Below are 46244 nucleotides of genomic sequence, written 5' to 3' on the forward strand. Positions count from 1 at the left end.
ACAAGCTAGACGAAGGTGAACTGGATCTGGGCTTGGTTCGGCAGTCCACCTTCGCGGCCGACACCCTGGTGTTTGCTCTCGTGCACCGGCAGAGAATGGTTGCTGCTCTTCCAAGGACGCACGCCCATGCCCAGGATGCCAGCGTGAGGCTGTCCGCGCTCCGATTTGACCGCTTTGTCACGACCGACGCCCGGATCCTGGCCGCTTGCAACGCAGCAGGTTTTCACCCGACTGCAGCGCTGGAGGCCTTTGAGGTGCCAACCATCTTGTCGTTCGTTGGCGCAGGCATGGGTGTCGCACTGCTGCCTGAGAGCTGCCGCCGGTTTGCCGACCCCTCGGTTTGCCTCGTCAAGCTCGAGGATGCGAGCGAGCACCTCGAGCTTCCACTCTATCTGGCATTCCGTGCCCGCGAACGCGACGGCGCTGTCAAACGGGTCGTTCGAGCTGCCAGAGAGTTCGCGGCGTCTCGCCAGGCCTGAGATCCCCGGCGCGGGGACACCCTTCCAGCTTGACCAAGCGCGCATCGCGGCGTGCGGCTCTCGCGCGGCCATGCGATCCGAACCATAAGCAAAGCAAATTCACTCATAGGCCGAACCAATGGCCCCGCTCTCACCATCGGTACCTCAGACACACCTACAGCGACGCACCCACCGCGCCACCAAGCTGGAGCAGTTCCATGTACCAAGAAGTACAACGTCCCTTCGAAGTCCTCGTGATGCATGCCGAGCCGCTGCTGAGTCTTGGCATCTGCGCCGCATTGCGTGAAGAGCCTGGTTTGGTTGTGCGCTGCGGACCGTCCACGAACATGGCGGCGTCATCGCTGAAAGAGAGACCCGAAGTCATCATCGCCGATTACGACTCGGCCATGAACCTTGTTGGACCGGGCAGTGAAGGCGCGGACACACCAGTCGGCAACAAGCCCCGCCGGCGGATTGTGGTCCTGAGCGCAAAGAACAGTCAAAGCGAAATCCGCGTGGCGCTTGAGCGCGGGGTACTCGGCTACCTGACGCCCGACTGCTCGCCGAAGGAACTCGCAGCGGGTGTTCGGGCCGCCGGCCGGGGCTCCAGGTGCATCGCGTCGCCGGTTGCAGAGCGCATTGCGGATCTTCTGTCGCGAGAGCGGCTGACTGTGCGAGAGCAGGACGTCCTGTCACTGATGGCCACTGGGCTGGCCAACAAGGCAATCGCTCGAAGGCTCGGCCTGCAGTTGGCAACCGTCAAAGCTCACGTGGGCTCGATTCTCGTCAAGCTCAAGGCAAAGACACGAACGGAAGCAGTCTCTACCGCGCTGCGTTGCGGATTGGCCTGACGCGGTCATGCCGCGGTCTTACCTTGGCACAAGGAAAAGGAAGCTTCAATGACCACCTCACATTCAATGCTGGCTGCCTTCGTGGACACCGCCGGCGGACCATTCCGAATTGCCGAGATCGACCGTCCCTCCCCAGGCGCAGGACAGGTTCTGGTACGCATCAAGGCGAGCGGTATCAATCCCCTCGATCTAAAGATTCGCGCGGGCGAGGCAGCGCATGCGCGGCACCCTCTGCCGGCCGTTCTGGGATTGGATCTCGCGGGGGTCGTCGAAGCGGTGGGCAGCGCGGTCACCGGATTCAAGCCCGGTGACGAGGTCTACGGAATGACAGGAGGCGTCGGCGGCGTGCAGGGCTCATTGGCAGAGTTCGCCGCTGTGGATGCCAGGCTGCTCGCGCTGAAGCCCAGGAACCTCAGCATGCGCGACGCAGCGGCGGTACCGCTGGTATTCATCACCGCGTGGGAAGGATTGGTGGACCGAGCGGCGGTCAGCGAAGGGCAGTCGGTTCTGGTTCACGGAGGGGCCGGCGGTGTCGGTCACGTCGCGGTTCAGATCGCCTGTGCCCTTGGCGCCAAGGTGCATGCGACCGATGGGGAAACCAAGAGAGCCTATGTTGAGGCGCTCGGCGCCGTCCTGATTGACTATGCGGCTGAAACCGTCGAAGACTATGTCGGTCGACTCACGGGCGGGGCTGGGTTCGACTTTGTGTACGACACCGTGGGCGGCGCCACGCTCGATGCATCCTTCGCGGCCGTGCGGCGGTTCGGGCACGTGGTCAGCTGCTTGGGCTGGGGTACCCATGCGCTGGGCCCGTTGTCGTTTCGCGCCGGAACCTACTCAGGCGTATTCACGCTGCTTCCGTTGCTCACCGGCGTAGGACGCGAGCATCATGGCGAGATTCTCCGGGAGGCCACTCAGCTCATTGAGGCGGGCAAGGTCGTGCCCAGGGTGGACCCGCGCGCCTTCACGCTGGATACGCTCGAGCAAGCCTACCTGGCAATTCGGAATCGCACTGCGGAAGGCAAGGTCGTCGTCGAGATCGGGATGCCGCTCGCCATTGAGGGCCTTCGTGCAGGGCAGGGGCCATCGCAATGAAGGCAATCGTTCTGGAGGCTCACGGCGGCCCGGAGCAGCTTAGGCTCAAAGATGTCGACAGACGCGACCCCGGAGCGGGAGAGGTCCGCGTAGAAGTTGCCGCAGCCGGGGTCAATTTCATGGATACCGGAACGCGCCGAGGTTACCCCGGCGGACCCACCAACCTACCGTTGACCCCCGGCGTTGAAGGAGCCGGTCGAATCGCCGAACTCGGGGAGGGCGTCACGAGATTCAGAGTGGGCGATCGGGTGGCGTGGTACTTCGTGTGGGGCAGCTACGCCGAAGAAGTCATCGCTCCGATCGATCAACTCGTCTCCCTGCCCGATGACATAGATTTCGAAACCGCGGCGGCGCTGATGATGCAGGGCCTGACAGCCAGCAACCTCGTATTCGAGTCCCATATGTTGAGGCCGGGCGACACAGCGCTGGTGCACGCTGCCGCCGGAGGTGTGGGATTGCTGCTGACGCAGATGGTTCGTCTGCTTGGTGGTCGAGTGATCGGGCGCGTGTCGAACAGCCAGAAGGTCGCCCTCGCGAAGGCGGCCGGGGCCAGCCATCTCATCGTCGATCGGAGTGGTCGGTTCGCCGCGGAAGTCCTTCGGCTCACTGGAAACGATGGCGTACAGGTGGTTTACGACGGATCGGGGGCAGAGGGCTTCGAAGACTCGCTTGCCGTGGTGGACTTCCACGGCACATTGGCGCTGTATGGGCCGCTCTTCGACCAACCCATGCCTGCTCTGAGCATATGGGACATCCCAAGGAGCATCAAGGTCACCTATCCGGTCGTGCTGGACCACTGTCGGACTCATGAGCGCTTGGTTGCCAACGCGAATCGGCTCTTTGATTGGGTGCGCGCCGGAGACCTGAAGCTCACTATCGGCAAGCGCTATGCGTTGTCCGATGCCGAGCATGCTCATCGCGACATCGAGTCGCGCCGTAGCACGGGAAAACTCCTTCTCTTGCCCAATACCTGACGGACTGTTCCTCACCGGCCATATGTAGGAGACCATCATGGAAGCAATCGGCGTGGGCGTCATTGGCGCGAGTCCAACCAATCCGGGCTGGGCGATCGCATCCCATATTCCCGCCATCCGAGCCCTTCCCGACTATGAGCTTCGTGCAGTCAGCACGAGCAACCGGCGGTCAGCTGAGGCCGCGGCCGCCGCCTTCGGTGTTCCCGCCTTCGACAACTACAAGGAGCTCGTGGCCTGTCCAGGAGTAGACCTTGTTGTTGTCACCGTGAAGGTTCGCCACCACCACGAGATGGTGGCAGCTGCACTGGACGCGGGAAAGATGGTCTTCAGTGAATGGCCGCTGGGAAGGAACCTGCAAGAAGCGCACGACCTGGCACAACGCGCGGCGGCCGCCGGAGTACGCACGGCCATCGGATTGCAGGGACGCTTCGCGCCGGCAATCCAGCAAGCTCGAAAGTTGATTCAAGACGGCTATGTGGGAAACGTCCTCGGAACGGCACTCGTGGGTTCGGGTCTCGCATGGGGCCCGGAGACCGAGCGTGCGCGGGAGTACCTTTTCGACGTGGCCGAGGGCGCATCGACCCTCACTGTGCCCACGCTCCATGCGCTGGATGCGCTCAACTTCATGGTGGGCGACTTCGTCGATGTGGGAGCTCGGCTCGGCCAAGGGCGTCGGTGGGTACATGTGCGGGAGGACGATCGCACCGTCCCTGTGACCGCACCGGATCAGGTTGCCATCTTCGGTAGCCTCCAGAGCGGGGCGACGGCATCGATCTTCTACCGAGGGGGTCTCTCGCGGGGCAGCAACCTGCATTGGGAGATCAATGGGACGGAAGGCGATCTGGTCATCAGCTCGAACATGGGCAATGTCCAAGTCGCAGACCTGAGGCTCAGCGGCGGTCGCAGCACCGATACGCAAGTCTCGAGCATCGCCCTGCCTGACCTCGCTGACGACTTCGGGATTGCGGAAGTGCCTGGCGGAAACACGCTGCGGCTCTATGCACAACTGGCCGCCGACATCCGCAGCGGCACGCACTTCACGCCAGACTTTGCGCGGGCGCGCTATCAACACGAAGTCATTGCGGCAATCGAGAAGGCATCGGCGACAGGGCAGGTACAGAAGCTTGTGCCTGAGGCGCCAGACCGTCCTGCCTCGCTTTAGATCAAGGAGGAGATCCACATGAAGCTCTCGTTCGACATCGCTGAGATCATTCGGCAGAAGAAGGCAAAGTACTGCCGCTTCGTCGATACAAAGCAATGGAAGCAGTTTGAAGCGCTTGCGCTCCCTGACGCAAGGTTCATCTTCTACGACGTCAACGGGAAGGTGCTTCACGACTTTCCCTCTCCGGAATCCCTCCTCGCGCCAACCGCGCGTCTGCTTGACGGGGCTCGGAGCAGTCACCGGGTCTCCAACTCGGAGCTCTCTCTCATTTCAGAGACGCAAGTCGAAGCGATATGGGCGATGGAAGACTACCTGGTGTTTCCGGCCAAGAACGGCAAGCCCGCCACTGCCATGCGCGGATACGGCCATTACCACGAGATCTGGGAGTGCAAGGAAGACGACTGGTTTCTCAAGAAGCTGGAGCTCACTCGCCAGATCTTTCACTCGTATGCGTTGCCCTCTGAAGGCGGACAAGGCGACATGGAAGGATCCCTGTGACGAGGAACTGCGGGTCGTTGGTGCGGCCTTGGTGGCCGTTGTATTCAGGTCCGAGCCACGGACCTCAATCAGGAGCGCGTAGCAACGCTTCTGTTCCGGAGCCGGCACACCGCCGTGCACCTTGTTTCTCATCCTTTTGAAGGAGTCTCACATGCCATTTGTCAATGTAAAGCTGGTCGAAGGCGTCTTCTCGACCGAGGAAAAGCACGCCATGGCCAAGGCACTCACCGACGTCATGGTCAAGTTCGAAGGTTCCGAAGCCTTCCGCGAAGTGGTCTGGGTCTTGATCGAAGAGCTGCATACCGACGGTTGGCACATCGGTGGCAGGCCCTTCGCCGGACCGAAATCGCTGAAGCAGACCCTCAGCAACTCCAAGGCCATTCTCGAGACCATCAATGGAGAGCCGACCACGCGGGCGGAGTGGGCAGCAGCAGCGCCTGCTCTGCCGTAGAGACACCCATCGCACTGAGGAGCCCTACCATGAAAATTGCAGCACACTTCGCCCCCGCAATGCACGCGCTAGTCGCTCTGACGCTCTGCGTTGGGGTGCTGGCCCCATCGCGGTCGCACGCCGAGGTCACGAGCCCGGTACTCGCCATCAACGATGAAGCGGGCAAGGCCGACATCACGGTCGTGCCGCTGCGTGGCAGCCTGAGCGTTCTGATGGGCTCCGGCGGGAACATCGGCGTCTTGTCCACCCCGGATGGAAAGTTCCTTGTCGATTCCGGGATCGCAGTCTCGAAGCCAAAGCTGAAGGCGGCGCTGGACGGACTCAGTGCTCTGCCACCGAAGTATCTGGTCAATACACACTGGCATTGGGATCACTCCGACGGAAACGAATGGCTTCACGCCGAGGGCGCCACCATCGTTGCTCACGACAACGTCCTCAAACGGCTGATGGATCGAACGCGTGTCATTGAATGGGGGTATACCTTCCCACCGCTGCCGCCAGGCGGGCTGCCGACGGTCACCTACCCCAAGCAAAAAACAATCGATTTTGGTGGCGAGACGGTCGTTCTCACCAATCACGGAGGTGGTCACAGCGACGGGGATACCGCGGTGTACTTCAAGAAGGCGGATGTCCTCCAGTTGGGCGACATCTTCTGGAACGGCCACTATCCGTTCATCGACTATGGCGCCGGCGGAAGCATCGACGGAATGATCCGGTGGGTCGACATCAGCTTGAAGAGGTCGACAGAGAAGACGATCATCATTCCCGGGCACGGTCCGGTCGGCAATCGCGCGCAACTGGCCGAGTACAGAGACATGCTCGTTGCCGTTCGAAAGAAGGTCAGCGCATTGAAGAAGCAGGGCAAGTCGCTTTCGGAGATCGTCGCCGAGAAGCCAACCGCCCAGTTCGACGCGAAGTACGGGGACTTCGTCATCGATCCCGCGTTCTTCACCCTTCTTGTCTATATGGGCGTGTAGCAAAGCCAAGGCATTTCGCTTCTGGAATCCAACTCAACAAGGTATCCGTCATGTCCAGCTCGATATCTCCCGACAAGCTCGGCTTCAAGCGTCGCGACGTACTCGTCAGCGGTGCAGGGGCCGCGCTTGGGCTATCCCTCTCCACCGCGACACAGCTCACCTCAGCCCAGCCGTCAGGCTCCACTTCGTCACGCGAAACACAGAAAGGAACCAGGACCATGAACACCGTCACTACGAAGGATGGAACGCAGATCTACTTCAAGGATTGGGGGCCGAAGACCGGGCAACCGATCGTGTTCTGCCACGGATGGCCGCTGAATTCCGACAGCTGGGAGTCCCAGATGCTGTTTCTCGGCGACAAGGGTTATCGTTGCATCGCGCACGACCGCCGCGGGCACGGACGCTCCAGCCAGCCATGGGAAGGCAACGACATGGATACCTATGCGGACGACATGGAGGCAGTGCTTCGGACCCTCAACGTGATGAACGCGGTACTGGTCGGCTTCTCAACGGGTGGCGGCGAGGTCGCGCGCTACATCGGCCGCCATGGGACCAAGCGGGTGGCGAAGGCTGTTCTTGTGTCGGCCATTCCGCCGCTGATGCTCAAGACTCCCAAGAACCCCGGGGGAGTCCCCATCGAGGTCTTCGACGGACTTCGCTCTCAACAGCTTGCCGACCGTTCGCAGTTCTTCAAGGACATTGCGGGCGGTCCGTTCTACGGCTTCAACCGCCCGGGAGCCAAAGTTTCGCAAGGGCTCATCGATGCCTGGTGGTTGCAAGGGATGATGGGCGGCCACAAGAACACCTTCGACTGCATCAAAGTCTTCTCGGAGACCGACTTCACGGAGGACCTGAAGAAGTTCACGGTACCCACGCTCGTCATCCATGGCGTCGACGACCAAGTTGTGCCCATCGACGTCGGCGGGCGCGCATCCGCGAAGCAGATCAAGAACGCGAAGCTGATTGAATATCCTGGCGCGCCGCATGGCCTGACGGACACGCACAAGGATCGGTTTCACGCAGACCTGCTCGATTTCATCAAGTCCGACCGCAAGGCGTGAGCCTGAAGATGTCCAAGAGAAGCGTCTGGGATGCTGTGGAAGAAGCTGGCCTGGAATCGTTTCCGGCCAGTGATCCGCCAGCCTGGAGTGCGGAGGCCGAAAGCCGGAGCCCACCGCCTATCACCACGCCGTTCGGGTTTTCTTCGACGGCGGATGATGTCGTTTCCGGCGTCAATCTGACTGGCCGCCGTGCCATCGTGACAGGCGCCTCATCGGGGATAGGCGTCGAAACGGCACGTGCCCTCGCGCAGGCGGGGGCGGAAGTCACGTTGGCGGTGCGAAATCCGGAGGCCGGCAGGAAGGTGGCTGAGGCCTTCGCAGAGTCGCTGCAAGCCAGATTGCGTGTCGCGCGACTCGATCTGTCGAGTCAGGGCTCCGTGAGAGAGTTCGTGTCGCAGTGGCACGGGCCACTTCATATCCTGGTCAACAACGCCGGAATCATGGCGCTTCCGCAGCTCGAGCGTTCCGCAGAAGGATGGGAGCTGCAGTTCGCGACCAATTTCATGGGGCATTTCGCCTTGACCATCGGACTGCACCGAGCTTTGGCCGCGGCAGGGGGTGCGCGCATCGTCTCACTGAGTTCAAGCGGAAGCCTCTTCTCGCCCGTGAACTTCGACGACTTGCACTTCGATTTCATTCCCTATGCACCATTCGTGGCCTATGGGCAATCCAAGACCGCTTGCACCTTGCTCGCCGTGGAAGCAAGCCGGCGCTGGCGCGATGAGGGGATTTTCGCGAATGCAGTCAACCCCGGTGCTATTGCAACCAATCTCCAGAAGCACACAGGCGGCTTGAGAACTCCTCGAGAGCGACAGAAGAATCTGGCGCAGGGCGCGGCGACCTCTGTTCTGCTTGCGGCTTCGCCGCTGCTGGAGGGCGTCGGTGGCCGCTACTTCGAGGACTGCCAGCAGGCATCGGTTGTATCAGCACGATCCGCATACTATCGAGGCGTTGCACCGTATGCGCTGGACGCCTCGAATGCAAACCGCTTGTGGGAATGTGCGCTTCGTTTGGCGCAACTTTCGACATGAACAGCATGAGCACAGTCGCGGGCAATGACGCGTCCAAGTCGATCGGTGACTTGCTACATGTTCCGGTCGGCTTGTTTGGCGCGGTCATGGGTCTGACCGGGATGAGCATGGTACGGGCCGGCAGGCGATCAGGCCGGCGGACGAGTACTTGTAAGCGCAGATGGCGCTGCGGCCGGGGTTCAACTCAGCCCGCCGCGCCGCCCCCCAACGCCTTCACGACCCAATCCCGCGAGAGCGTGCCGCGCGCGATCGCGTCGAAGGTCTCGCGCTCCCGCGCCATCAGTTGCAGGCAGGCATCGATCGCGGCCGGGGCCTGGGCCTGCGGCACGCAGACCACGCCATCGAGGTCGCCCACCACCAGGTCGCCCGCGTGCACCACCGCGCCACCCGCCGTGACTTCGCCGTAAAGCTCACCGCCACCGGAGCGCGTCGGACCGCGCGGCGACACGCAGCGCGCATAGACCGGCAGCGGCCCTTGCCGGAGGTGGTCGAGGTCGCGCACCGCGCCGTCCACCACGAAACCGGCGATGCCGCGCGCATGCGCCCAGCGGCTCATGGCTTCGCCCACCAGCGCGCGTTCCATGCCGGCCGCACCGTCGATCACGATCACGTCGCCCGGCCGCGCGAGGTCGATCGCATGCTGCGCCAGCAGGTTGTCGCCGGCGGGCACCCGCACCGTGAGAGCCGGCCCGCACAGCAAGGCCGCCGTGGCATGGCGGGGTCCGAGGCCCAGGAGCACCTTCACGTGCTGCGGAAGGCCGTCGGCCAGGTTGGCAGTCGCGCAAGTGCGCAGGGCATCGACGAGCGCCTGGGGCGGCGCCGGTGGCGCCGGCAGGATGTCGTGTCGCGGCTGCGCGGGCGCCGGTGTGCCTTCTCTCATGCAGGCACGCGCTGCAGTTCGCGCTGCAGGAAGCCCACCGCCTCGGCAAGCTGTCTTTCACCGATGTCGATGTGCTCGCCCGGGTGCAGGGTGAGGCGCTTGTCGGGCGAGCCGAGCGCGGCGAACACCGCGCGCGCGCCCGCGATGGTGATGATCTCGTCCTCGGGCTTGGCCTGGAACAGCACCGGCACGCGCACCGCCGCCGCCTGTCGCAGGATGTCGTCGCCATGCGGGCGGCAGTTGCCCCAGAGGCCGAGCACGGCGCAGCGCACGCGCGGCGTGCGGCCGACCACCGGCAGGCCGTAGGCCGTGCCCATCGAGAGGCCGTACCAGGCGATCGCCTCGGCATCGACGAAGGGCATGGCGCACAGGTCGTTCAGTGCATCGGTCCAGTCGGCCACCATCGTGTCGACGCTGCCCCCGGCTGCCCAGAGGGCGCGGAAGCGGTCACGCACGGCCTCGGCGGTTTCGCCCTTCGGCGCCCGCTCGCCGTGCACGGGGCCATCGATGGCGGCGGCGACCAAGCCGGCTTGCCTCACGAGCGCATGCGCCACGCGCTCCACCGCCGCGGCGGTCTTGTGGCCGCTGCCGCCATGGCCGATCAGGACCAGCGGTCGCGGTGTGTCGAGCCCTGCGCGGCGCCAGATCGCCAGCGGGACGCTGCGACGCTTCGTGTGCAGCAGCTCGCGCGCGATATCGTCCACGGGCCCGCTCACATGAACTCGCAGTTCGGCGCGTCGCCCGGCTGCACTGCGAGCAGCAGGCCCATGGTGCTGCCCGCGCCGGCTTCGAGGTTGACGAAGCGGCGCGGTACGTAAGCCGGCACCGAGCAGACGTCCAGCGGGTCCAGGTCCACCGCGTGTTCCTCGTTCAGCCCCCAGATGACACGCCACCGCCCCTTGATCGCGACGAAGGTCTCGTTGGTGTCGTGGTTGTGCAGCATCGGACCGTTTCCCGGCTCGGCCTCGACATACGACATCTGGAAGCCCTCGTCGATGGGGATGGCCGACATCGGGTCCTTGCCGCCCGCCACCACGAGGCCGCGGCCGATCACGAGGTAGTTGCGGCGCGCATGGCCCGGCAGCTGGCTGTCGGGGTAGCGGTCGGGTGGGTAGCGCAGGCTCTTGAAGCGGGCCACGCGGGAGTGCATCTCCTGGGGGCCCAGTTCCCGGATGGGCATCTCGTAGCTCTGCTGGACGGCGGTCATGGATTGGCTTTCTGCTGAAGGGGTTGGAAAAGAATCCACGGGCCCGGTGCGGCGCTCATTCGCCGATGCGCACGCCGGTCTCGCGCACGAGCTGGTCCCAGCGCGAAATCTCATTGCCGATGAAGGCGGTGAACTCGTCGGCGGTGTAGAGCTTGACTTCCGAGCCCGTCTTGGCCAGCGCTTCGCGCACGTCGGGCGCGGCGTTGGCGTTGCGGATGGCGCGGTTGAGCTTGTCGACGATGGCGCGCGGCGTCCCCGCGGGCGCGAAGATGCCGCCCCACGCGATCAGGTCCATGCCGGCGTAGCCCAGCTCGGCCAGCGTGGGCGTATCGGGCATGAACGCGTTGCGCTGCGCGCCGCTCAGCGCCAGCGCTTTCGCGCGGCCGGCCGTGGTCTGGCTCATGGCCTCGGCCGGGTAGCCCACCATGCCGTCGAGCTGGCCGCCGACCACGTCGGTCATCGCGAAGGCCGTGCCCTTGTACGGCACCACGTTCAGCTTCACGCCCGCGGCCTTCTGGAACGACTCGATGAACACCTGCTGAAACGCGTTGACCGCGGCCCAGTTCATCTCGCCCGGCCGCGCCTTGGCGCGCGCGACCAGCTCGGGCACCGTGCCGAGCTTCGACGCGTTGCTGGCCACCAGCACCGGGTTGCTCGTGAACAGCAGGCCGACCGGGAGGAAGTCACCGGCCGGGTCGTAGGTCATGCGCACCCCGGCCGGTTTGTTGATGGCCATCTCGCTGACCGTCGCAGCCAGCAGCGTGTAGCCGTCGGGCTTCGCCTTGGCCGCCGCCTCGCCGCCGATGTTCCCGTTGGCGCCGGGCCGGTTGTCGACGTAGAAGGACTGGCCCAGTTCGGCGCTGAGCTTGGCGGCGACGCGCCGCGCCGCCACGTCGGTCGCGCTGCCGGCCGGGAAGCCGAACACGATGCGCACGGGCCTGGAGGGATAGCTGTCGGCCTGCTGCGCGGGCGCCGCCTGGCCGGTGGTCAGCAGGCTGCCCGCGAGCAGGACTTGCATGGCGATGGTCTTCATGGTGGGTGTCTCCTTGGTCTTGCGGCCATTGTGGTGAGCGGCACGCGCGCCCGCCATGGCCGGCACGGCATGCGGACATGCCATGGCCCGTATGAGCGCGTGCTTGGACATGCGCGCCGCAGATAATCTGCGGGCGATGCATGCCCGCCACCTCGACGTCTACCTGCTGCGTTGCCTGGTTGCCCTGGTGACGGAGGGCCACGTGACGCGCGCGGCCGAGCGCATGGCCATCACGCAGCCGGCGATGAGCGCGACCCTCGCGCGGCTGCGCACGCTGTTTGCCGACCCGCTGCTGGTGCGCACCGAAAAAGGCATGGTCGCGACGCCGCGCGCACGGCAGTTGGCCGACCGCTTCCAGCAGGCGCTCGACCTCGTGGACGACGCCGTGGCCGAGGGTGCCGATTTCGACCCCGCGACCGCGACCGAACGCTTCCGCATCGCCGCCAGCGAGACCCTCGGCTACCTCCTGATGCCCTCACTGATCGCGCACGTGCGGCGGCTCGCGCCCGCCGTGCAGCTCACGCTGCAGCCGCCCGACCTGGCGCGCGTGCGCCACGACCTGGAGGAGGGCGACCTCGACCTCGTGGTCGCCTTCATCCGCAATGCGCCGCCGGGTCTGCGCTACACGCCGCTGCTGCGCCAGCCGATGCGGGTCATCGCCGCGGCCGGGCACCCCGAGGTGCGGGGCCGGCTGAGCCTGGCGCAGTACGTGCAGTATCCGCACGTCTACTATGCGCTGGGCCGGACCTCGGTGTCGACGCTCGAGGCCGTGGTGGACGAAGCGCTCGAACGTGCGGGCAGGGTGCGCACCATCGGCGCCCGCGTGTCGTCGACGCTGGTCTCGCCGGGCCTGGTCGCGCAGTCCGACATGCTCGCCACGCTGCCCGGGCGCATTGCCGGGCACTTCGCGGCGGTATGGCAGCTCCAGGTGCTCGAGCCGCCGCTGGCACTGGAGGACGTGAGCACCTCGATGTTCTGGCACGAGCGCATGCACCACAAGCCGGCGCACCGGTGGCTGCGGCAGCAGTTCGAGGTGGTGGCGCGGACGATGGGGGCGGGCTGAGTGCCGCGCCGGGGACATCAGACCACCATGGGCGTCGCCGCTCCGTCCATCGACACGATCGCGCCCGAGATGTAGCCCGCCCGCGGCGAGCTCAGGAACAGCACTGCGTTGGCGATGTCCTCCGGCGTCGCGATCCGCCCCAGGGGCATGCGGGCCTCGGCGTGGCGCCGCACTTCTTCTTCGCTGCGCTGCTGCAGCCGCGCCTCGGCCGCCAGGCCCTCGGCCATGCGGTCGGTCAAGGTCATCGCCGGATTCACCGCGTTCACGCGTACGCCGCGCGGTCCGTAGGCCGTGGCCAGTCCCGCGGTGGCCAGCATCAGCGCGGCGTTGGCGGCGCCGCCGGCCAGGTGGGTGGGCGAGGCGACCTTGCCGCCCATGCCGATGATGTTGACGATGACGCCGGCACCCCGTGCGCCCATGCGCTTGATGGCCGGGTCCATCACGTGGATGTAAGTGAAGAACTTGGCCTGCATCGCGTCCTGCCAGGCCTGCGGCCGCAGTTCGTCGAAGGGCGTGCGGCGGGCTGCGCCTGCGGAGTTGACCAGCACATCGACCGGGCCGAAGGCGGCCTCGGCCGCATCCAGCATGCCGAGCGCCGCCCGCGCGTCGCCCAGGTCGGCGGCGTGGCCGCCCACCGCGCCGTGACCCTCGGCGCGCAGTTGCGCGAGTGCGGCGTCCAGGTGGTCCTGGCGGCGCCCCGCCAGGCTGACCCGCGCGCCCTCGCGCAGGAAGCCGCGCGCGCAGGCCAGGCCGATGCCGCGGCTGCCGCCGGTTATCAGTACATGTTTTCCAGCCAATTGAAGATCCATGGCGGCTCCGGGGTCGTCAATAAACCGAGGATCTTACGACGCCGGTCAGAATTTGCGAGTTTTCCTCCCCCTGCGCGCCCGCTATAGTCCAAGGCCTTTTGGAGACGAATGGTGCGCCACGCGCTTCAAAGGCAAACGAAGAATTGCCCAAACAATAGGTCAGGTTAGGAGAGCCAGCATTTATGAACCCTATTCCACTTGTGCTTCGCCTTTCATCATTTTCCAGCGGCGAAAGCCAAACCCCGTTCAATACGGCTTTTGCGGAAACCTTCGAGAACTCCAACGTGGAGAAAGCTGCCGTCATGCTGACGCAGACGGATGCTGCCCAGTGGGTCGATCTCGGCGCTTGGGTGAGCACCCCGCCAGTGGCGCGGAAAGTCCAGTTTGTCCATGAAGCGATCAAAATCATGTCGCACGGGCAGGAAACGGCAGCCGAGGGCTTGTTGAGGATATGGGAGGAACTGTCAGAAAATCGTGCAGACCACGAGCACGTGGCTCCGGCGCTCGAATATATGCTGCACGCTTCCACACACGCGCGCTGGGTCCACATACTTCTGACGAAACCCGACCTGCTTGGTCGGTATTGTGCACTGCTGGGAAATGGGTCGGATGCGGCCTTTGCCTTCAGCTCCCTGGCCGGGCACATGGCACGTTCGGAAGAGACGTCTATTCACCTATTTGGAGGATATGCCCGCGGAAGCGCAGCGCCTGGCAAACGCCTACCTCTCGGGGCGTTCAGATGCAATCATCCCGCCAGAACTCGAGATGATGGCATGCGAGTACATGGCTATATTGAAGAACGCAAAGAAGACAGGAATGCGTGTCATATTCGTGGGCAGCGATGCGGTCAAGGCATATGGGGTGGGGCCGTTGGCTCTGAGTATTCCCACCCGCGCCGCGGCACTGAATGCGTTTGCGGTTGACATTATCAATGACGATTCGAAGTGGCGTGCAAGCGGAAAATTCGTCGCGCTGTTTGGCATCCATCACTTGTACAGAAGTTCGTCGGCGACCTGGAGTGTTCCTGGAATTCAATGTGCGCTGCCTAATTGCAAATCAGTTTATTTGTTTGATATTCATCCGACCGGTTCGCAGGCGGAGCCAGGGGAGACATTTCTTGTCGTGTCTCACGATCAGAAGCAGAATATGGGAGTTGGCGACTTGCCTCTGGTCTCCCACCTGATGGCCGATTTATACGTCGGCGCACGCATGCCGCTCCGGATGTCGATGAACGACAATCAAATCTCTGACGTGGCGCACAGAGGTGTTCTCGCGCTGGAACTTCCGCCAGGCATAACATATCGTCGCAAGTAGATTGATAGACTAGACGCGTGGCGAATTCATCTCTCAGATCGCGATTGAAGGAATTGAGGCTCAGCCACGTCCTGGAGGCCATCAGCAAGAGCATCGCCCCAGATTGAGCCGCCGAAAAGATCAGAAGGAGGCTTGCCGAGCCCGCCGCGCTTGTGCTCTCATGCATGACGCAAGACCTATCCGGAGAGACAAGCGATGAAGACAGTGGCAGAGATCCTCAAGGAAAAAGGCAGCCAGGCCGTCCACAGCATCGGGCCCGACGCCTCGGTGTTCGAAGCGGTCGCGCTGATGGCGCAGAAGAACATCGGCGCCCTGCTGGTGATGGAGGGCGATCGCATCGTGGGCATGCTCAGCGAGCGCGACTATGCGCGCAAGGTCGTGCTGATGGCGCGTTCGTCCAAGGACACGAAGCTGCGCGAGATCATGACCAGCTCGGTTATCTACGTCCATCCCTCCCAGAGCACGGAGGAATGCATGGCCGTGATGACCGAGAACCGCGTGCGGCACCTTCCCGTGCTGGACGACGACGGCAAGCTGGTCGGCCTGGTCTCGATCGGTGACCTGGTCAAGGGCATCATCTCGGAGCAGAAGTTCATCATCGAGCAGTTGCACAACTACATCGCCGGCTGAGGCGCCGGGGGGGGCCGCGTTCGCGCGCGGCCCGATCGCGCAGTCTCCGTCCGGGCGCGCCCCGGCGCAAGTCATGTTTCGGACCGCATTGCGATGTAGATTACGGCGGCCAACCGGAGACAAGCATGCTGATGACCACGCAGACGACGGAAGCGGCGCGCAGGGCAGAGCGCCTGGACGAAGTGCAGCAGCTGGTGCGCACCCGGCTGCCGGCCGAATCGGTGGAGGCGCTTTCCGACTTCGTCCAGCGCTACTTCGGCCAGGTCGCCCCGGAGGACCTGGGCGAGCGTGCGGTGGCGGACCTGTACGGGGCGGCGCTGTCGCACTGGCACTTCGCCCGCAAGCGCGAACCGGGCCGGCCCAGGCTGCGGGTCTTCAATCCCACCATCGCCGAGCATGGCTGGCAGTCGACCCACACCATCATCGAGATGGTCAACGACGACATGCCCTTCCTGGTCGATTCCGTGACCATGGAGGTCAACCGGCACGGCCTCACGCTGCATCTCATCATCCATCCGCTGGTCGCGGTGGAGCGGCACGAGGACGGCGCGCTCAAGGGACTGGCGGCCGAGGCGGGCGCATCGCCGTCGGCCCGCCGCGAGTCCTTCATCCACGTCGAGGTCGACCGCGTGCCGGAGCCCGCGCGCATGGAGGCGCTGGCGGCCGACCTGGAGCGCGTGCTCGACGACGTGCGCCTGGCCGTGGCCGACTGGCGTCCGATGCAGGAGCGCGTGCTGGCCATCGTGCAGGGCCTGGATGAGCGCGCACCGCCCCTTCCCCCGCAGGAGCTGGCCGAGGGCCAGGCCTTCCTGCGCTGGCTGGCGGACGAGCACTTCACCTTCCTCGGCTGCCGCAGCCACGAGCTGGCGCGGGTGGACGGCGAGGACGTGTTGAAGGTCGTGCCCGGCTCCGGCCTCGGCATCCTGCGCGAGGCGCCCTCGCAGCCCGGCGGGGCTTCCGCCTTCGCCGCGCTGCCGCCGGAGGTGCGTGCCTATGCGCGCCGGCCCGAGCTGCTGGTGGTGACCAAGTCCACCTCGCGTTCGACCGTGCACCGGCCTGGACACCTGGACTACGTGGCCGTCAAGCGCTTCGATGACAAGGGCGAGGTGTGCGGCGAGGACCGCTTTCTCGGCCTCTTCACCTCCACCGCCTACAGCGCCAACCCGGCCGACATTCCCTTGCTGCGCCGCAAGATCGCCAGCGTGGTCGAGCGCGCCGGCCTGGCGGCGGGCAGCCATTCGGGCAAGGCCCTGCTCAACATTCTCGAAACCTACCCGCGCGACGAGCTGTTCCAGACCGGCGACGACGACCTGCTGCAGACCGCGATGGGCATCCTGCACCTGGGCGAGCGGCAGCGCTTTCGCCTGTTCGTGCGGCGCGATCCCTTCGAGCGCTTTCTCGCCTGCCTGATCTATGCGCCGCGCGAGAACTACACCACCGAGCTGCGCCAGAAGTGGCAGGAGATCCTGGTGCGCGAGTTCAACGGCACCGGCTCCGAGTTCAACGTGCACCTGTCGGAATCGGTGCTCGCGCGCATCCAGATCACGGTGCGCACCAAGCCGGGCCACATCCCCTTCTTCGACGTGCGCGAACTGGAGGAGCGCCTGGTCGCCGCGGCCCGGCGCTGGGACGACGACCTCAAGGCCGCGCTGATCGAGGCCAACGGCGAGGCCCGCGGCAACGCGCTGTTGCGCCGCTTCGGCGCCGCCTTCCCGGCCGGTTACCGCGAAGAATTCGCCGCGCGCGTCGCCGTGCACGACATCGAGCTGATGGCCAAGCTGGGCGACGACCAGCCCCTGGGCATGAACCTCTATCGCCCCCTGGAGGCGCCGCCGGACACGCTGCGCTTCAAGGTGCTGCGGCGGGGAGAGCCGCTCACGCTCTCGGCCAGCCTGCCGATGCTGGAACGGCTGGGCATGAAGGTGCTGGACGAGCACCCCCACCGCGTGGCGCCGCAGGGCGAGGCGCCGATCTGGGTCCACGACTTCGGCCTCAAGAGCGCCACGGGCGACGCCGAGGTCGAGGTCGACTCGCTGCGGCCGGTCTTCGAGGAGGCCTTCGCCGCCGTGTTCGCGGGAGAGATCGAGAACGACGATTTCAACCGCCTGGTGCTCGCGGCCCGCCTGCCGGCGCACGAGATCGTGGTGCTGCGGGCGTACGCCAAGTACATGCGGCAGGCCGGCTTCTCGCTGTCGCAGAGCTTCATCGAAGCCACGCTGGCCGCGCATCCCGGCATCGCACGTGCACTGGTGGAACTGTTCAAGCTGCGTTTCGATCCGGAGGCCGGCCCCGATGCCGCGGCGCGCGAAGCGCAGAAGGTGGGCGAGATCGAGTCCGCGCTGGATGCGGTGTCCAACCTGTCGGAAGACCGCGTGCTGCGCCAGTACCTGGCGCTGATCCAGGCGACGCTGCGCACCAACTACTGGCGCCGCGATGCGGCCGGACGGCGGCGCGGCTTCCTGTCCTTCAAGTTCGACGCGGCCAAGGTGCCGGACCTGCCGGCGCCCAAGCCGCTGTTCGAGATCTTCGTCTACTCCACCCGCTTCGAGGGCGTGCACCTGCGCGGCGGCCGGGTGGCGCGCGGCGGCCTGCGCTGGTCGGACCGGCCGGAGGACTTCCGCACCGAGGTGCTGGGCCTGGTGAAGGCGCAGATGGTGAAGAACACGGTGATCGTTCCGGTCGGCTCCAAGGGCGGCTTCGTGCTCAAGCGGGCCCCGTCGCCCGCCGACCGCGACGCGTACATGCGCGAGGGCGTGGCCTGTTACCAGGACTACCTGCGCGGCCTGCTCGACATCACCGACAACCTCGCGGGCACGGCGGTCGTGCCCCCGCCGCAGGTACGGCGCCACGACCCGGACGACCCGTACCTGGTGGTGGCGGCCGACAAGGGCACGGCCACCTTCAGCGACCATGCCAACGGCATCAGCAAGGAGTACGGCTTCTGGCTCGGGGACGCCTTCGCATCGGGTGGCTCCATCGGCTACGACCACAAGGCCATGGGCATCACGGCGCGCGGGGCCTGGGAGTCGGTCAAGCGCCACTTCCGCGAGATGGGCATCGACACCCAGACCACCGAGTTCACGGTCGCGGGCATCGGCGACATGTCGGGCGACGTGTTCGGCAACGGCATGCTGCTGTCGCGGCACATCCTGCTGGTGGCGGCCTTCGACCACCGGCACATCTTCCTCGACCCCACGCCGGATGCCGCGAAGAGCTTTGCCGAGCGCGAGCGCCTGTTCAAGCTGCCGCGCTCGTCCTGGGCCGACTACGACGCCTCGATGATCTCCGAGGGCGGCGGCGTGCATCCGCGCAGTGCCAAGTCGATCGCGCTCACGCCGCAGGTCAAGCAGGTGCTGGACATCCAGGCCGATGCGCTGACGCCCACCGAGCTGGTCCATGCCATCCTCAAGGCGCCGGTGGACCTGATCTACAACGGCGGTATCGGCACCTACGTCAAGGCCAGCGGCGAAACCCACGCGCAGGTCGGCGACCGTGCCAACGATGCGCTGCGCGTCAACGGCCGCGAATTGCGCTGCAAGGTCTTCGCCGAAGGCGGCAATCTGGGCTGCACGCAGCTGGGCCGCATCGAGTTCGCACGTGCCGGCGGTCGCATCTACACCGACGCCATCGACAACTCGGCCGGGGTCGACACCTCCGACCACGAGGTCAACATCAAGATCCTGCTGGGGCTGCCGGTCACCGAGGGCGAGCTGACCGAGAAGCAGCGCAACGCCATCCTGCCCGAGATGACGGACGACGTGGCGGCCCTGGTGCTGCGCGACAACATCTTCCAGACGCAGGTGCTGTCGGTCACCGGCCGCATCGCGCCGCAGCTGCTGGACGCGCAGACCCGCTTCATGCAGTACCTGGAGAAGGCCGGGCGCCTCAACCGGGCGATCGAGTACCTGCCCTCCGACGAGGAGCTGGCCGAGCGCCGGGCCCAGGGGCAGGGCCTCGCGAGCCCCGAGTGCGCGGTGCTGCTGGCCTACAGCAAGATCTGGCTCTACGACGAGCTTCTGGAATCGCCGCTGCCGGACGATCCCTGGGTCGCGACCGCGCTGGAGCGCTACTTTCCCGCCCTCATGCGCGAGAAGTTCGCGGCCTGGATGCCGCGGCATCCGCTCAAGCGCGAGATCATCGCGACCCACGTGACCAACAGCACCCTCAACCGCGTGGGCAGCACCTTCGTGCACCGGCTGGTCGAAACCACCGGCGCTCGCGCCTTCGAGGTGGTGCGCGCCTACCTGCTGTCGCGCGAGATCTTCGGCATGGTCTCGCTGTGGCAGTCGATCGAGGCGCTGGACAACCGGGTCGACGACGAAGTGCAGTCGCGCATGCTGATCGACACCAGCCGCCAGCTGGAGCGCGGCACCATGTGGTTCCTGCGCTCCAGGCGGCTGGCGGAGGACATGGCGTCGACCATCGAGTACTTCCAGTCGAACGTGACGACGCTGTCGGCGCGGCTGCCGCAGCTGCTCGATGCCGACGAGCGCGCGCGCGTCGAGGCGGCCGCGGCCCAGTACACGGCCAAGGGCGTGCCGCGCGAACTCGCCGACCGGGTGCTGAACTTCGGCTCGCTCTATGCCACGCTCGACATCGCCGAGATCGCCGGCAGCGCGCGCTGGCCGGCGGAACGGGTGGCGGCGATCTACTTCGACCTGGCCAACCGCCTGGGCATGCCCTGGCTGCGCGACCGCATCTCGGCGCTGCCAGGCGACCAGCACTGGCAGGCGCTGGCCAAGGCGGCGATGCAGGACGACCTCTCGGGGCTGCAGCGCGCCATCACCGGCGCGGTGCTGGCGGGCGGCGGCGAGGGCGAGTCGCCGCAGGCCCGGGTCGAGGCATGGCAGTCCGGCAACGGCCGCACGCTGGAGCGCGCGGCGCAATTGATGGGCGAGCTGCGCGCCGTGGCTGCGCCGGATGCCGCGATGCTCGCGGTGGCGCTGCGCGAGCTGCGGGCGCTGGCTTAGCGCAGAGGGCGTCCTTCAAAGGCAGGGCAGGATGGTGCGGGCCATGGAGGCGGTTAAGATCGCAGCCAGACCGCGATCGCGGGCGGGGCCTGGCCCCGCTTCGGGCAGCGGGTCGATCCGGATTTCTTTGGCGGCGTGCCTGAGAGCCGCAAGCAGGGGCCCCTCGAACAAGGGGCTTTTTTTATGGCCGAAATGACACGGGGAGAGAGGAACCGCGCGCATGGTGGGTAATTCGTCCTTTGCCGGGCTGGGCAATTCGTCCTTCGCCAGCCTGACGCCTGCACCGGCCTCGGCCGACGAGGCGGAGCCGTGGGTCCGCGGCGAGCTGATCCGCAGCCTGATGCGCGCCTCGCGCGGCTCCTACCTGCTGGCAGCGGCGCTGATGCCCGCCATGGTCGGGTTGAGCTGGGGCCATGTGCCGCCGTGGCAGCTCTTCACCTGGCTGGCCATCGGCATCGTCGCCACGGGCTGCCGCATCTGGGGCGAGCAGGTCTATGGCCGGCACTATGCCGACCGCGACTCGGCCGCGCAGCAGTACTTCGTGGAGCGCTACCGCTACCTCTGGAGCGCCAGCGCCTTCGCATGGGGCCTGTCGATCCTGATCTTCTTCGAGCGCACGCCGCTGGTGAACCAGTTCATGAGCTGGCTGATCGTCGCGGGCGTCGCCACCTTTCCGCTCAACGGCCTGGCGCTGCATCCGCCGCTGCTCAAGCGCTACGTCAACACGCTCTTCGTCACCATGCTGGTGGCGATCGCGTTCCGCGTGATCGAGCTCAATTTCGAGCGCCCGCATTTCCATTACGGCTTTCTGCTGCTGCCCGGCCTGCACTGGTGGCTGCTGCTGCGTGCGGGGCGGCGCATCCACGAGACGGCGCGCAACAGCTTCGAGCTGCTTTTCCACAACCACATCCTCATCAACTCGCTGACCCAGCAGCGCCAGGCGGCGGTGTCGGCGGTGGCGATGAAAAACCGCTTCCTGGCCAGCGCGGCCCACGACATGCGCCAGCCGGTGCTGGCGCTGTCGCTCTACGCCGACTGGCTGCGCAACGAGCCGGAGCTGGTGGCCGACATCGCGCCCAAGATCGTGCGCGCCACGCATGCGGTCAATGCGCTGTTCGACTCGCTGTTCGACCTGGCGCGCATCGACTCGGGCCAGGTGCGCCTGCACATCGAGCGGGTGGACGTGGCACAGCTGCTGCACGACCTCGAACTGCAGTACCGGCCGGTGGCCGAGGCCAAGGGCCTGAGCTTCCGCATGCACGTGAGTTCGGGGACGGTGCTGACCGATCCGATCCGCGTGCGCCGCATGATCGGCAACCTGCTGGCCAACGCGATCAAGTACACGGCCGAGGGCGGCGTGCTGCTGGCCTCACGCCAGACGCGCGACGGGCTGCGGGTGGAGGTGTGGGACACGGGCATCGGCATCGCGCGCGAGCACCTGCGCGACGTGTTCCTGGAGTTCTACAAGGTGGCCGACCATGCCGGCACCTCGGACGGCTTCGGCCTCGGCCTGGCGATCGTGGCGCGCCTGTCGCATGCGCTGGGCCACCCGGTCAGCGTGCGCTCCAGGCTGGGCCGGGGCAGCGTCTTCCGGGTGGCGCTGCACGATGCGGACGAATCGCAGGCGCAGACGCGCATCTCGGGCGCGGTGGGCTAGTCCACTGAAACACTGAAATCGACTGGTGCAGTCCACCCGATACGGGCGCGCTGCGGCGTTGCAAATGCTCGCGATACCGACCGGTATCGCTGCGCTTTGCGCCTTGCATCGCATCCCGTCTCGGGCGGCCCTCACCATTCATTTCAATGTTTCAGTGGACTAGGGCGATGAAAGAGGGGCCGTCACCGCGGCTCAGTGCAGCGTGTCGCTGCCCGGCGCCATGTTTGACACCTTGAAGAATCCGGTGCCGGCCGTCCCACGTCCGATCTCTTCCTCGGTGGCTTCGCGCACGGACCGCACGGTCAGGTCCAGCCGCAGGGCGATGCCGGCCAGCGGATGGTTGCCGTCGAGCACCAGGTGCTCGGGATAGATCTCGCTCACGGTGTAAATCGTGTCCTTGGGCATGTCGGGGTTCACGCCCGCCGGCAGCGCGGCGCCGTCGAAGGTCATGCCTTCCTCGATGCCCTGCGGGAAAAGCGCCCGCGGCTCGAGGAAGAGCAACTGGTCGTTGAAGTCGCCGAAGGCCTGCTCCGGCTCCAGCTGGAGCTGCACGCGCGCGCCGGGCCCGTGGCCCATCAGGGCGGCTTCGATCGCTGCGAAGAGGTCATCGCCGCCGATCAGGAACTCGACCGGGTCCTCCAGCACGTCCAGCACGTCGCCGAGGGTGTCCTTGAGCGTCCAGGTGAGGGCCACCACGCATTGTTCAGAGATTTCCATACGAGAATTCTCCCATGGAGATCGACAGACCGATGGCCTTGCTGGGCGGCCTCAGTGCCTCGCGATTCATGCGGCGGCACTGGCAGAAGAAGCCCCTGCTCGTACGGCAGGCCATTCCCGGCATGGTGCCACTGATCGCGCGCGAGGAGTTGTTCTCGCTGGCCGCGCGGGAGGACGTGGAGTCGCGGCTGATCCGGCACGGCAAGACCGGCTGGACGCTCAGGCACGGGCCGCTGGCGCGACGGGCCATGCCCTCGCCGAAGCAGCCGGCGTGGACCTTGCTGGTGCAGGGCGTCGACTTGCATCACCAGGGCGTGCATGAACTGTTGCAGCAGTTTCGTTTCGTGCCGGATGCGCGCCTGGACGACCTGATGATCAGTTACGCCAGCGACGGCGGCGGCGTGGGCCCGCACTTCGACAGTTACGACGTGTTCCTGCTGCAGGCGCACGGGCGGCGGCGCTGGTCGATCGGCCGGCAGCGCGACCTGCGCCTCGAGCCCGGCGTGCCGCTCAAGATCCTCTCGCACTTCGAGCCCGAGCAGAGCTTCGTGCTCGAACCCGGCGACATGCTCTACCTGCCGCCGCGTTATGCGCACGACGGCGTGGCCGAGGGCAACGACTGCATGACCTACTCCATCGGTCTGCGCGCGCCGGCCGCCGCACCCCTGGGCGCGGACCTGCTGGCCCGCATCGCGGAGGCACGGGCCGAGTTGCTGCAGGACGCGCCGGCGGTTGCGGCCGTGCACTATCGCGATCCGACGCAACCGGCGGTCGACGGCCCGGCCGAGATGCCGGCCGCACTGCAGCACTTCGCGCGCAAGGCCGTGCTGGCCGCGCTGCGTGACCCCGATGCCATCCCCCGCGCGCTCGGCGAGTCGATGACCGAGCCCAAGCCCACTGTCTGGTTCGAGGGAGGTGAAGTGCCGGGGGAACTGCGGGGCGTGGCCTTGGACCGCCGCACGCGCATGCTGTACGACGCACGCCATCTCTACATCAACGGCGAGAGCTTCCGCGCCTCGGGTCGCGATGCACGGCTCATGCGGCGCCTGGCCGACCAGCGTGCGCTGGGGCCGCGCGACCTCGCCACGGCCAGCGAAGATGCGCGTGCGCTGCTGGAGGACTGGTGCGAAGCGGGGTGGCTGCATGCGCAGTGAAGAGCCCTTGCACGCCGCACTGCCCGAGGGCGCCTTCGACGGCCCCCGTGCCTTCGAGGCGCACGTGCGCGACGTGCTGGCCGCCGCCGCACGCGAGAACTGGCGCGAGATCGTGCTCTCGGACGCGGACTTCGCCGATTGGCCCCTGGGCGAGCGCGCCATGGCCGAAGCCTTGCAGGCCTGGTCGGGCGCAGGCCGCAGCTTCACCATGCTCGCGCACAACTTTGGCGTGTTCGAGCGCACGCATGCTCGCTTCGTCCACTGGCGCCGCATGTGGAGCCACATCGTCGATTGCCGCGCCTGCGATGGGTCGGGCCTGCCGCAGGTGCCCAGCGGCATCTGGACGCCGAACTGGTTCCTCTCGCGCATCGACATGCAGCGCGTGCGTGGTGTCTGCAGCCGTGAGCCCGAGGGTCGCCGTGCATTGCGCGAACGCATCGAAGAGTGCCTGCGCCATGCGAGGCCGGCTTTTCCTGCAACGACATTGGGCTTGTAAGCCAATGCCGCGAATCGCGGCACAAGAAGCTGCGCGCGCAGGGGTGCGGTCTAGAATTTTTTCTTTGAGACCCACCAAAGGAGCCTTGTAATGAAAAAGTCAATCCTGCTCGCCTCGATGACTGCCGCCGTGGCACTTGCGGCCTGCGGCAAGAAGGAAGAGCCGGCCCCGGCCGTCGTGACGCCGCCGCCCGCTGCAGTGACGCCCGCACCTGCGCCCGCACCGGCACCCGCGCCGGCACCGGCACCGGCCGCCTCGGCGCCCGATACGTCGTCCGCGGCGCCTGCGCCTTCACCCAGCTCGCAGTCGGCACTGGACGCAGCGAACGCCGCGACCGATGCGGCCAAGAAAAAGGAAGAGACCAAGCAGTAGTGGCCAGGCCGTATCGACCGAGCGCTCGGCTGCGAAGCCCAAGAAAAGAGCCGCCTGGCGAGGGCGGCTCTTTTTATGGCGGGTTCATTGCAATGCCAGCCACGGCGAGCCTTCGGCCGCGGTCGCGGTCAGCATCTCGTCCTCACGCGCGCCGAGCGCCAGGGCCATGGCGCGGCGGACGATCTCGGGCCGGTTGTTCTGCAGGCTCAGGTGCGCGGCCAGCAGATGCCGCAGTCCCGCGTGGTGCAATGCGCGTGCGATGGCTGCAGCTGCGTCGTTCGACAGGTGGCCGTAGTCGCCGCCGACGCGGCGCTTCAGCACGTAAGGGTAGGCCGAACTCGACAGCATCTCGCTGTCGTGATTGAACTCGAGCAGGAGCGCATCGAGCGCGGCCAGGCGGGACAGCACGTAGGGCGTCGCATGACCGAGGTCGGTCAGCACGCCCAGGCTGCGCGCGCCGTCGCCGATGCGCAGCTGCAGCGGCTCGCGCGCATCGTGCGGCACGGTGAAGGGCTGCACCAGCAGGTCGCCGACCACGATGTCCATGCCGTCGCGCGCGAAGTGCATGCGCCCTTCGTAGTCGCGCTCGCCGTTGGCACGCCAGGTGCCCTCGCTCATCCACACCGGGATGCCTTCGCGCCGCGACAGCGCCCGCGCGCAGCCGATGTGGTCGCCATGCTCGTGCGTGATGAAGACCGCATCGATGTCGCAGGCCGAGAGGCCGGCGCCTGCGAGGCGCACGTCCAGCTGCTTGAGCGTGAAGCCGCAGTCGATCAGCAGGCGCGAGACGCGGCCGCCGCTGGTCGCCTCGACCAGCGTGGCATTCCCGGTGCTGCCGCTGCCCAGACTGCGAAAGCGCAGCATGCGCTCAGCGCAAATCGTCGGCGATGACCTGGACGATGCGCTGGGCGTTGGCCGAGGTGTCGGCGGCGCCCGTGTCGTTCTGCACCGACACCGTGCTCGCTTCGCCCTGGCCCTTGACCAGGATGCGGTACTTCAGCGGCGCCTCGGTCTTGCTCGAGCTGAACATCTTGGCGAAGAAGCCCGGCTCCTTCTTGTCGGGGTTCGGCGGCACGTAGCGCACGAAGTAGACGCCGGCCGCGCGGTCGCGGTCCTCGACGGTGAAGCCGGTGCGGTCCAGCGCCAGGCCGACGCGGCGCCAGGCGCGGTCGAAGTTCTCGTTGATCTGCACGACCGGCTGGCCGTCGACCGTGGCCACGCGGGCGGTGCGGGCCGGCGCGCTGGTCTGTGCGATCAGCTTCGACTGCTCCTGCGAGACGCCGAGCTTGACCATCAGGCGGCGCAGGAACTCGGTTTCGAGTTCGGGGTCGCTGGGCCGCGGCTGCCAGACGGTCTGGTCCTGGCGCGTGTTGTTGTAGACCTCCTGCATGCCACGGTGGCTGATGAAGATCTCGCTGCCGCCGCTGGGGCTGCGCTCGATGCGGGTTCTGAAGCGGTCGAGCTCGCCCGTGGAGTAAATGGCATCGACCAGCTTGCCGAGCGTGCCGCGGATGACGTCCTGCGGCAGCTTGGCGCGGTTCTCGGCCCAGTCGGTTTCCATGATGCCGAGGTTGCGCTGGTCGGTGGTCAGCAGGAAGCCGTTTTCCTGCCAGAAATCCTTCACCGGTTCCCAGAGCTGGTCGGCCGGGCGGTTGACCACGATCCAGCGCTGCGTGCCCGAGCGCTCCATCCGCACGTCGCCCATGTTGAGCACGGCCGTGGGAATGCTCGGGGCGTTGGCCGCGCCAGCCTGGTAGGCATTGGCCGAGACGGCGTTGCCGGGGATGGCGTAGCGGTTCTCGCGCGACAGTTGCGTGAGATCTGGCGGGACTTCCAGCGAGGGGGCCTTGCCGGCGCTCTTGTAGTCGATCTTGTCGCTCTCGAGGACCGAGCAGGCGGCGAGGCTGGCCACCAGGGCCAGCAATGCGAATCGCGAAATGGTGTTCAACGTCGTCTTCCTTGGGAATGTTTGGCGCGATCGGCGGCGGCAGCGCCGTTCATGAGAGCGCCGGCATGCCAAAAGGTTGCCGGAGTTCGTGGACGGCAGGCCAAGATGAAGAAGGTCAGTCCTTGAGCAGGCCGCTGGCACGCAGGGCGGATTCGACCACGGGGCGGGCGGACTCGGCGAGTTCCGTCAGCGGCAGCCGCAGCGCCCCGCCACACAGGCCCATGCGCGCCATCGCCCACTTCACCGGGATCGGGTTGGGCTCGACGAACAGGTGGCGGTGCAGCGGCATCAGCTCGAACTGGATCTGCATCGCCCGCCTGGCGTCGCCAGCGATGGCGGCCACGCACAGCTCATGCATCTTGCGTGGCGCCACGTTGGCCGTGACGCTGATGTTGCCCTGGCCGCCGCACAGCATGAGTGCGACCGCGGTCGGGTCGTCGCCGGAATAGACGGCGAAGTGCTTCGGCACCTCGCGGATCAGCCACTGGGCGCGCTCGATGTTGCCGGTGGCTTCCTTGATGCCCACGATGCCGGGCACCTGCGCCAGGCGCAGCACCGTGTCGTGCGCCAGATCGGCGACCGTGCGGCCGGGCACGTTGTAGAGCACGATGGGCAGGTCGCCCACCGCCTCGGCGATGGCCTTGAAGTGCCGGTACTGGCCTTCCTGGGTGGGCTTGTTGTAGTAGGGGACCACCTGGAGCTGCGAATCGGCGCCCACGCCCTTGGCGAACTTGGCGAGCTCGATCGCTTCCTGGGTGGAGTTGGCGCCGCAGCCGGCCATCACGGGCACGCGGCCGCGGGCCTGTTCCACCGAGACACGGATGATCTCGCAATGCTCCTCGACGTTGACCGTCGGGGATTCCCCGGTGGTGCCGACCACGCCGAGGCAGTCGGTGCCTTCGTCGATGTGCCAATCGATCAGCCGGCGCAAGGCGGGATAGTCGACGCTGCCGTCATCGTGCATCGGCGTGACGAGCGCGACGATGCTGCCAGTCAGTTGCTCCAAGGGGATCTCTTTGTAGGTTGCCGAAAAGCAGCCATTCTACTGACTGCCCTGTCCGGGGCTCAGAGGGGGTAACGCGGGGGGGCGGAGGCGGCCCCCGGCAGCTCCCGGACGGCGGCGATGCGTTGCACGAAGCGGTCGGGCGCCGGCAGGAAGCCGTCCTCGTAGGCGACCACCCGCAGCCCGGCGCAGGCGTGCAGCAGTTCGCCCGGCCGCAGCAGGAAATCCGGCCGCGAGGGCTTGCCGACGCTCTCGTTGCCCGCCGCGAAGGTTTCGTATAGCAGAACGCCGCCAGGCGCGACGGCCGCCACGATATCGGGCAGGCGCGCGCGCCAGAGGTAGTTGGTCACGACCACCACGCCGAAGGACTGGCCGGCCAGGGGCCAGGGACCGTCCTCGATGTCGGCCAGCATGGTCCGGCCGAAGCGCGAGGCCGAGGCCAGCGCGTCGGGGGCGTGGTCCACCCCGGTCACCGCCAGGCCGCGCTCGGCGAACCAGCGCATGTGGCGGCCCGGGCCGCAGGCGACGTCGAGCACGCTGGCGCCCGGCGCGGCCAGGTGGGACCAGCGGACGACCCAGGGAGAAGGGGGAAGGTCGTGGTTCAGAAGCAGGCCCAGAGCTGATCGACCAGCGTCACCAGGAACGCCGGCCGGGTGTAGAGGGCGAACACGCCCAGGAGTGCCAGCGCCGCCGCGCCCAGGCAGGCGGCACGGACGAAGTGAGGGCGGATGCGCGGCGGCATGGCAGGGTGCTCAGGCCGGTTGGGGGGCCGGGCGCGCGATCGCACCCTCCCGCACCGGCAGGTTGACCAGCGCCGCGAACACGCCCAGCGCGATCGCGATGTACCAGACGATGTCGTAGCTGCCCGTGGTGTCGTACAGGTAGCCGCCGAGCCAGACGCCCAGGAAGGAGCCCACCTGGTGGCTCAGGAACACGAAGCCGCCCAGCATCGACAGGTGGGCGACACCGAAGATCTGGGCCACGATGCCGCTGGTGAGCGGCACGGTGGACAGCCACAGGAAGCCCATGACGGATGCGAACAGGTACACCGACAGCGGCGAGATGGGAGCGAGAAGAAACACGGCGATGGCGGCCGCGCGGCCCAGGTAGATGGCCGCCAGCAGCTTGCGCTTGGCCAGCCGGGCGCCCAGTTCGCCCGCGATGTAGGTGCCGAACACGTTGAACAGGCCTACCAGCGCCAGCGCATAGCTGGCCACTTCGGGAGACAGCCCGCGGTCGCGCAGGTAGCTGGGCAGGTGCACGCCGATGAACACCACCTGGAAGCCGCAGACGAAGTAACCGGCCATCAGCAGCACGAAGCTGGGATAGCGGAAGGCCTCGCGCAGGGCCTGTGCGATGGTCTGGTCGCGGTGCGCGAGCGCGCTGGCGCCGTGGCGCGGCTCGCGCAGCCCGAAGGCGAGCGGCACGATCATCAGCACCAGGGCGGCGAGCACCAGCAGCGCGTTGTGCCAGCCGAGCCCGGCGATCAGCCGGCCTTCCACCGGCACCATGAGGAACTGTCCGAAGGAGCCCGCTGCGGCGGCCACGCCCATGGCCCAGGAGCGCCTGGCGACCGGGATCTGCCGCCCGATCACGCCGTAGATCACCGCGTAGGTGGTGCCGGCCTGGGCGGCGCCGACCAGGATGCCGGCCGTCAGCGCGAACACGAAGGGGGTGGGCGACAGCGCCATGCCGGCCAGGCCCAGCCCATACAGCACCGCCCCTGCCACCAGCACCCGGAAGGCGCCCCATTTGTCGGCCAGCATGCCGGCGAAGACGCCGATCACGCCCCAGGCGAGGTTCTGGATCGCGAGCGCGAGCGAGAAGCTCTGGCGTGTCCAGCCATGCTCCTGCGTGATCGGCTGCAGCCAGAGCCCGAAGCCGTGGCGGATGCCCATCGAGAGGGTGACGATCATGGCGCCGCAGAAGAGGACCTGCTTGAGGGAGAGCGGCTGCTGGTGGGAGGCGTGCATCCGAAGGAATGTATCCAAAAGCGGAAGGCCGCGCCGGGCGCGGTGGTGACATGCACTGATGACATTTCCGCGCTCGCTGATGCCCGGTTCACATCAGTGAAGCCTTCGGGGGCCGCAAAGTCAATGGGGGCTCTAGAAGCATGTTCGCGTGCTTCCCTTCCGGCTCCAGGCCCACCCTGCGCATCACGCGCTTGATCGCTTCCCTTGCTTCGGGACCCACGGCGAGATAAGTCGTCTTCTTCTCAGGCTTGATATAGCCTTGCGAGTGGTGATACATGAACATCGCCTGCTCGAAATACGGTGTCACGGCGGTTTGAGGCGCACCTTCCGCCCGCTTCCCGGCATTGGCCTCCGTGCTGAACTCGATCACGATGACATCCTCTGCTTCTCTGTAGCCGAGCGCTGGATCGAGGACGCCGTTCGCGACTGCAGCACGGACCAGGGGATCGATCTTGCCCTGCAGTCCCGTGCTCATGTCCCACTGGCACGCTGCGATCAGGGCAAAGTAGCTGCCAGGCTTCAGGCGCACGTCCGGGCAGAGCAGCGCGTCGATGGTCCGATGTAGCGCAGCGCCGTGCCCGTATTGCTTGCAGATTTCGATCATGGCTGTGCAGAGCGCCAGCTTGGGCTCGAATTCGGAGATGACGAGTTTCTGAAACGCCGCTCTGGCGTCATCGAGCCGCCCAGCGCCGAAGCATCTGCGGATCAACTCGCTGCACGCATCAACGTCGGGAAAGGATCCGCCTTCACCCATCTCGTGAAGCACACTCAACGCAACGTCGATCTGTCCTCGTTGCAGGCATCCGACAAAGGCCGCGCCGCCGCACTCCAGCCATCCGAGGTTTCGCGTCCCGTCAAGCCTGACGCCGTCCACGGGAGCCAAGCCAATTTCTCGCATGCAACGAGCAACCACGATCTTGACGTCAGGGTCGCTCAGTGAAACATGGAACCGGGTATTGGGTCTGATCGCCCCTCGCGAGTGGTGAAACTTGAACAAGGCGGCGACGGCGGCTCGGTACCCCCTTCCGCTGTAGCGCCCCACAGACGCGGTCGCCAGTGCTTCGTGGCGAAAGTCGATGGTTTCGTTGTTGCGGTCGTGGCCATGGCCAGCCTTCACGATGTTCTGCTCACCCATCGCAGCCTCGCGGAGTAAATCATCGGCCAGGTCCGGCCGACCGAGCGTTTCGCAATCGTTGAGAAGATGGCCCAGGTCGGAGAGATCCGTCATGAGGCCCAGGCTCGCCAGTTCGTGAAGTATCTCGCCTGGTTGCAAGCGGACCAAACGCTCATGGGGGTAGTTGTCAAGCGCAGACGTGCGGACCTGCCAGTCGGGTGCGAGACCCACCTCCCTCATCTGGACGAGGCATGCCGTGGTGACTTCCCATGACGCCTTTCGAAGACACGTCGCGGTGAACTTGCGAAGGTCGTCTTCGTTTTGCTTTCCTTTCTTGAATTGGCCGCACTCTGCCGCATTGCGTGCGAAGCCGTCCTTGTGCATCTGTGCGTAGACGTTTTCCAGTTGCTCAGCCATCGCATGCCTCCTGCAAGCCTGCGCGAGGATGTGGTAAGTAATGGCGTCGGGCAAGGCTCCGTCGTCGCGCATTTCTCCGAGTGCCTGCAACGCTTCTTCGACCCTGTCGATTGCCACGCAGCGCGAGATCAGGGCCGTATGGACTTCGGTGTTGGGGGAAATGCCGGATCGCCTCAATCGTTCCAGGGATGCCCAAGCATCACGCAGCGAGTAGGTGCGCATTGCTACGGTGGTCTGCTTCAGCACTTCGACCGCGGTGAGTCTGCCCTCGTCGTATTCGGCACAGATTCTGGCGTTCGGCGCGGCTCGCCAGTTGATCGTGGCCTCGGGTTTCAAAGGGGCCGAGGTTGCCGTGGGTTGCCGATCGCAGAGTTCCACATGCACTTTGTCGGTGTACCTGTCGCGCATGGAGGTTTGAATATGCGAAGGCACGTGCGTCATGCTCGGAACGCCGCCGCATCGCTTGCGCTTGCCCGTGCCTGACGTATCGCGCACGGCATGAGTCCCGCTGCTGTTGCTTGAATTGGCTTTCATCCTTGTGTCCTACGTTCGCAGTCGCTTCACGCGAATCGAGTCCAGGCGGACAGGCCCTCCGCATCAGCGCCTTCCTGCCGCACACTGTCGCCGATCAGTTCGCCGTGCCGCCGCCACTGGTGCGCCTGCCTCGCGACCTCCGCCATTTCCGACTTGAGCGCGCCGATGTCGACATCCAGAGTCTTGCGCGCGTAGCAGGCCAGCTCCTGGGTGCGCGCATCGATGCAGTACGTCGCGTGCTCGCGCATCTTCGAGGCATTGCGCTCGAGCAACTCGCGCAGGGACTGCGCCTCGGCGTTCGGCGGCACGACCCCGAACACGCAGTACACGAACAGGCAGTGGTCGCCGCCAAAGGGGTCGTAGCCGATGCTGAAGGCGACATCGTCGACGTGGGCCTTGAACGCCACCGGCGTGTCTGCATTCGTCTCGTAGATCGGGGCTTCCCAGCCACAGTGCTCGTAGAACGCGCGAGTGAATTCGACAAAGCGCCGATGCGCTGCTTCTCTGGTTTGCATGTCTTTCCCTGTCCTTTGTTCAACCCGCGCGCCCTTGCAGCGATGGGGCGCTTTGCCGAGCGGTCTCATGGGCCTCGGCCGCCAAGCTTCGTAACGCACTGCATCACCCGGTTCCAACGCGGCGCGGACATGGCCAGACGGGTTTCATCAAATGCCAACCCTACAATCCGCCCCCATGGCGACTCCCAGCAAGACTCCCCCGGCCTATTCGGAAGGCTCGATCCGCGTGCTCAAGGGCCTCGAGCCCGTCAAGCAGCGCCCGGGCATGTACACCCGCACCGACAACCCGCTGCACATCATCCAGGAGGTCCTGGACAACGCCGCGGACGAAGCGCTCGCCGGCTTCGGCAAGAAGATCAAGGTCACGCTGCACACCGATGGCTCGGTCAGCGTGGAGGACGACGGCCGCGGCATCCCCTTCGGCCTGCATCCCGAAGAAAAGGCGCCGGTCGTCGAGTTGGTCTTCACCCGCCTGCACGCCGGCGGCAAGTTCGACAAGGGTGCCGGCGGCGCCTACAGCTTCTCCGGCGGCCTGCACGGTGTGGGCGTGTCGGTGACCAACGCGCTGTCCACGCGCCTGGAGGTCCAGTCCTTCCGCGAGGGCTCCGCCGCGCGCATCGCCTTCGGGGCCGGCGACGTGGTCGAGCCGCTGCAGGTCCGCCCCATCGACAGCGGCGAGCGCCGCCAGGGCACCACGGTGCGCGCCTGGCCCGATGCCAGGTACTTCGAATCGGCCGCGCTGCCGGTGGGCGAGCTCACGCACCTGCTGCGCAGCAAGGCCGTGCTCATGCCGGGCGTGGCGGTCACGCTGGTGGTCGAGAAGACGAAGGAAACGCAGCAGTGGCTCTACAAGGGGGGGCTGCGCGACTACCTGATGCAGACGCTCAACGGCGACCCGGTGATCCCGCTGTTCGAGGGCGCGGGCCATGCCGACAAGAACGCCGACAACTTCGCCGAGGGCGAGGGCGCCGAGTGGTGCGTGGCCTTCACCGAGGAAGGCCAGCCGGTGCGCGAGAGCTACGTCAACCTGATTCCCACCAGCGCTGGCGGCACCCACGAGAGCGGGCTTCGCGACGGCCTGTTCAACGCGGTCAAGAGCTTCGTCGAACTGCATTCGCTCATGCCCAAGGGCGTGAAGCTGCTGCCGGAGGACGTGTTCGCGCGCGCCTCCTACGTGCTCTCGGCCAAGGTGCTGGACCCGCAGTTCCAGGGCCAGATCAAGGAGCGGCTCAACTCGCGCGATGCGGTGCGCCTGGTCTCCAGCTTCGTGCGCCCGGCGCTGGAGTTGTGGCTCAACCAGCACGTCGACTACGGCAGGAAGCTGGCCGAGCTGGCCATCAAGGCCGCGCAGACGCGCCAGCGCGCCGGCCAGAAGGTGGAGAAGCGCAAGGGCTCCGGCGTGGCCGTGCTGCCCGGCAAGCTCACCGATTGCGAGAGCAAGGACGTGGCCCACAACGAAGTCTTCCTGGTCGAGGGCGATTCCGCCGGCGGCAGCGCCAAGATGGGCCGGGACAAGGAAAGCCAGGCCATCCTGCCGTTGCGCGGCAAGGTGCTCAACACCTGGGAGGTGGAGCGTGACCGGCTCTTCGCCAACACCGAGATCCACGACATCTCCGTCGCCATCGGCGTCGATCCGCACGGGCCGGACGACTCGCTCGATCTCTCCGGCCTGCGCTACGGCAAGATCTGCATCCTGTCGGACGCCGACGTGGACGGCTCGCACATCCAGGTGCTGCTGCTCACGCTCTTCTTCCGGCACTTTCCGAAGCTGATCGACGCGGGCCACGTGTACGTGGCCAAGCCGCCGCTGTTCCGCGTCGATGCGCCGGCGCGCGGCAAGAAGCCGGCCTCCAAGATGTACGCGCTCGACGAGGGCGAGCTCACCGCCATCCTCGACAAGCTGCGCAAGGACGGCGTGCGCGAGGGCGCCTGGACCATCAGCCGCTTCAAGGGCCTGGGCGAAATGAGCGCCGAGCAGCTGTGGGAAACCACGCTCAACCCCGACACCCGCCGCCTGCTGCAGGTGCGCCTGGGCCGCTTCGACCTGCAGGGCACGCAGGGCGAGATCACCAAGCTGATGGGCAAGGGCGAGGCCGCGGCGCGGCGCGAGCTGATGGAGCTGCGCGCGGACGACGTCGAGGTCGACGTCTGAGATCGACTGCCGGGGGCCCTGCGCGATGGGGCTCCGGCCGCCGCGCGGGCGACCCTGCGCCCGGTGACCTCTTGTTGCCATTGCTCGAGGGGACTTGCGCCCTCTTCGCGCACGGGTCCGTGCGCATCGACGACAATCCGCCCCGGCGATGAACCCCAGACACGCTCCCGGCCGCTGGCAGCGGCTCCCGCTTTATCTTTTCCTGGCCCTGTGTGCGTGGCTGCCGCTGGCGCACGCCTCCGACATCTTCGGTTACATCGACGAGAAGGGCACGGCCCATTTCGCGTCGGAGAAGCTCGACGAGCGTTACCAGCTGTTCTTCCGCGGCGGCCAGGCTTTCGACACGGCGCAGGGCATCGGTCCGTTGGCACGCAGCCGCGCGGGCGCGGTCGACGGCAAGGTGCCGCGCGCATCGCAGTCGCTGCTGGCCCTGTTCGAGGCCTCGCCCAGCTACCGACCTGCGCAGAAGGCCTTGCGCGAGGCGGCGCAGCGGCACGACATCGACTATGAGCTGCTGCAGGCCCTGGTCGCGACCGAATCAGGATTCGATGCGCAGGCCGTATCCCCCAAGGGCGCGCGCGGCCTGATGCAGCTGATGCCCGCAACGGCACAGCGCTACGGCGTGGGCGCCGACAAACGGGGCTCGATCGAGAAGAAGCTCTTCGATCCCGCCATCAACATCGGCGCCGGCACGCGCTACCTGCGCGACCTGATCGCGATGTTCCCCGAGGACATCTCGCTCGCGCTCGCGGCCTACAACGCGGGCGAGGGTGCGGTGCAGCGCGCGGGCAACAAGATTCCGAACTACCGCGAGACGCAGAACTACGTGAAGACCGTGCTGCAGCTCTATGCCTATCTCAAGCCGTCCGCTGCCGCGGGCGGTGGCAAGGCCCCGGGGCGCGTTCGCATGGAGCTCGCGGCGCCGCGTGGCGGCGCGCTGGGGCGCGGCAACCTGCCGTCGTCGCCGGGCCCGATGCCGGCCTTGCCGGACTTGGCGCAGGCCTCGCAGGCCGCGGCCGAAACGGATGCCGACCCGGCATCGCTGAAACTCTCGAACCGACTCTCTCGACAGTAACGGAGGCGCCGCCCTGGCCTTCGGCGGCGCCGCGCGCGCGAGCGCTGCCGCCTGCGCCACCCTCTCCCGCAGGCATGGGGAGCAAGACCAGGCGCCCCACTACACTTCCCCCTCTTTCAAGTTTCTCCCGCCATGGATTCCCAACCTCCCCTCGATTTCCAGAGCCCCGAAGAGGACGGGGCCCTCACGCTGGCCGATTACGCACAGACCGCCTACCTCGAATACGCGCTTTCTGTCGTCAAGGGCCGCGCATTGCCCGACGTCTGCGACGGCCAGAAGCCGGTGCAGCGGCGCATCCTCTATTCGATGTCGCGCATGGGCCTGGGCTTCGGCGGTGCCAACGGCACGGTCGGCGCCAAGCCCGTCAAGAGCGCGCGCGTGGTCGGGGACGTGCTGGGCCGCTTCCATCCGCACGGCGACCAGGCCGCCTACGACGCGCTGGTGCGCATGGCGCAGGACTTCTCGCAGCGCTACCCCCTCGTCGACGGCCAGGGCAACTTCGGCAGCCGGGACGGCGACGGCGCCGCGGCCATGCGCTACACCGAGGCGCGGCTCTCGCGCATCACCAGCCTGCTGCTCGACGAGATCGACGAAGGCACGGTCGACTTCATCCCCAACTACGACGGCTCCACCGACGAGCCGCGCCTGCTGCCCGCGCGCCTGCCCTTCACGCTGCTCAACGGCGCCAGCGGCATCGCGGTCGGGCTGGCCACCGAGATTCCCAGCCACAACCTGCGCGAGGTGGCCGACGCCTGCGTGGCGCTGATCAAGTCGAACGGCAAGCTGCCCGACGAAGAACTGTTTGCGCTCATCCCCGGCCCCGACTACCCGGGCGGCGCCCAGATCATCAGCAGCCCCGGCGAGATCGCCGAGGCCTACCGCGGCGGCCGCGGCTCGCTCAAGGTGCGCGCGCGCTGGAAGATCGAGGACCTCGCGCGCGGCCAGTGGCAACTGGTGGTGCACGAGCTGCCGCCGGGCGTCAGCACGCAGAAGGTGCTGGAGGAGATCGAGGAACTCACCAACCCCAAGGTGCGCGCCGGCAAGAAGGCACTGACTGCCGAGCAGACCCAGCTCAAGGCCGCCGTGCTCGCCGTGCTCGACAGCGTGCGCGACGAGTCGAGCAAGGACGCGCCGGTGCGCCTGGTGTTCGAGCCCAAGACCTCGCGCATCAGCCAGGAGGAGTTCATCACCACGCTGCTGGCGCAGACCTCGCTCGAGAGCTCCGCGCCGATCAACCTCACGATGGTGGGCATCGACGGCAAGCCGACGCAGAAGTCCCTGCGCCAGCTGCTGAACGAGTGGATCGCCTTCCGCGAACTCACCGTCGAGCGGCGCTCTCGCCACCGCCTGGGCAAGGTGCAGGACCGCATCCACATCCTCGAGGGGCGGCAGCTGGTGCTGCTCAACATCGACGAGGTGATCGCGATCATCCGCGCCTCCGACGAGCCCAAGGCCGCGCTGATCGCGCGCTTCGGCCTCACCGACCGCCAGGCCGAAGACATCCTGGAAATCCGCCTGCGCCAACTGGCGCGGCTGGAGGCCATCAAGATCGAGCAGGAGCTGAAGAACCTGCGCGAGGAGCAGAAGAAGCTCGAAGACATCCTCGGCAGCCCGGCCGCGTTGCGCCGCCTGCTGGTCAGGGAGATCGAGTCCGATGCCAAGACCTTCGAGGACCCGCGCCGCACGCTGATCCAGGCCGACAAGCGCGCCGTGGCCGAGGTGCGCGTGGTGGACGAGCCGGTCACGGTCATCGTCTCGCAGAAGGGCTGGGTGCGCACGCAGAAGGGCTGGGCGAGCGAGCGCGCCGCCAGCGGCGGGGGCGCGCCGGAGTACAGCTTCAAGTCCGGCGACGCGCTCTACGGCGCCTTCGAGTGCCGGTCGGTGGACACGCTGCTGGTCTTCGGCACCGCCAAGGACAAGAGCGTGCGCGTCTACAGCGTGGCCGTGGCCTCGCTGCCGGGCGGGCGCGGCGACGGCCAGCCGATCACGACGCTGATCGATCTGGAGAGCGGCACGCATCCCGCGCACTACTTCGCGGGCCCTGCCGGCGCGGCGCTGCTGCTGTCGAGCACCGGCGGCTACGGCTTCATCGCCTCGGTCGAGAACATGGTCTCGCGCCAGCGCGGGGGCAAGGCCTTCGTCGACGTGGGCGAGGGCGAGCAACTGTGCCGGCCCTCGCTGGTGGGCGGTGCGAGCGGCGCGGAGCCGATGCCGCCGGCCACCAACGTGATCTGTGCCTCGGCCAACGGGCGCATCCTGACCTTCGAGATCCTCGAGATGAAGGCGCTGCCGAAGGGCGGGCGCGGGCTCACGCTGATCGACCTGGAGGCCAAGGACACCCTGGCGGGTGCGGCGGCCTACACGCGCAGCGTGAAGATCGTCGGCATCGGCCGCGGCGGCAAGGAGCGCGAAGAGACGCTGGAGATCCGCAGCCTCAACAACGCCCGCGGCAGCCGCGCGCGCAAGGGCAAGGCGGCGGACCTGGGCTTCAAGCCCACGGGCGTGCTGCGCGTGCTCTGAGGTCGCAGGATGGACTTCGGGCCGGTCGGCATCTTCGTCCTGGTGGTGACCAGTGCGTGCAGCTTTTTGCTGGCGCGCTGGCTGTCGAAGCGCATGCGCGAGAAGCGCCGCGAACGGGAGCGGCAGGCGCGGGAGGCGGCGGCCAGCCGCCAGGTGCGGCGGGCGCGCGAGCGGCGCGCACGCCGTTAGAGCTCACATCGAGCCCGCTCCTTGCGAGGCCGGCTCGGGTCGGCGTCAGTCACTGTCGCATTCCGGCTTCTCTCACGAGCCAGCTTCAGGCGCAACGTGCGCGTCGGCGACGCGGCCATTGGCATCATCCTTTATTGACTGAAGCGGCAGGACGCTGCGCACCTGTTGCCGTGTGTGCAGGACCCATCGCGTTCCCCGGTGGTTGCATCACGCGACGCCCATACCATGGAAGCGGGCGCACGAAGCAAATACGTCGATCGCGCAATGGGGCACGGCGACAACAAGTTGTCGTACGCATTGAACACTTTGCTCGAAGCCCTGCCACCAGGCTGGTCGGTGAGAAAGCTCGCTTTGTAGGGCCAGGTACTCGGCTGCAGCAGCGATTGCACGCTGTGTTGTTCAATGTTCTGGATCGAGTCCGCCCAAGATCTCTTCGTCTCGACAGGTGCACCGTGGCTGCCGACTTCCACGTCGGGTTCCCGGATTGCCCTGACCTGCCGATGCTGGAAAGCCTGGAGCTCGACATGGCGGGCGGTGCGTTTTCGTTGTTGAAGAAAATCCTGGCCGCTTCACAACTGGGCAGTCTCAGCCTTCGCTCCAAGCTCCGCTTGATCGCTGAACAGCACGCCGACATCGCTACCACGCTCGAGAGGCAGAACCGGTCACTGCAATTTCTGTCTTGTCCGTGGATCGAGGCAAGTCGAGGCAGTGAAGGCTTTTTCCAGAACAACGAGGGCTACCTGGCCCTCGTGGAGTGTGCGAGGACCCACAAGCGTCGGTCGGAAATGGCCGAAGTGGCGGACCTCGTCCCGGCGGCATGCAGCAGGCCTTGAACGGCTTGGTACATCATCTGCCTGACCTGCAAAATGCCCCCCTCGACGTGGGCCGCTACGCAGCGAAGATTGCACTTGCAACTGGTGAGTTGGAGATGGACGTGGTGATGGGTTGGACGACGCTCAACAGACGCGCCGCTCAGGAAGCTTCGAATGCACGCGCACGCCGACAGGCTGAGACGTGGAAGAAGTGAAGGGCTGCCGTCGCAAGAATGCGGCCAGTCTCCGTAGCGTCTTCAGGGCTCCGCCAGTTCGTCCAGGATCGGGCAGTCCGGCCGATGATCGCCATGGCAGCAGTCCGCCAGCCGCTCCAGCGTGCGCTTCATCGCTTCCATCTCCTCGATGCGCCGCCGGAGGTCCGCGGCGTGCGCCAGGGCGATGCGCTTGACGTCCGCGCTGGCGCGGCGCTTGTTCTGCCACAGCTTCAGCAGCTCGGCGATCTCGGCCATGCTGAAGCCGAGGTCGCGCGCCCGGCGGATGAAGCGCAGCGTGTGCACGTCGTTGGCGGTGTACTGCCGGTAGCCCGACTCGGTGCGGTGCACCTTGGGCATGAGGCCCAGCGATTCGTAGTGCCGAACCATCTTGGCCGACACGCCCGAGCGCGCCGCCGCCTCGCCGATGTTGAAGGGTTCCATGCCGGTCATGCCTTGGCCCTCCAGCGCCGCAACAGGAGCGCATTGCTCACCACGCTGACGCTGCTGAAGGCCATGGCCGCGCCCGCGATCACCGGGCTCAGCAGGCCGAGGGCGGCCAGCGGGATGCCCACCACGTTGTAGACGAAGGCCCAGAACAGGTTCTGGCGGATCTTCGCGTAGGTGCGGCGCGAGATGTCGATCGCATCGGCCACCAGCGAGGGGTCGCCGCGCATCAGCGTGATGCCGGCGGCATGCATGGCCACGTCGGTCCCGGTGGACATCGCGATGCCCACGTCGGCTGCCGCCAGCGCCGGCGCGTCGTTGATGCCGTCGCCGACCATCGCGACGCGCCGGCCCTCGGCCTTGAGCGCGGCGACGACGGCCGCCTTGTCCTCGGGCAGGACCTCGGCGCGCACGGTGTCGATCTGCAGCTGCTTCGCGACGGCCTGCGCGCTGCCGCGGTTGTCGCCGCTGACCATGGCGGTGCGGATGCCCTGCGCATGCAGGCGCGCGATGGCGGCGGCCGCCTGCGGCTTGGGGGCATCGCCGAAGGCCATCAGGCCCCGCAGCGCGGGGCTGCCCTGGTCCGTCACGTCGGCCAGCCACGACAGCGTGCGGCCCTCGTCCTGCAGCCGCGCCGCCAGCGCCTCGAAGCGCTCCAGCGGCACCGAGAGCTCGCGCATGAAGCGGGTGCTGCCCAGGCGCAGCGCGCGGCCCTCGACCTCGGCGGCGATGCCGCGCCCGGCCACTGCGCGCAGCGCGGTGGCGCGCGGGGCCTCGATGCCGTCCTGCGCCGCCCGCGCCAGCACCGCGTGGGCCAGGGGGTGTTCGCTGCCGGCCTGCAGCGAGGCGGCGGCGCGCAGCAGCGCGGCGCCGTCGCCATCGGCCGCTTCCAGCGCGACCAATTGCGGCCGGCCTTCGGTCAGCGTGCCGGTCTTGTCGAAGGCCACCACCTGCACCGCATGCGCGATTTCGAGCGCCTCGGCATCCTTGATCAGCACGCCGTGGCGCGCGGCCACCCCGGTGCCGGCCATGATCGCGGTCGGCGTCGCCAGGCCGAGCGCGCAGGGGCAGGCGATCACCAGCACCGCCACCGCGTTGAGGATGGCGCGTTCCCAGTCGCCGGCACCCAGGCCCCAGCCCAGCAGGGTCGCCAGCGCGATCACGATCACCACCGGCACGAAGACGCTGCTCACCCGGTCGACCAGGCGCTGGATCGGCGCCTTCTTCGCCTGGGCCGATTCCACCAGGCGCACGATGCGCGCGAGCGTGGTCTCGGCGCCCACCGCGGTGGTCTGCACCAGCAGCAGGCCCTGGCCGTTCACCGAGCCGCCGGTCACGCGGGCGTCGACCTGCTTGGCGACCGGCAGGCTTTCGCCGGTGATCAGCGATTCGTCGATCTCGCTCTCGCCTTCGAGCACGCGGCCGTCCACGGGCACGCGCTCGCCGGGGCGCACCACCACCAGGTCGCCCAGCTGCACCTCGGCCAGGGGCAGGTCGCGGTCGATGCCGCCGCGGCGCACGCGCGCGCGTTCGGGCCGCAGCGCATTCAGGGCGCGGATGGCCTCGGTGGTCTGGCGCTTGGCGCGGCCTTCGAGCCACTTGCCCAGCAGCACCAGCGTGATGACCACGGCCGAGGCCTCGAAGTAGAGATGCGGCGGCATGCCGTGGCCGGCATGGGCGACGAGCAGGTATAGGCTCAGCCCGTAGCCGGCCGAGGTGCCAAGCGCAACGAGCAGGTCCATGTTGCCGGCGCCGGCCTTGAGGGCCTTCCAGCCCGCACGGTAGAAGCGCGCGCCCAGCCAGAACTGCACCGGCGTGGCCAGCGCGAGCTGCGCCCAGCCGTCGAGCATCCAGTCTCGCCCCACGAGCAGGCCCAGCATGGGCAGGATCAGCGGCAGCGAGAGCAGGGCGGACAGGATGACGGGCCAGGCTTCGCGCCAGGCAGGTGCGGCGGGCGCGGCCGTTGCGGGGGCGGCCGCTTCCTGCACGATGCGGCGCGCCTCGTAGCCGGCCTTCTGCACGGCGGCGATCAGGCTCTGCGCGTCGAGCGCGCGATCGGCCAGTTGAACTTCTGCCGTCTCGGTGGCGAGGTTGACGGTGGCCGAGGCCACGCCGGGCACCTTGGCGAGCGCCTTTTCCACGCGCATCACGCAGGAGGCGCAGGTCATGCCCTCGATCTGCAGTAAATGGGTGGGCAGCGTGTTGCCGCTGCCGGCCTGGCGGGCGGCGGGGGGGAGGATCAGGGCGTCGTTCATGGCATGTCTTTTTCCGGCGCCAGCGGTGTGGCGGATGCAGGCAGTCTCAACCCTACCATGATGGGAAGGTCAAGCTTTGAACCGTCGACCCCTGCCGAAAAACCTGAAGGCTCACTCCGCCATGCAGTAATCGATGAACGCCTCCAGCGTCCGCCCCGGCTGGCGCTGCCGGTGCAGCACGATCGACAGGGTGCGCGAGTTCTTCGGCAAGGTGGTCTTCAGCTCCACCAGCGAGCCGGCGGCCAGTGCATCGGCCACCGCGTAGCGCGACATGCAGCCGATGCCTACGCCCGAGGCCAGCACGCGCTTGATGGCGTGGCTGCTGCCGAGTTCCAGCTCCACATCCAGCGGGCCGACGCGCCGGCCCAGCCAGTCCTCCGTCGCTTCGCGCGTGCCCGAGCCCTCTTCGCGCAGCACCCAGCCGGCCTCGGCCAGTTCGCGCGTGCCCACCGTGCGCCCGGCCAGCGGGTGGCCCGGGGCGGCCACCACCACCATCTCGTCGCTGCGCCATCGGCGCACCGCCAGGTCGGGATGGGTCTGCCGCCCCTCGATGAAGCCGACGTCGGCGTCGAAGCCGACCACCGCCGCGATCACGTCGCTGGTGTTGCCGATGATCAGCCGCGCCCGGGCCTTCGGGTTCTGCTGCTTCCAGCCCAGCACGATGCCCGGCAGCAGGTATTCGCCGGTCGTGAAGCTGGCCGCGATGCGCAGTGGCATCTGCTGGTCGGCGAAGAACATGGCCTGCAGCTCGGCCGCCTGGTCCACCAGCGAGACCGAGCGGGCGAGCAGGGCGCGGCCGTTTTCGTTGAGCACGAGGCGGCGGCCGATGCGGTCGAACAGCTGCGTGCCCAGCGCCGCCTCCAGATCGGCCAGCGCGGCGCTGGCGGCCGACTGCGAGCGCGCGATGCGCCCGGCCGCGGCCCGCGTGGAGCCTTCGCGCGCGGTGGCGGCGAACACCTCGAGCTGGCGCAGGGTCAGGCGCAGGCGATGATCTGTTTTATCGTTCATGGTGAACTGAATTAACTGCTTTTTTGTTCAGGGCCGCAACCCTATCATGGGGCCACGATCCCCCCCCCCCCACGATCACCGGAGGCAGCGCCTTGCTCAACTTCCTCTCGCGCGAACCGATCCACGATCCGCTGGCCGCGCCCGCTCCGACCGACCGGACCGAGGTCAAGACCACGACCTGCTACATGTGCGCCTGCCGCTGCGGCATCCGCGTGCATCTGCGCGAGGGTGAGCAGGGCCCCGAGGTGCGCTACATCGACGGCAACCCCGAGCACCCGCTCAACAAGGGCGTGATCTGCGCCAAGGGCTCCTCGGGAATCATGAAGCAGATCTCCCCGGCGCGGCTGACGCAGCCGCTGCTGCGCAAGCCCGGCAGCGAGCGCGGCGCCGGCGAGTTCGAGCCGATCAGCTGGGAGCGCGCCTTCGAGCTGCTGACCGAGCGCCTGTCGAAGATCCGCGCCACCGACCCGAAGAAGTTCGCGCTCTTCACCGGCCGCGACCAGATGCAGGCGCTCACCGGCCTGTTCGCGCGCCAGTTCGGCACGCCCAACTACGCGGCGCACGGCGGCTTCTGCTCGGTCAACATGGCGGCCGGCATGATCTACACCATCGGCGGCAGCTTCTGGGAATTCGGCGGGCCCGACCTGGAGCGCGCCAAGCTGTTCGTGATGATCGGTACCGCCGAGGACCACCACAGCAACCCGATGAAGATCGCCATCAGCAAGTTCAAGCGCGATGGCGGGCGCTTCATTTCCATCAACCCCGTGCGCACGGGCTACTCGGCCATCGCCGACGAGTGGATTCCGATCAAGCCCGGCACCGACGGCGCGCTCTTCATGGCGCTGCTGCACGAGCTGATCGCCAGCGATCTGATCGACCACGCCTTCCTGAAGCGCTTCACCAACGCGCCGCAGCTGGTGGTGCTGGACGACTGCGAGCGCCAGGGCCTGTTCGCCTTCGATCCCGAGCGCGGCGTGCCGGGCGACGGGCGCAATCCGCACAACAAGCTGGTGTGGGACAAGCGCAGCGGCAGCGTCATGCCGGCCTATCCGGAAGGCATCGAAGAGGGTTGCGATCCCGCGCTCGAGGGCCACTACCAGCTGGCCGACGGCACCCGCGTCGCGCCTTCGTTCCAGCTGCTGCGCGAACGCGTCTCCCGCTGCACCCCGGAGTGGGCCTCGGCCATCACCGGCATCGATGCCGAGCGTATCCGCAAGCTGGCGCGCGAGATGGGCGAGACCGCGCTGCAGCAGGCCTTCGAGCTGCCCATCCCCTGGACCGATGCCTGGGGCAAGCAGCACCCGACCACGCAGGCGCGCCCGGTGGCCTTCCACGCGATGCGCGGGCTGGCGGCGCATTCGAACGGCTTCCAGACGGTGCGCGCGCTGGCCGTGCTGATGAGCGTGCTGGGCACCATCGACGCGCCCGGCGGCTTTCGCCACAAGGCGCCGTACCCGCGCCACATCGTCCCCAACTACCGCGCCTTCAACGCGCCGGAGATGATCCAGCCGAACACGCCGCTGAACGCGGCGCCGCTGGGCTTCCCGGCCAACCCGGACGAGCTGGCGATCAACCCCGACGGCTCCCCGATCCGCATCGACCACGCGTTCTCCTGGGAGCATCCGCTGTCGGCGCACGGGCTGATGCACAACGCCATCACCAACGCGGTGAAGGGCGATCCCTACCGCATCGACACGATGCTGATCTTCATGGCCAACATGGCCTGGAACTCCAGCATGAACACGATGGCGGTGCGCGAGATGCTCAACCGCAAGGACGCGCAGGGGGAGTACATGATTCCCTTCCTGGTCGTGTGCGATGCCTTCCAGAGCGAGACCGTGGCCTTCGCCGACCTGGTGCTGCCCGACACCACCTACCTCGAGCGGCACGACGTGATGAGCATGCTGGACCGGCCGATTTCCGAGTTCGACGGGCCGGTGGACTCGGTGCGCGTCCCGGTGGTGCCGCCCACCGGCCAGTGCAAGCCTTTCCAGGAGGTGCTGATCGAGCTGGCCTCGCGCCTGAAGTTTCCCGCCTTCACCACGGCCGAGGGCGAGCGCAAGTTCAAGGACTACCCGGACTTCATCGTCAACTTCCAGCCGCAGCCGGGCATCGGCTTCCTGATGGGCTGGCGCGGCAAGGACGGCGACCAGCACCTGCGCGGCGAGCCCAACCCGAAGCAGTGGGAGGCCTACGCGCAGAACAACTGCGTGTTCCAGTACCACATGCCCGAGACCATGCACTACATGCGCAACTGGAACCGGGAGTACCTGGACTTCGCCAAGGACAAGGGCTGGCGCCAGAAGAACGACCCGGTGCAGCTGGCCCTGTATTCCGACACGCTGCAGAGCTTCCGGCTCGCGGCCCAGGGCAAGAGCGGCGGCCGCCAGCCGCCCGATGCGCTGCGCGAACGCATCGAGACCTACTTCGATCCGCTGCCCTTCTGGTACCCGCCCCTGGAAGAGGCCGCCACCGACCTGGAAGCCTACCCGCTCAACGCGATCACCCAGCGCCCGATGGCGATGTACCACTCCTGGGATTCGCAGAACGCGTGGCTGCGGCAGATCCACAGCCACAACTACCTGCACGTGAATCCGCTGACCGCGAAGGCGGCCGGCATCGCCGACGGCGGCTGGTGCTGGGTCGAGAGCCAGTGGGGCAAGGTGCGCTGCATGCTGCGCTACAGCGAGGCGGTGGAGCCCGGCACGGTGTGGACCTGGAACGCGATCGGCAAGGCCGACGGCGCCTGGCAGCTCGCGCCCGGCGCGGACGAGGCGCGCAAGGGCTTCCTGCTCAACCACCTGATCTCGGAGGAACTGCCCTTCGATGCCGCGCACGGCACCGGGACCATCAGCAACTCCGACCCCGTCACCGGCCAGGCCGGCTGGTACGACGTGCGGGTGCGCATCCGCCCGGCCGAGCCGGAGGAACCGAAGGAGAGCTATCCGCAGATCCCGAGCATGCCGGCGGTGCCTGGCGTGCTGGGCAAGGCGGCGAACGTGATCAGCTATTTCGCGGGGAGGAAGCGCTCATGATGCAGTGGCTCAAGGACCTGTTGGCCGGCGCCGGGCAGCCGGTGCGCGAACCCGCACTGGCGACGGCGGGCGGCGGCTGCGGCGAGGGCTGCGGCTGCGCGACGGCGGCGACGGCGGCGACGACCGCCGCCGCCCGGGGCGCGGACCTGGCGCCGCCCGCGGCCAGGCGCGGCGA

The 46244-nt window shown here is 67.2% G+C and carries 43 protein-coding genes (1 of these 43 cut by a window edge); 25 read left to right on the forward strand and 18 right to left on the reverse strand.

Translation table 11 applies throughout. The features are described 5' to 3' along the window. The 10 genes from ABEA07_RS02435 to ABEA07_RS02480 all read left to right on the forward strand — a co-directional run. A protein-coding gene (locus ABEA07_RS02435; protein ID WP_345535636.1) for a LysR substrate-binding domain-containing protein crosses the window boundary here: on the forward strand, positions 1 to 479 show its 3' portion. It extends 409 nt beyond the left edge of the window; the window shows 479 of its 888 coding nt (coding positions 410–888); its start codon lies off the left edge, out of view; it ends in the stop codon at positions 477 to 479. Between the two features lie 197 nt (positions 480 to 676). Continuing rightward, a complete protein-coding gene (locus tag ABEA07_RS02440; protein ID WP_345535638.1) occupies positions 677 to 1309 on the forward strand; it encodes a LuxR C-terminal-related transcriptional regulator in 633 nt (210 codons plus the stop codon). A 48-nt stretch (positions 1310 to 1357) separates the two neighbouring features. After that, a complete protein-coding gene (locus ABEA07_RS02445; protein WP_345535639.1) occupies positions 1358 to 2404 on the forward strand; it encodes a zinc-dependent alcohol dehydrogenase family protein in 1047 nt (348 codons plus the stop codon). Then, the gene (locus tag ABEA07_RS02450; protein WP_345535640.1) at positions 2401 to 3378 is read left to right on the forward strand and encodes a quinone oxidoreductase family protein; all 978 of its coding nucleotides are present in this window, start codon (positions 2401 to 2403) and stop codon (positions 3376 to 3378) included. The genes ABEA07_RS02445 and ABEA07_RS02450 overlap by 4 nt, the downstream gene beginning before the upstream one ends. A gap of 37 nt (positions 3379 to 3415) precedes the next feature. Then, entirely contained in the window at positions 3416 to 4540 is a 1125-nt protein-coding gene (locus ABEA07_RS02455) for a Gfo/Idh/MocA family protein (RefSeq protein WP_345535641.1), read from the forward strand. A gap of 18 nt (positions 4541 to 4558) precedes the next feature. Continuing rightward, entirely contained in the window at positions 4559 to 5038 is a 480-nt protein-coding gene (locus ABEA07_RS02460; RefSeq protein WP_345535643.1) for a nuclear transport factor 2 family protein, read from the forward strand. A gap of 151 nt (positions 5039 to 5189) precedes the next feature. Further along, positions 5190 to 5489, forward strand: a complete 300-nt coding sequence (locus ABEA07_RS02465) for a tautomerase family protein (protein WP_345535644.1) — start codon at positions 5190 to 5192, stop codon at positions 5487 to 5489. Between the two features lie 29 nt (positions 5490 to 5518). After that, positions 5519 to 6466, forward strand: coding sequence for an MBL fold metallo-hydrolase (locus ABEA07_RS02470; protein WP_345535645.1), 948 nt, complete (start codon positions 5519 to 5521; stop codon positions 6464 to 6466). Between the two features lie 218 nt (positions 6467 to 6684). After that, positions 6685 to 7527 carry an alpha/beta fold hydrolase gene (locus tag ABEA07_RS02475; RefSeq protein WP_425584063.1) on the forward strand — a complete coding sequence of 281 codons (843 nt, stop codon included), beginning with the start codon at positions 6685 to 6687 and terminating at the stop codon, positions 7525 to 7527. After that, the gene (locus ABEA07_RS02480) at positions 7524 to 8558 is read left to right on the forward strand and encodes an SDR family NAD(P)-dependent oxidoreductase (RefSeq protein ID WP_345535647.1); all 1035 of its coding nucleotides are present in this window, start codon (positions 7524 to 7526) and stop codon (positions 8556 to 8558) included. The genes ABEA07_RS02475 and ABEA07_RS02480 overlap by 4 nt, the downstream gene beginning before the upstream one ends. Positions 8559 to 8742: 184 nt before the next feature. On the opposite strand, the gene ABEA07_RS02485 is transcribed toward ABEA07_RS02480, so the two are convergent. Genes ABEA07_RS02485 through ABEA07_RS02500 form a run of 4 tightly spaced genes read right to left on the reverse strand, consistent with a single transcriptional unit; the run spans position 8743 to position 11678 of the window. Then, positions 8743 to 9438 carry an RraA family protein gene (locus tag ABEA07_RS02485; protein WP_345535649.1) on the reverse strand — a complete coding sequence of 232 codons (696 nt, stop codon included), beginning with the start codon at positions 9436 to 9438 and terminating at the stop codon, positions 8743 to 8745. Next, positions 9435 to 10142, reverse strand: coding sequence for an alpha/beta hydrolase family protein (locus tag ABEA07_RS02490; RefSeq protein ID WP_345535650.1), 708 nt, complete (start codon positions 10140 to 10142; stop codon positions 9435 to 9437). Before ABEA07_RS02490 ends, ABEA07_RS02485 begins: the two co-directional genes overlap by 4 nt. Before the next feature lie 8 nt (positions 10143 to 10150). Beyond that, the gene (locus ABEA07_RS02495; RefSeq protein WP_345535651.1) at positions 10151 to 10645 is read right to left on the reverse strand and encodes a cupin domain-containing protein; all 495 of its coding nucleotides are present in this window, start codon (positions 10643 to 10645) and stop codon (positions 10151 to 10153) included. A gap of 55 nt (positions 10646 to 10700) precedes the next feature. After that, complete coding sequence (locus ABEA07_RS02500) at positions 10701 to 11678, reverse strand: Bug family tripartite tricarboxylate transporter substrate binding protein (protein WP_345535653.1); 978 nt, start codon at positions 11676 to 11678, stop codon at positions 10701 to 10703. A gap of 109 nt (positions 11679 to 11787) precedes the next feature. Here ABEA07_RS02500 and ABEA07_RS02505 point away from each other — a divergent pair, with 109 nt between their 5' ends. Beyond that, a complete protein-coding gene (locus ABEA07_RS02505) occupies positions 11788 to 12741 on the forward strand; it encodes a LysR family transcriptional regulator (protein ID WP_345535655.1) in 954 nt (317 codons plus the stop codon). A gap of 17 nt (positions 12742 to 12758) precedes the next feature. Here the strand turns inward: ABEA07_RS02505 and ABEA07_RS02510 are convergent, their stop codons facing one another. Continuing rightward, a complete protein-coding gene (locus tag ABEA07_RS02510) occupies positions 12759 to 13550 on the reverse strand; it encodes an SDR family NAD(P)-dependent oxidoreductase (protein WP_345535656.1) in 792 nt (263 codons plus the stop codon). Positions 13551 to 13765: 215 nt separating this feature from the next. Further along, on the reverse strand, positions 13766 to 13942 hold the full coding sequence (locus ABEA07_RS02515) for a hypothetical protein (RefSeq protein ID WP_345535658.1): 177 nt from the start codon (positions 13940 to 13942) through the stop codon (positions 13766 to 13768). A 295-nt stretch (positions 13943 to 14237) separates the two neighbouring features. Here ABEA07_RS02515 and ABEA07_RS02520 point away from each other — a divergent pair, with 295 nt between their 5' ends. The 4 genes from ABEA07_RS02520 (at position 14238) to shkS (ending at position 22121) form a co-directional block, all read left to right on the forward strand. Beyond that, a complete protein-coding gene (locus ABEA07_RS02520; RefSeq protein WP_345535659.1) occupies positions 14238 to 14864 on the forward strand; it encodes a TraB/GumN family protein in 627 nt (208 codons plus the stop codon). Between the two features lie 195 nt (positions 14865 to 15059). Further along, entirely contained in the window at positions 15060 to 15494 is a 435-nt protein-coding gene (locus tag ABEA07_RS02525) for a CBS domain-containing protein (RefSeq protein WP_345535660.1), read from the forward strand. A gap of 131 nt (positions 15495 to 15625) precedes the next feature. After that, complete coding sequence (locus tag ABEA07_RS02530) at positions 15626 to 20464, forward strand: NAD-glutamate dehydrogenase (protein WP_425584065.1); 4839 nt, start codon at positions 15626 to 15628, stop codon at positions 20462 to 20464. A gap of 220 nt (positions 20465 to 20684) precedes the next feature. After that, complete coding sequence (gene shkS, locus ABEA07_RS02535) at positions 20685 to 22121, forward strand: surface-behavior sensor histidine kinase ShkS (RefSeq protein WP_345535663.1); 1437 nt, start codon at positions 20685 to 20687, stop codon at positions 22119 to 22121. Positions 22122 to 22313: 192 nt separating this feature from the next. Here shkS and ABEA07_RS02540 read toward each other — a convergent pair whose 3' ends face one another. Then, on the reverse strand, positions 22314 to 22838 hold the full coding sequence (locus ABEA07_RS02540; RefSeq protein ID WP_345535664.1) for an FKBP-type peptidyl-prolyl cis-trans isomerase: 525 nt from the start codon (positions 22836 to 22838) through the stop codon (positions 22314 to 22316). 14 nt (positions 22839 to 22852) lie between these two features. Here ABEA07_RS02540 and ABEA07_RS02545 point away from each other — a divergent pair, with 14 nt between their 5' ends. From ABEA07_RS02545 to ABEA07_RS02555, 3 genes are all read left to right on the forward strand, one after another. Beyond that, positions 22853 to 23992 carry a JmjC domain-containing protein gene (locus ABEA07_RS02545; protein ID WP_345535665.1) on the forward strand — a complete coding sequence of 380 codons (1140 nt, stop codon included), beginning with the start codon at positions 22853 to 22855 and terminating at the stop codon, positions 23990 to 23992. Positions 23993 to 23999: 7 nt separating this feature from the next. Further along, positions 24000 to 24488 (forward strand): hypothetical protein, encoded by a 489-nt coding sequence (locus tag ABEA07_RS02550; protein ID WP_345535666.1) that lies wholly within the window; start codon positions 24000 to 24002, stop codon positions 24486 to 24488. A 90-nt stretch (positions 24489 to 24578) separates the two neighbouring features. Then, entirely contained in the window at positions 24579 to 24860 is a 282-nt protein-coding gene (locus ABEA07_RS02555; protein ID WP_345535668.1) for a hypothetical protein, read from the forward strand. Between the two features lie 84 nt (positions 24861 to 24944). Here the strand turns inward: ABEA07_RS02555 and ABEA07_RS02560 are convergent, their stop codons facing one another. The 8 genes from ABEA07_RS02560 to ABEA07_RS02595 all read right to left on the reverse strand — a co-directional run bounded on the left by ABEA07_RS02560 (position 24945) and on the right by ABEA07_RS02595 (position 32364). Further along, a complete protein-coding gene (locus tag ABEA07_RS02560) occupies positions 24945 to 25724 on the reverse strand; it encodes an MBL fold metallo-hydrolase (RefSeq protein ID WP_345535669.1) in 780 nt (259 codons plus the stop codon). Between the two features lie 4 nt (positions 25725 to 25728). Continuing rightward, complete coding sequence (gene bamC, locus ABEA07_RS02565; protein ID WP_345535670.1) at positions 25729 to 26808, reverse strand: NlpB/DapX family lipoprotein; 1080 nt, start codon at positions 26806 to 26808, stop codon at positions 25729 to 25731. Positions 26809 to 26923: 115 nt separating this feature from the next. Continuing rightward, on the reverse strand, positions 26924 to 27820 hold the full coding sequence (gene dapA / locus ABEA07_RS02570) for a 4-hydroxy-tetrahydrodipicolinate synthase (protein WP_425584066.1): 897 nt from the start codon (positions 27818 to 27820) through the stop codon (positions 26924 to 26926). 53 nt (positions 27821 to 27873) lie between these two features. Further along, positions 27874 to 28416: a class I SAM-dependent methyltransferase gene (locus ABEA07_RS02575; protein ID WP_345535707.1), complete on the reverse strand. Its 543-nt coding sequence runs from the start codon at positions 28414 to 28416 to the stop codon at positions 27874 to 27876. Continuing rightward, on the reverse strand, positions 28413 to 28553 hold the full coding sequence (locus ABEA07_RS02580; RefSeq protein ID WP_345535672.1) for a hypothetical protein: 141 nt from the start codon (positions 28551 to 28553) through the stop codon (positions 28413 to 28415). Before ABEA07_RS02580 ends, ABEA07_RS02575 begins: the two co-directional genes overlap by 4 nt. Before the next feature lie 10 nt (positions 28554 to 28563). Further along, positions 28564 to 29784, reverse strand: coding sequence for an MFS transporter (locus ABEA07_RS02585; protein WP_345535674.1), 1221 nt, complete (start codon positions 29782 to 29784; stop codon positions 28564 to 28566). An 88-nt stretch (positions 29785 to 29872) separates the two neighbouring features. Next, entirely contained in the window at positions 29873 to 31849 is a 1977-nt protein-coding gene (locus ABEA07_RS02590) for a hypothetical protein (RefSeq protein WP_345535675.1), read from the reverse strand. A gap of 26 nt (positions 31850 to 31875) precedes the next feature. Further along, on the reverse strand, positions 31876 to 32364 hold the full coding sequence (locus ABEA07_RS02595; protein ID WP_345535676.1) for a CesT family type III secretion system chaperone: 489 nt from the start codon (positions 32362 to 32364) through the stop codon (positions 31876 to 31878). 175 nt (positions 32365 to 32539) lie between these two features. Here ABEA07_RS02595 and ABEA07_RS02600 point away from each other — a divergent pair, with 175 nt between their 5' ends. The 6 genes from ABEA07_RS02600 (at position 32540) to ABEA07_RS02625 (ending at position 39327) form a co-directional block, all read left to right on the forward strand. Beyond that, positions 32540 to 34516, forward strand: a complete 1977-nt coding sequence (locus ABEA07_RS02600) for a DNA topoisomerase IV subunit B (protein ID WP_345535677.1) — start codon at positions 32540 to 32542, stop codon at positions 34514 to 34516. 148 nt (positions 34517 to 34664) lie between these two features. Beyond that, positions 34665 to 35591: a lytic transglycosylase domain-containing protein gene (locus ABEA07_RS02605; protein ID WP_345535679.1), complete on the forward strand. Its 927-nt coding sequence runs from the start codon at positions 34665 to 34667 to the stop codon at positions 35589 to 35591. Positions 35592 to 35723: 132 nt separating this feature from the next. After that, entirely contained in the window at positions 35724 to 38111 is a 2388-nt protein-coding gene (gene parC / locus ABEA07_RS02610; protein WP_345535680.1) for a DNA topoisomerase IV subunit A, read from the forward strand. Between the two features lie 9 nt (positions 38112 to 38120). Further along, positions 38121 to 38300, forward strand: coding sequence for a hypothetical protein (locus tag ABEA07_RS02615; protein ID WP_345535681.1), 180 nt, complete (start codon positions 38121 to 38123; stop codon positions 38298 to 38300). 452 nt (positions 38301 to 38752) lie between these two features. Continuing rightward, a complete protein-coding gene (locus ABEA07_RS02620) occupies positions 38753 to 39133 on the forward strand; it encodes a hypothetical protein (protein ID WP_345535683.1) in 381 nt (126 codons plus the stop codon). Then, positions 39118 to 39327, forward strand: coding sequence for a hypothetical protein (locus ABEA07_RS02625; RefSeq protein ID WP_345535685.1), 210 nt, complete (start codon positions 39118 to 39120; stop codon positions 39325 to 39327). Before ABEA07_RS02620 ends, ABEA07_RS02625 begins: the two co-directional genes overlap by 16 nt. Positions 39328 to 39369: 42 nt before the next feature. Here ABEA07_RS02625 and cueR read toward each other — a convergent pair whose 3' ends face one another. The 3 genes from cueR to ABEA07_RS02640 form a co-directional block, all read right to left on the reverse strand. Beyond that, entirely contained in the window at positions 39370 to 39777 is a 408-nt protein-coding gene (gene cueR / locus ABEA07_RS02630; protein WP_345535687.1) for a Cu(I)-responsive transcriptional regulator, read from the reverse strand. Further along, positions 39774 to 42026, reverse strand: a complete 2253-nt coding sequence (locus ABEA07_RS02635; RefSeq protein WP_345535688.1) for a heavy metal translocating P-type ATPase — start codon at positions 42024 to 42026, stop codon at positions 39774 to 39776. The genes cueR and ABEA07_RS02635 overlap by 4 nt, the downstream gene beginning before the upstream one ends. A gap of 111 nt (positions 42027 to 42137) precedes the next feature. After that, positions 42138 to 43034 carry a LysR family transcriptional regulator gene (locus ABEA07_RS02640; protein ID WP_345535690.1) on the reverse strand — a complete coding sequence of 299 codons (897 nt, stop codon included), beginning with the start codon at positions 43032 to 43034 and terminating at the stop codon, positions 42138 to 42140. A 92-nt stretch (positions 43035 to 43126) separates the two neighbouring features. Here ABEA07_RS02640 and ABEA07_RS02645 point away from each other — a divergent pair, with 92 nt between their 5' ends. After that, entirely contained in the window at positions 43127 to 46069 is a 2943-nt protein-coding gene (locus ABEA07_RS02645) for a molybdopterin oxidoreductase family protein (RefSeq protein WP_345535692.1), read from the forward strand. The last annotated feature ends 175 nt before the right edge of the window (positions 46070 to 46244 follow it).

The organism is Variovorax defluvii, assembly GCF_039541515.1.
Lineage (GTDB): Bacteria > Pseudomonadota > Gammaproteobacteria > Burkholderiales > Burkholderiaceae_C > Variovorax > Variovorax defluvii.

Coding starts and splice junctions, on each gene's coding strand:
- ABEA07_RS02440 (WP_345535638.1), top strand. CDS start 677: ATGTACCAAGAAGTACAACGTCCCTTCGAAGTCCTCGTGATGCATGCC.
- ABEA07_RS02445 (WP_345535639.1), top strand. CDS start 1,358: ATGACCACCTCACATTCAATGCTGGCTGCCTTCGTGGACACCGCCGGC.
- ABEA07_RS02450 (WP_345535640.1), top strand. CDS start 2,401: ATGAAGGCAATCGTTCTGGAGGCTCACGGCGGCCCGGAGCAGCTTAGG.
- ABEA07_RS02455 (WP_345535641.1), top strand. CDS start 3,416: ATGGAAGCAATCGGCGTGGGCGTCATTGGCGCGAGTCCAACCAATCCG.
- ABEA07_RS02460 (WP_345535643.1), top strand. CDS start 4,559: ATGAAGCTCTCGTTCGACATCGCTGAGATCATTCGGCAGAAGAAGGCA.
- ABEA07_RS02465 (WP_345535644.1), top strand. CDS start 5,190: ATGCCATTTGTCAATGTAAAGCTGGTCGAAGGCGTCTTCTCGACCGAG.
- ABEA07_RS02470 (WP_345535645.1), top strand. CDS start 5,519: ATGAAAATTGCAGCACACTTCGCCCCCGCAATGCACGCGCTAGTCGCT.
- ABEA07_RS02475 (WP_425584063.1), top strand. CDS start 6,685: ATGAACACCGTCACTACGAAGGATGGAACGCAGATCTACTTCAAGGAT.
- ABEA07_RS02485 (WP_345535649.1), bottom strand. CDS start 9,438: ATGAGAGAAGGCACACCGGCGCCCGCGCAGCCGCGACACGACATCCTG.
- ABEA07_RS02495 (WP_345535651.1), bottom strand. CDS start 10,645: ATGACCGCCGTCCAGCAGAGCTACGAGATGCCCATCCGGGAACTGGGC.
- ABEA07_RS02500 (WP_345535653.1), bottom strand. CDS start 11,678: ATGAAGACCATCGCCATGCAAGTCCTGCTCGCGGGCAGCCTGCTGACC.
- ABEA07_RS02505 (WP_345535655.1), top strand. CDS start 11,788: ATGCGCGCCGCAGATAATCTGCGGGCGATGCATGCCCGCCACCTCGAC.
- ABEA07_RS02510 (WP_345535656.1), bottom strand. CDS start 13,550: ATGGATCTTCAATTGGCTGGAAAACATGTACTGATAACCGGCGGCAGC.
- ABEA07_RS02515 (WP_345535658.1), bottom strand. CDS start 13,942: ATGGACAAACTGGACTTTCCGCGCCACTGGCGGGGTGCTCACCCAAGC.
- ABEA07_RS02520 (WP_345535659.1), top strand. CDS start 14,238: ATGCCCGCGGAAGCGCAGCGCCTGGCAAACGCCTACCTCTCGGGGCGT.
- ABEA07_RS02525 (WP_345535660.1), top strand. CDS start 15,060: ATGAAGACAGTGGCAGAGATCCTCAAGGAAAAAGGCAGCCAGGCCGTC.
- ABEA07_RS02530 (WP_425584065.1), top strand. CDS start 15,626: ATGACCACGCAGACGACGGAAGCGGCGCGCAGGGCAGAGCGCCTGGAC.
- shkS (WP_345535663.1), top strand. CDS start 20,685: ATGGTGGGTAATTCGTCCTTTGCCGGGCTGGGCAATTCGTCCTTCGCC.
- ABEA07_RS02540 (WP_345535664.1), bottom strand. CDS start 22,838: ATGGAAATCTCTGAACAATGCGTGGTGGCCCTCACCTGGACGCTCAAG.
- ABEA07_RS02545 (WP_345535665.1), top strand. CDS start 22,853: ATGGAGATCGACAGACCGATGGCCTTGCTGGGCGGCCTCAGTGCCTCG.
- ABEA07_RS02555 (WP_345535668.1), top strand. CDS start 24,579: ATGAAAAAGTCAATCCTGCTCGCCTCGATGACTGCCGCCGTGGCACTT.
- ABEA07_RS02560 (WP_345535669.1), bottom strand. CDS start 25,724: ATGCTGCGCTTTCGCAGTCTGGGCAGCGGCAGCACCGGGAATGCCACG.
- ABEA07_RS02580 (WP_345535672.1), bottom strand. CDS start 28,553: ATGCCGCCGCGCATCCGCCCTCACTTCGTCCGTGCCGCCTGCCTGGGC.
- ABEA07_RS02585 (WP_345535674.1), bottom strand. CDS start 29,784: ATGCACGCCTCCCACCAGCAGCCGCTCTCCCTCAAGCAGGTCCTCTTC.
- ABEA07_RS02590 (WP_345535675.1), bottom strand. CDS start 31,849: ATGAAAGCCAATTCAAGCAACAGCAGCGGGACTCATGCCGTGCGCGAT.
- ABEA07_RS02595 (WP_345535676.1), bottom strand. CDS start 32,364: ATGCAAACCAGAGAAGCAGCGCATCGGCGCTTTGTCGAATTCACTCGC.
- ABEA07_RS02600 (WP_345535677.1), top strand. CDS start 32,540: ATGGCGACTCCCAGCAAGACTCCCCCGGCCTATTCGGAAGGCTCGATC.
- ABEA07_RS02605 (WP_345535679.1), top strand. CDS start 34,665: ATGAACCCCAGACACGCTCCCGGCCGCTGGCAGCGGCTCCCGCTTTAT.
- parC (WP_345535680.1), top strand. CDS start 35,724: ATGGATTCCCAACCTCCCCTCGATTTCCAGAGCCCCGAAGAGGACGGG.
- ABEA07_RS02615 (WP_345535681.1), top strand. CDS start 38,121: ATGGACTTCGGGCCGGTCGGCATCTTCGTCCTGGTGGTGACCAGTGCG.
- ABEA07_RS02625 (WP_345535685.1), top strand. CDS start 39,118: ATGCAGCAGGCCTTGAACGGCTTGGTACATCATCTGCCTGACCTGCAA.
- cueR (WP_345535687.1), bottom strand. CDS start 39,777: ATGACCGGCATGGAACCCTTCAACATCGGCGAGGCGGCGGCGCGCTCG.
- ABEA07_RS02635 (WP_345535688.1), bottom strand. CDS start 42,026: ATGAACGACGCCCTGATCCTCCCCCCCGCCGCCCGCCAGGCCGGCAGC.
- ABEA07_RS02640 (WP_345535690.1), bottom strand. CDS start 43,034: ATGAACGATAAAACAGATCATCGCCTGCGCCTGACCCTGCGCCAGCTC.